Annotated in this window: 44 protein-coding genes (1 of these 44 running past the window's edge); 18 read left to right on the top strand and 26 right to left on the bottom strand. The window is 34.9% G+C overall.

Annotated features, from left to right (window positions below):
* The first annotated feature begins 1,094 nt into the window (after positions 1 to 1,094).
* Together ABEG63_RS13395 and ABEG63_RS13400 are read left to right on the top strand one after the other, a co-directional pair.
* Positions 1,095 to 4,208 (top strand): SusC/RagA family TonB-linked outer membrane protein, encoded by a 3,114-nt coding sequence (locus ABEG63_RS13395; RefSeq protein WP_346585455.1) that lies wholly within the window; start codon positions 1,095 to 1,097, stop codon positions 4,206 to 4,208.
* A gap of 10 nt (positions 4,209 to 4,218) precedes the next feature.
* A complete protein-coding gene (locus ABEG63_RS13400; protein WP_346585457.1) occupies positions 4,219 to 5,865 on the top strand; it encodes a RagB/SusD family nutrient uptake outer membrane protein in 1,647 nt (548 codons plus the stop codon).
* 201 nt (positions 5,866 to 6,066) lie between these two features.
* Here ABEG63_RS13400 and ABEG63_RS13405 read toward each other — a convergent pair whose 3' ends face one another.
* Positions 6,067 to 6,720, bottom strand: coding sequence for a CoA transferase subunit B (locus ABEG63_RS13405; protein ID WP_346585459.1), 654 nt, complete (start codon positions 6,718 to 6,720; stop codon positions 6,067 to 6,069).
* Positions 6,721 to 6,842: 122 nt separating this feature from the next.
* On the opposite strand from ABEG63_RS13405, the gene ABEG63_RS13410 reads away from it, so the two are divergent.
* A complete protein-coding gene (locus tag ABEG63_RS13410) occupies positions 6,843 to 8,645 on the top strand; it encodes an ABC transporter ATP-binding protein (RefSeq protein WP_346585461.1) in 1,803 nt (600 codons plus the stop codon).
* A gap of 145 nt (positions 8,646 to 8,790) precedes the next feature.
* Here ABEG63_RS13410 and ABEG63_RS13415 read toward each other — a convergent pair whose 3' ends face one another.
* Positions 8,791 to 9,492, bottom strand: a complete 702-nt coding sequence (locus ABEG63_RS13415; RefSeq protein ID WP_267406056.1) for a CoA transferase subunit A — start codon at positions 9,490 to 9,492, stop codon at positions 8,791 to 8,793.
* 176 nt (positions 9,493 to 9,668) lie between these two features.
* On the opposite strand from ABEG63_RS13415, the gene ABEG63_RS13420 reads away from it, so the two are divergent.
* A complete protein-coding gene (locus tag ABEG63_RS13420; RefSeq protein ID WP_346585463.1) occupies positions 9,669 to 10,160 on the top strand; it encodes a DoxX family protein in 492 nt (163 codons plus the stop codon).
* Between the two features lie 202 nt (positions 10,161 to 10,362).
* Entirely contained in the window at positions 10,363 to 10,740 is a 378-nt protein-coding gene (locus ABEG63_RS13425; protein WP_267406054.1) for a hypothetical protein, read from the top strand.
* 244 nt (positions 10,741 to 10,984) lie between these two features.
* Here ABEG63_RS13425 and ABEG63_RS13430 read toward each other — a convergent pair whose 3' ends face one another.
* Complete coding sequence (locus tag ABEG63_RS13430; RefSeq protein WP_346585464.1) at positions 10,985 to 13,726, bottom strand: fibronectin type III domain-containing protein; 2,742 nt, start codon at positions 13,724 to 13,726, stop codon at positions 10,985 to 10,987.
* A 286-nt stretch (positions 13,727 to 14,012) separates the two neighbouring features.
* On the opposite strand from ABEG63_RS13430, the gene rplS reads away from it, so the two are divergent.
* The gene (rplS, locus tag ABEG63_RS13435) at positions 14,013 to 14,369 is read left to right on the top strand and encodes a 50S ribosomal protein L19 (protein ID WP_034709455.1); all 357 of its coding nucleotides are present in this window, start codon (positions 14,013 to 14,015) and stop codon (positions 14,367 to 14,369) included.
* A gap of 347 nt (positions 14,370 to 14,716) precedes the next feature.
* On the opposite strand, the gene ABEG63_RS13440 is transcribed toward rplS, so the two are convergent.
* The 4 genes from ABEG63_RS13440 to rpsA all read right to left on the bottom strand — a co-directional run bounded on the left by ABEG63_RS13440 (position 14,717) and on the right by rpsA (position 20,300).
* Positions 14,717 to 15,712 (bottom strand): alpha/beta hydrolase, encoded by a 996-nt coding sequence (locus ABEG63_RS13440; protein ID WP_346585466.1) that lies wholly within the window; start codon positions 15,710 to 15,712, stop codon positions 14,717 to 14,719.
* Between the two features lie 73 nt (positions 15,713 to 15,785).
* The gene (locus ABEG63_RS13445; RefSeq protein ID WP_267406149.1) at positions 15,786 to 16,763 is read right to left on the bottom strand and encodes a DMT family transporter; all 978 of its coding nucleotides are present in this window, start codon (positions 16,761 to 16,763) and stop codon (positions 15,786 to 15,788) included.
* Positions 16,764 to 16,889: 126 nt separating this feature from the next.
* Positions 16,890 to 18,344 (bottom strand): T9SS type A sorting domain-containing protein, encoded by a 1,455-nt coding sequence (locus ABEG63_RS13450; protein WP_346585467.1) that lies wholly within the window; start codon positions 18,342 to 18,344, stop codon positions 16,890 to 16,892.
* Between the two features lie 159 nt (positions 18,345 to 18,503).
* Positions 18,504 to 20,300, bottom strand: coding sequence for a 30S ribosomal protein S1 (gene rpsA, locus ABEG63_RS13455; RefSeq protein ID WP_267406039.1), 1,797 nt, complete (start codon positions 20,298 to 20,300; stop codon positions 18,504 to 18,506).
* Between the two features lie 590 nt (positions 20,301 to 20,890).
* On the opposite strand from rpsA, the gene ABEG63_RS13460 reads away from it, so the two are divergent.
* Positions 20,891 to 22,198, top strand: coding sequence for a DEAD/DEAH box helicase (locus tag ABEG63_RS13460; RefSeq protein WP_346585469.1), 1,308 nt, complete (start codon positions 20,891 to 20,893; stop codon positions 22,196 to 22,198).
* A 69-nt stretch (positions 22,199 to 22,267) separates the two neighbouring features.
* Here the strand turns inward: ABEG63_RS13460 and ABEG63_RS13465 are convergent, their stop codons facing one another.
* Positions 22,268 to 23,161 (bottom strand): SMP-30/gluconolactonase/LRE family protein, encoded by an 894-nt coding sequence (locus tag ABEG63_RS13465; protein WP_346585471.1) that lies wholly within the window; start codon positions 23,159 to 23,161, stop codon positions 22,268 to 22,270.
* Positions 23,162 to 23,427: 266 nt separating this feature from the next.
* Between ABEG63_RS13465 and ccoG the strand changes: the two genes are divergently transcribed.
* Entirely contained in the window at positions 23,428 to 24,870 is a 1,443-nt protein-coding gene (gene ccoG / locus ABEG63_RS13470) for a cytochrome c oxidase accessory protein CcoG (RefSeq protein ID WP_346585473.1), read from the top strand.
* A gap of 114 nt (positions 24,871 to 24,984) precedes the next feature.
* Here ccoG and ABEG63_RS13475 read toward each other — a convergent pair whose 3' ends face one another.
* Both ABEG63_RS13475 and ABEG63_RS13480 read right to left on the bottom strand, forming a co-directional pair.
* On the bottom strand, positions 24,985 to 25,887 hold the full coding sequence (locus ABEG63_RS13475) for a helix-turn-helix transcriptional regulator (RefSeq protein WP_346585475.1): 903 nt from the start codon (positions 25,885 to 25,887) through the stop codon (positions 24,985 to 24,987).
* Between the two features lie 122 nt (positions 25,888 to 26,009).
* Complete coding sequence (locus ABEG63_RS13480; RefSeq protein ID WP_312398217.1) at positions 26,010 to 26,600, bottom strand: DUF6624 domain-containing protein; 591 nt, start codon at positions 26,598 to 26,600, stop codon at positions 26,010 to 26,012.
* A gap of 441 nt (positions 26,601 to 27,041) precedes the next feature.
* On the opposite strand from ABEG63_RS13480, the gene ABEG63_RS13485 reads away from it, so the two are divergent.
* Positions 27,042 to 27,386 carry a MerR family transcriptional regulator gene (locus ABEG63_RS13485; protein WP_267406030.1) on the top strand — a complete coding sequence of 115 codons (345 nt, stop codon included), beginning with the start codon at positions 27,042 to 27,044 and terminating at the stop codon, positions 27,384 to 27,386.
* A gap of 176 nt (positions 27,387 to 27,562) precedes the next feature.
* The gene (locus tag ABEG63_RS13490; RefSeq protein ID WP_346585477.1) at positions 27,563 to 28,867 is read left to right on the top strand and encodes a helix-hairpin-helix domain-containing protein; all 1,305 of its coding nucleotides are present in this window, start codon (positions 27,563 to 27,565) and stop codon (positions 28,865 to 28,867) included.
* 70 nt (positions 28,868 to 28,937) lie between these two features.
* On the opposite strand, the gene rluF is transcribed toward ABEG63_RS13490, so the two are convergent.
* From rluF to ABEG63_RS13520, 6 genes are all read right to left on the bottom strand, one after another.
* Entirely contained in the window at positions 28,938 to 29,660 is a 723-nt protein-coding gene (rluF, locus tag ABEG63_RS13495) for a 23S rRNA pseudouridine(2604) synthase RluF (protein WP_346585479.1), read from the bottom strand.
* Positions 29,660 to 30,235: a hypothetical protein gene (locus ABEG63_RS13500; RefSeq protein ID WP_346585481.1), complete on the bottom strand. Its 576-nt coding sequence runs from the start codon at positions 30,233 to 30,235 to the stop codon at positions 29,660 to 29,662. Before ABEG63_RS13500 ends, rluF begins: the two co-directional genes overlap by 1 nt.
* Entirely contained in the window at positions 30,232 to 30,933 is a 702-nt protein-coding gene (gene truB, locus ABEG63_RS13505) for a tRNA pseudouridine(55) synthase TruB (protein WP_346585483.1), read from the bottom strand. The genes ABEG63_RS13500 and truB overlap by 4 nt, the downstream gene beginning before the upstream one ends.
* A 48-nt stretch (positions 30,934 to 30,981) precedes the next feature.
* A complete protein-coding gene (locus tag ABEG63_RS13510) occupies positions 30,982 to 31,800 on the bottom strand; it encodes an undecaprenyl-diphosphate phosphatase (protein ID WP_346585485.1) in 819 nt (272 codons plus the stop codon).
* Positions 31,801 to 31,895: 95 nt separating this feature from the next.
* A complete protein-coding gene (locus tag ABEG63_RS13515) occupies positions 31,896 to 32,195 on the bottom strand; it encodes a DUF3098 domain-containing protein (protein WP_346585487.1) in 300 nt (99 codons plus the stop codon).
* Positions 32,196 to 32,199: 4 nt separating this feature from the next.
* On the bottom strand, positions 32,200 to 33,099 hold the full coding sequence (locus ABEG63_RS13520) for a permease-like cell division protein FtsX (RefSeq protein WP_267406016.1): 900 nt from the start codon (positions 33,097 to 33,099) through the stop codon (positions 32,200 to 32,202).
* A gap of 92 nt (positions 33,100 to 33,191) precedes the next feature.
* Here ABEG63_RS13520 and rsmA point away from each other — a divergent pair, with 92 nt between their 5' ends.
* A complete protein-coding gene (gene rsmA / locus ABEG63_RS13525) occupies positions 33,192 to 33,962 on the top strand; it encodes a 16S rRNA (adenine(1518)-N(6)/adenine(1519)-N(6))-dimethyltransferase RsmA (protein ID WP_267406014.1) in 771 nt (256 codons plus the stop codon).
* A 112-nt stretch (positions 33,963 to 34,074) separates the two neighbouring features.
* Here rsmA and ABEG63_RS13530 read toward each other — a convergent pair whose 3' ends face one another.
* The 8 genes from ABEG63_RS13530 to ABEG63_RS13565 form a co-directional block, all read right to left on the bottom strand.
* On the bottom strand, positions 34,075 to 36,453 hold the full coding sequence (locus ABEG63_RS13530; RefSeq protein WP_346585490.1) for a choice-of-anchor L domain-containing protein: 2,379 nt from the start codon (positions 36,451 to 36,453) through the stop codon (positions 34,075 to 34,077).
* A gap of 136 nt (positions 36,454 to 36,589) precedes the next feature.
* Complete coding sequence (locus ABEG63_RS13535) at positions 36,590 to 40,198, bottom strand: choice-of-anchor L domain-containing protein (RefSeq protein WP_346585492.1); 3,609 nt, start codon at positions 40,196 to 40,198, stop codon at positions 36,590 to 36,592.
* Between the two features lie 172 nt (positions 40,199 to 40,370).
* Positions 40,371 to 42,629 (bottom strand): choice-of-anchor L domain-containing protein, encoded by a 2,259-nt coding sequence (locus tag ABEG63_RS13540; protein WP_346585494.1) that lies wholly within the window; start codon positions 42,627 to 42,629, stop codon positions 40,371 to 40,373.
* A 305-nt stretch (positions 42,630 to 42,934) separates the two neighbouring features.
* Entirely contained in the window at positions 42,935 to 43,465 is a 531-nt protein-coding gene (locus ABEG63_RS13545) for a DUF1003 domain-containing protein (protein ID WP_267406006.1), read from the bottom strand.
* A 12-nt stretch (positions 43,466 to 43,477) separates the two neighbouring features.
* On the bottom strand, positions 43,478 to 44,245 hold the full coding sequence (locus tag ABEG63_RS13550) for a TIGR02757 family protein (RefSeq protein WP_346585562.1): 768 nt from the start codon (positions 44,243 to 44,245) through the stop codon (positions 43,478 to 43,480).
* Positions 44,246 to 44,254: 9 nt separating this feature from the next.
* A complete protein-coding gene (locus tag ABEG63_RS13555) occupies positions 44,255 to 45,169 on the bottom strand; it encodes a ribonuclease Z (RefSeq protein WP_267406004.1) in 915 nt (304 codons plus the stop codon).
* Between the two features lie 277 nt (positions 45,170 to 45,446).
* Positions 45,447 to 46,028, bottom strand: a complete 582-nt coding sequence (gene rdgB, locus ABEG63_RS13560) for an RdgB/HAM1 family non-canonical purine NTP pyrophosphatase (protein ID WP_346585564.1) — start codon at positions 46,026 to 46,028, stop codon at positions 45,447 to 45,449.
* A gap of 122 nt (positions 46,029 to 46,150) precedes the next feature.
* Positions 46,151 to 46,981 (bottom strand): type II CAAX endopeptidase family protein, encoded by an 831-nt coding sequence (locus ABEG63_RS13565; protein ID WP_346585499.1) that lies wholly within the window; start codon positions 46,979 to 46,981, stop codon positions 46,151 to 46,153.
* 112 nt (positions 46,982 to 47,093) lie between these two features.
* Between ABEG63_RS13565 and ABEG63_RS13570 the strand changes: the two genes are divergently transcribed.
* From ABEG63_RS13570 to ABEG63_RS13595, 6 genes are all read left to right on the top strand, one after another.
* Entirely contained in the window at positions 47,094 to 47,522 is a 429-nt protein-coding gene (locus ABEG63_RS13570; RefSeq protein ID WP_346585501.1) for a hypothetical protein, read from the top strand.
* 4 nt (positions 47,523 to 47,526) lie between these two features.
* Positions 47,527 to 47,781 carry a hypothetical protein gene (locus ABEG63_RS13575; protein WP_346585503.1) on the top strand — a complete coding sequence of 85 codons (255 nt, stop codon included), beginning with the start codon at positions 47,527 to 47,529 and terminating at the stop codon, positions 47,779 to 47,781.
* 3 nt (positions 47,782 to 47,784) lie between these two features.
* Positions 47,785 to 48,525: a hypothetical protein gene (locus ABEG63_RS13580; RefSeq protein WP_346585505.1), complete on the top strand. Its 741-nt coding sequence runs from the start codon at positions 47,785 to 47,787 to the stop codon at positions 48,523 to 48,525.
* Between the two features lie 384 nt (positions 48,526 to 48,909).
* Entirely contained in the window at positions 48,910 to 50,097 is a 1,188-nt protein-coding gene (locus tag ABEG63_RS13585; RefSeq protein ID WP_346585507.1) for an MFS transporter, read from the top strand.
* 355 nt (positions 50,098 to 50,452) lie between these two features.
* Positions 50,453 to 52,048 carry a peptide chain release factor 3 gene (locus tag ABEG63_RS13590; protein ID WP_346585509.1) on the top strand — a complete coding sequence of 532 codons (1,596 nt, stop codon included), beginning with the start codon at positions 50,453 to 50,455 and terminating at the stop codon, positions 52,046 to 52,048.
* 177 nt (positions 52,049 to 52,225) lie between these two features.
* Positions 52,226 to 53,044, top strand: a complete 819-nt coding sequence (locus tag ABEG63_RS13595; protein ID WP_346585510.1) for a methyltransferase domain-containing protein — start codon at positions 52,226 to 52,228, stop codon at positions 53,042 to 53,044.
* A 142-nt stretch (positions 53,045 to 53,186) separates the two neighbouring features.
* Here the strand turns inward: ABEG63_RS13595 and ABEG63_RS13600 are convergent, their stop codons facing one another.
* Positions 53,187 to 55,424 (bottom strand): reprolysin-like metallopeptidase, encoded by a 2,238-nt coding sequence (locus tag ABEG63_RS13600; protein WP_346585512.1) that lies wholly within the window; start codon positions 55,422 to 55,424, stop codon positions 53,187 to 53,189.
* 364 nt (positions 55,425 to 55,788) lie between these two features.
* Here ABEG63_RS13600 and ABEG63_RS13605 point away from each other — a divergent pair, with 364 nt between their 5' ends.
* Positions 55,789 to 56,745 carry a DUF4349 domain-containing protein gene (locus ABEG63_RS13605; protein WP_346585513.1) on the top strand — a complete coding sequence of 319 codons (957 nt, stop codon included), beginning with the start codon at positions 55,789 to 55,791 and terminating at the stop codon, positions 56,743 to 56,745.
* Between the two features lie 264 nt (positions 56,746 to 57,009).
* Here ABEG63_RS13605 and ABEG63_RS13610 read toward each other — a convergent pair whose 3' ends face one another.
* On the bottom strand, positions 57,010 to 57,671 hold the 3' portion of the coding sequence (locus ABEG63_RS13610; protein WP_267405991.1) for an acyl-CoA dehydrogenase. Its footprint extends 478 nt past the window's final position; the window shows 662 of its 1,140 coding nt (coding positions 479-1,140); the start codon falls outside the window, past its right edge — the gene reads right to left on this strand; it ends in the stop codon at positions 57,010 to 57,012.

The raw sequence follows: 57,671 nt of genomic DNA on the forward strand, positions 1-57,671 counted from the left end.
CCCCCCCCCCCCCCCCCCCCCCCCCCCCCCCCCAAACCTAACTAAATGAGCTCAAACAAATGCTGCGATCGGGGCTAGAATGACGACATATCATTAAATAGAAAAGAAATTCACTCAAATTTTGTCACCTTTTAAGACTCAATCTCAAAACTTGGGGCGAAAGTAGATCAACTTTTTATTGTATTTTATAAGTAGATTGGCTTTGCCTCAATTATAAAATTGATTTAAGCTGAATCGGCGAAACTTCGTTTTGTGAAACTTAAAACAAATGGAAGTCAAAAAAACTTTGTGGACTTTGTTCAAAGTTTAAAGCTTTGAATTTTTATCATTAAGCGAGTTTAATATTGCTATCATTTGCTGAGTAGAACGCCATTGCGACCGAAATGTTTAAAACAAAATGCAAAACTTTAGGGATCGATAGCGTTAAAAAGAAAATAAAGAATTGTTTTAGCCTCGTTTTCTAATAGCTTAGATTCCTACCAAGTTGACAAACTTTAATAGATACAAGTTTTTTGCCTACTCTACAAGTTTTGTAACCGATGCTTTTTAAGGCAAGAAAATAACATAAATATTCAGACAATACTTTCAAAAAATAACAATCTATCTTACCATTTTGTAAGATGGATTTTTTGTTCTTGATAAATTAAATTTCATCTAAAATCAACAATTATATTTTACAATAAGTCGCACTTTTCTGTTGTGCATTTTTAACGAATTATTTTAATCGTTTAATCAACCGAAATGCAAATGTTTTTTTCACAAAAAGAAGAAAAAATTAATATTAATATCAATTTTAGGGAAATAACGGATGCTAAAAACGAACAAAATATGACAAAAATCATATTAAATCAACAAATCAAACAAAATTTAATCCACTGATTTTTAAAAACTTAATCGCTAAAATTAACATTACGTTAAAAAAAATGAAAATTTTATTAAAAAAAGTTTAATATAGAAAACTAAAAAAATATTAATCGAAATGCGCAATCGATTACATTTAAATTTTAATTAATTTTTTCAACAAATTTGATGAGAAGTAGCTAATCTCAGAGTTCTTGTTGGGAAGTAAAAATTTAACTCAAAAAATTAAAACTATGTCATGTGAAAAAATAGCAGAATCCGGTTTTAGGATTCGTCAAAAGCTTGCTGTTTTATTTCTGTTTTCCTCTGGAGTGGTTTTTGCGCAGCAGGGTAAAGAGGTGAGCGGAAAGATAACCAACGACAAACAGGCTCCTCTTTCTAATGTAACGGTAAAGGAAGAAGGTACAGAAAATACCGTTACGACCGATGCTGAAGGAAAATTTATCATTACATTATTAAAAGATCAGTCTTCACTTTCTGTTGAAAATGAAGGTTTTCAGTCGCAGATCATCGCTGTGGACAACCGTTCTTTTATCGCCATTCCGCTAAAGGAAGAAAGAACAAAAACCATTGAACAGGTGGTATTGGTAGGTTACGGAAGTGTGAAAAAGTCGGATCTTACAGGTTCTGTGAATACACTAAGTTCAGACAAAATTGTAGAAAGAAATACAACAAGTCCGCTTGAAGCGATACAGGGAAGTATGCCCGGAGTTCAGATTACGTCTAATTCAGGACGAGTGGGTGACGGTTTTAAAATGACCATCCGTGGAAATAATTCACTGATTTCATCTGGAAATCCTTTATACGTTGTAGATGGTGTTCCTACGGATAATATTGACTTTCTGAATCCTCAGGATATTGCCAGAATGGATGTTTTGAAAGATGCCTCTTCAGCAGCAATCTACGGTTCCAGAGGAGCAAGTGGTGTGGTTTTGGTAACAACTAAAAATGGGGCAACCGCAAAAGGAGGAATCAATGTCTCATTGGAAACTTCTTATGGTGTACGAACTGCAGCCCGCTTGCCTAAAATGATGAGCGGCGCAGAATGGTGGAATTTCCATCAGGCAGCTTACCTTAGTGCAACTCCGAATACCCAGACACCGGCACAGTTGGCAACTTTAGCAGGAAATCAGAGTCCGCTTTTGGTACAAAGAGCCAATAACGGATATAATTTCGACTGGTACGATGCCGTTTTGCAACCCGGAACTATGCAAAATCATTATGTAAATATTTCCGGAAGATCTGATGGGGGATTGGGATATAATATGTCCTTCGGAGTTCAGGGAAACGAAGGTTTGATTGCCAATGATTCTAATGATAAGTATACTTTCAAGCTCGGAATCAATCATAAAATAAATTCCAAATTTTCTACGGGAGCCAATATTACCGTAGCAAGAACGATTACAGAATACGGAAGTGATACGGCGATGCGTTCTGCATTCAGCTTCAGTCCGTTGTTATCTCCTTATGCAATCGATTCCAATGGCAATGATATTGACGGACAATTATTTTTACTACCCGGCAAACTGACGTATCCTAACGGCGCCTGGGCAATTAATAAAACAAGTACGATCAATCCATTATTAGAAATTGCCAATTCGAGACAAACCGAAAGAACCTGGCAGACATTAGGAAATATATTTTTCCAGTATCAACCAATGAAGTGGTTATCATTTAAAACCACTTTTGCTGCAGGATTTTCAACTTCAAGTTTAGGAATATCGAATACGGCAGATACCAATATCGGGATTGCTCTTAATAAACAAAACTCCGCTTCTTTAAGCAAAACTGAAAACTTTAATTATACCTGGGATAATCAAATCGATTTAAAACATACGTTCAGCGATGTACATGATGTAAGTTTATTATTGCTTCAGAGTACGTATTCTAATGAAGATCAGTCCTCTTACGGATATTCACACGGACAGTCTTTTAATTCAGAATATTATAACTTAGGATTTGGGCTACCAAGCAGTTTTCAGCTGCAATCGCCGCCTTATATGAAAAGGACTTTGAACTCTTTTGCTGCAAGGTTAAACTACGGATACAAAGACAAATATCTATTAACAGCTTCCACAAGATGGGACGGATCTTCGGTATTGTCTGAAGGGAATAAATGGACTGCCTTCCCTTCTCTTGCCTTAGGATGGAAAGTTAATAAAGAATCTTTTCTTGAAAATGTAAAAGCGATCTCAGACTTAAAACTAAGGGCAAGTATCGGTTACACAGGAAATGATAATGTAGCACCATATCAATCATTAGCGTTATTAGACCAGCAGACGTTTTATGCTAATGGATCTACTTTGGTTCCGGGATTACAGTCTTCTGTTTTTGCGAATCCTTTACTTACTTGGGAAAAAACACGTGAACTTAACTTCGGATTGGATTTTGGTTTTCTTCGAAACAGAATTACGGGTACCGTGGATGTTTACGACCGTCTCTCTGAAAATCTAATCTATAAACAACAGTTACCTGCCGAAATGGGGGTAAAATATACGTATGCCAATGTAGGATCGGTAAGTAATAAAGGGGTTGAAGTACTTTTAACTACAAAAAATATAAAAAGTAAACTCATCAATTGGGAAACCACTTTTACCTTCACCAAAAACATCAATAAGCTTGAATCGATCTACAATCAGGATCAGGTGAGCGATCGAGGGAATAATCTTATTTTAGGTTCCAGTTTAAATCCGAATTTCAATTATGTGTACGACGGCGTTTGGCAGGAAAGTGAAGCCGCACAGGCAGCAGCTTACGGAATGGCTCCCGGACAGGCAAGACCTAAAGATATCAACGGCGACGGAAAATTTGATGCCAACGACAGAACAACCATCGGAAGCTCAGTTCCAAAATGGCAGGGAAGTTTTTATTCAAGATTTACGATAGGAAAATTTGACTTTAATTTTTCAATTATTACCAGCCAAGGGCAAACAGTTTTAAGCACTTTCCACCAAAATTTTGCTGATGTTTCAGACCGCGGACGCCAAAAAATGGCAATGGATTATTTTGTACCGACCAACAGTGCCGGACTTGCTTCTAATGCCAATAATACCAACCCAAGACCAGGACCTGTAGCCACTGGAGCAGGTGCATTTTGGTCAACAGGATTTGGCTATTACCGAGAAGTTTCTTTTACGAAAATTAAAAACATCTCATTGGGATATACTTTTGATTCCGACTTCCTGAAAAAAGTAAAAATGAGCAGCTTAAGAGTTTACGTCAATGTTCTTGATCCTTTTGTATTCACCAATTTCGATGGATACGATCCGGAATGGGCAGCTGCTAATATGGGAGTCAACAGACCGGCTGCCATTACTACACAATTGGGATTAAGCGCTAAATTTTAATTAAAAGATCATGAAAAATATAATATTTACACTTGTACTGGCTACAGCGATTTTCAACTCGTGCAGCGATTTTATAGAAGAAGAAAGTTTATCAAACGTACCCGCTGATGAAGCTTATAAAACAGCTACTGGCTTTCAGCTGCTTGTGAATACGAATTATGCATGGCTAAAAGGCATTTATGGAGGCGATCCGTGGCTTTTTGTTGCAGGAACCGATATGTATGCCGAAGGAAGAACGCCTGAGCCGGCTGGTCTCAGCCAATACACGCAGCTAATTCCTGCCTCGGAAGGAGTTGACCAATTATATATGGCTTGTTATCAGTTGATTCAGTCGGTTAATAAAACGGTATATTATTCCTCGATAACTGAGCAGACTTCCAGTGTTCCCACTTTAGTGGCAGAAGCAAGATTTTTGAGAGCTCAGGCTTATTTTCTATTGGTGCAGACCTATGGCGGAGTTCCTATTGTTGAGGAAAATTTTACGCTTCCCACTTTACAATTCAACAGAAATTCTGCAGAAGAAGTTTATACATATATCATTAAAGAATTAGAGGCATCACTTGCTGCTGTTGGAACTACGGCTTATGCTACCAGCGGTAAAGTAAACAAGAAAGCGGTAAATGATCTTTTGGCTAAAGTATATTTAACGCGAGGATATGAAAGCTTTGGAGCAAGTACAGATTTTGCCACCGCGGCGACGTATGCAGACGCTGCCATTGCCGGACAAGGCCTGACAGTAGAACCTTCTAAACTATTTTATCCAGGAAATGAATTGAATGCAGAAACCATTTTCTCGGTGCAATATGACTTTAATTCTACCTCAACCTCTCCGACTACGCTGGGAAATAAGCAGTTTTACTATTTCAGCTCGTATTTGGGAGGTGCAGAAACCAATGGAAGCGCGCCTTTGAGAAGCTACAATCTTTGCCCGACAGCCTATGCTCTCAACTTATTCAAGCAAGGCGATCTAAGATGGGAAGCCACTTTTATGGATGTTGTCTATGAAAAATATTACGACTATTTCAGAGTTGCTGATAAATCGGATCTGAAAATTAAGCATTTTTATGAGCCGATGTGGTACACCGCAGCCGATAAAACGGCATGGATGACGGCGAACGCATCAAAATTAGCCACAGGATTTCTTTATCACGATAAAGGAACTTATGATGCAGCCTATACGTTAGTTAAAAACTTAGATTATCAGACAATTCCGGTGAAGAAATTTGATGATCCGGCAACCACTACGCCAGCCAGCACAGGCGCGGTAAGCACAAGAGACATCATCATTTCCAGATTGGCAGATACCTATCTTATTGCTGCCGAAGCCTATTTAAAATCAGGAAACTCGGCGACAGGACTGGCAAGATTAAATGTGGTAAGAGCACGAGCAGGTGTGGCAGCGGCAACAGCAGCAGAATTCAATATCAATTATATTCTGGATGAGCGAGGCAGAGAAATGTTGGGAGAATACAACCGTTGGTTTGACTTAAAGCGTACCGGAACTTTGGTTTCAAGAGCCGTTCAGTATAATTATAAGATTACCAGCGCTTCTAATTTTAATGGAAATAATGGCGTTCAGAAAATTTTAAGACCGATTCCTCAAACGGTTTTAGATTTAAATCAAAATAAAGATTTTCCACAAAATCCTGCGTATTAAAACAGGAATAATATGACAAAAAAATCCGTCTCGCAAATGTGGAGACGGATTTTTTTATGAATTAAAGGCAAAAGTAAAAGGTAAAAAGAGCCAGGTTGATGAAGTGATTATCCTTTTAACAAAATAGTAAACAAGAACTATTTATATTAAAGTCATCAATTTAAACTTCCAGCTTCAAGCCTCCTTCTTCTAACCTAGTATTTAAAACTGCATTTCAGGAATTTCACCTTCAATGATCAGATCTGCTTCTGTAGATTGAATAATATGCTCAACAGAAACTCCCGGTGCTCTTTCAACAAGCTTAAATCCTGCAGGCGTGACATCTAAAACGGCTAATTCTGTCACTACTCTTTTCACACAATTCACACCCGTTAAAGGCAACGTACATTTTTTAAGAATTTTGCTTTCTCCCGCTTTGTTCACGTGCATCATCGCTACAATAATATTTTCCGCAGAAGCCACCAAATCCATTGCACCGCCCATTCCTTTTACCATTTTACCCGGAATTTTCCAGTTGGCAATATCTCCGTTTTCTGAAACTTCCATCGCTCCAAGTATTGTTAAATCTACTTTTTGAGCTCTGATCATCCCAAAACTGAAGGCAGAATCGAAGAATGAACCTCCGTTCAAGATCGTGATCGTTTGTTTTCCAGCATTGATGATGTCTGCATCTTCTTCTCCTTCGAAAGGAAAAGGTCCCATTCCCAACACTCCGTTTTCACTCTGAAATTCTACAGAAAGATTGTCCGGAACGTAGTTGGCCACCAATGTAGGGATCCCGATTCCTAAATTTACATAATACCCGTCTTTTACTTCTCTGGAAATTCTTTGTGCAATTTGTTCTTTAGTTAACATAGCTTTATCTTATCCCGCCAAATTAGCCATTTTTTCAGAATTACAAAAAAAATTCTTTTCTTATCCTATGATAAATTTCCCTTTTCAAATTGTTGTAAATTTGTGGACTTTTAATTTTAGCAATGAAAATTTTATTAAATTATTTAAAACCATATAAATGGCTGATATTAGCTTCCCTTTTATTAGCCTCAGTCAATCAGGTATTTTCACTGTTTGCGCCTGCCATTACGGGAAATATATTAGACAAACTGGTTACCCATCCTAATTTTTTTGATAAAGAAAAAACGCTTCCGAGAAATATGACTGAATATCTGAACGGAACCGATCTTTATCACGGAGTATTCTATTTTTTAGGATTATTGATCGGAACGGCGATGATAAGCCGAATTGCAAAAGCCTTTCAGGATTATGTAGTGAATGTGATCATCCAGAAATTTGGGGCAAAGATTTTTACGGATGGTTTAAAACATTCTATGAGACTGCCTTTTCAGGAATTTGAAGACCAGAGAAGCGGTGAAACACTTTCCATTTTAACAAAAGTTCGTGAAGATTCGGTGAAGTTTATCAATAATTTCATCAATGTATTTTTCGGAATTTTGGTAAGTATAATTTTCGTTTCGGTATACGCCATCCGTTTGCACTGGACGATCATGCCGGTGTATGTGGTCGGGATTATCTTTATTGCAGTTGTGACCAATTTATTAAGCAAAAGAATCAAAAATATTCAGAAAAGTATTGTTACTGAAACAACAAACTTAGCCGGAAGCACCACCGAAAGTCTTAGAAATATTGAAATTGTAAAGAGTTTAGGACTGACCAATCAGGAAGTTGAACGTTTGAATAACAATACGTATAAAATTTTAAATTTAGAATTAAGAAAAGTAAAAAGCATCCGTTCTTTAAGCTTTGTTCAGGGAACTTTGGTTAATTTTTTACAGCAAACGATTACCTTCACTTTATTATTGTTGATCTTTAAAAACATTGTAACGCCGGGACAATATTTATCTTTGATGTTCTACGGATTCTTCATCTTCGGACCGATGCAGGAAATTGGAAATATCATTATTTCTTACCGTGAAGCTCAGGCTTCGTTGAATAATTTCGATCGCGTGATGAAAAAAGAAGTAGAACCTAAACCTTTAACTCCCAAGAAAATCGGTGCTATTGAAGATCTGAAATTCCAAAGTGTTTCTTTTCAGCATCAAAGCGCTCATTATAAAGCCATCAATTCGATTTCATTTGATGTGAAAAATGGAGAAACCATTGCTTTTGTCGGTCCCAGTGGATCAGGAAAAAGTACTTTAGTGAAATTGCTTGTGGGTTTGTACAGACCTCAGGATGGAGCTATTCTTTATAATAATATTGATGGAAAGGAATTTGATTTTGATGAATTAAGAAATCAAATCGGATTTGTAACCCAAGATACTCAGCTTTTTGCAGGAACCATCAGAGAAAACCTTTTATTTGTCAATCCATCGGCAACCGAGGAAGATTTGCAGTTAGCCTTAAAAAAATCAAGCTGTACGGCACTTTTAGAACGCGCTGAAAACGGAATTGAAACCGTAATCGGAGAAGGTGGATTAAAATTGAGCGGTGGTGAAAAACAAAGAATTGCCATTGCCAGAGCTTTATTAAGAAAACCGCATTTATTGATCTTTGATGAAGCAACATCCGCTTTGGACAGTATTACCGAGGAAGAAATTACCATGACTATCAAGGAAGTTTCTAAAGAAAAAGAACAGATAACCGTTCTTATTGCGCACAGATTAAGTACTATTATGCATGCGGACAGAATCTATGTTTTGGAACGTGGGCAAATTGTGGAAACGGGATCACATCTCCAGTTAATTGAAGAAAAAGGTTTATATTACGCCATGTGGAGACAGCAAATTGGAGAAAGAAAAATTGCTGAAACGCTGATTTAAAAGGATGGAAGTTAGGTGATGGAAGCTGGAGGTTTACCTGATTGAAAACAGAGATTCCTTCTTCGTCGGAATGACAACTTTGAAAATAAATAAATTACCCCGAAAATTGATTTCGGGGTATTATTTTTTAGAGCTGATGAAAAAATTAATCTTTTTTTCTAACCGTTCTCTGCTCAATTCTTTTTTCAAATTTCTCTCCTTGGAAAATTCTTTGGATCATGATTCCCGGAATGTGAATTTGGTTAGGATCCAATTCTCCTGGTTCTACCAATTCTTCAACTTCCGCTACGGTAATTTTCCCTGCTCCAGCCATCGGATGATTGAAATTTCTCGCCGAACCTTTGAAGATTAGGTTTCCGGCATGATCGCCCTTCCAAGCTTTTACGATTGCATAATCTGCTTCGTAAGCGTGCTCTAAAATATGAGGTTTTCCTTTAAAATCTTTTACTTCTTTCCCTTCTGCTATTTCAGTTCCGAAACCTGCCGGCGTATAAAAAGCAGGAATTCCCGCCTGTGCAGCTCTGCATTTTTCTGCCAAAGTTCCCTGTGGAGTCAGCTCAACTTCCAATTCTCCCGAAAGCATCTGTCTTTCAAACTCAGCATTTTCTCCCACATAAGAAGAAATCATCTTCTTGATCTGTCTTTTGTGAAGCAATAATCCCAACCCGAAATCATCTACCCCTGCATTGTTTGAAATACACGTAAGATCTTTCACATCGCTCTCTACCAAAGCATTGATTGAATTTTCAGGAATACCGCAAAGTCCAAACCCGCCCAACATCAACGTCATTCCATCCTGAATTCCTTCGATGGCTTCCTTTGCATTTTTTACTCTTTTATCTATCATGAAATATTAGATTTTCTGTTGGCTTAAATTTAATAATTTTTCTCAAATATCCTATGTTCCGCATTTTTTTGATGATGATATGATAACTTTTTATACATTTGATAATTATAAATACTGTCAAATCTTTTACTCAAAAGTATTTGATTTAAAATTTAACCTCACAAATTATTACACAAATGAAACAGGAAAATTTAAACAAAGCAGGAGATGTTTTTTATGTACTTTGCAGAATGAGCATTGGTTTATTCTTCTTCATTACAGGTTTCAACAAACTTTTTCATCCCGTTTTTCAAGGGTATATGCTGAAAACAATGGAAGGTCTTGGTTTTTCAAATCCACAGTTTACGGCACATTTTGTAGCAACTAATGAAATGGTTTGGGGATTATTTTTATTGATTGGGCTTTTCACAAGGATAAGTTCTTTTGCATTAATTGTTATCATGTTGGTCGCTTTGATTTCAAAAGATATCCATTCTATTCCGACAGAATTGGTTCCCATTGATCCTAAAATAGAGAACATTCCTATTGACAATTTTACATGGCTTACGTATTTCTTCTTTTTACCTCAGGTATTATTTATAATGCTGTTGGGAATGTTTTCATTATATGGATATAAGATCTTTGGAATTGATAGGTTTTTAAACAAGAAAAGGAATATTTACAGATAAAGTAATCGGGGGAAAATTAAAAATTTTCTCCCGATTTTATTTTAACAATCATCTTTTTGATTGGATTCTCATCCAATCCTGATTTAAATCGTCCCTTCGGGACTCTTTCTTTCTATATATTTTAAATTAGTGTAAATATATTTCGTTGTCATGGTCTGATTTTGGTTTAATTATAATCAACATCACAAAAAATATTAAAATTATGGAAACGAAAGACATTTCAAGAATTGCTTTAGGTACCTTTTTAATTACGGCAGGAATCGGTCATTTAACATTCGCAAGAAAAGAATTTCAGGCTCAGGTTCCAGAGTGGGTTCCTCTGAAAAAAGACGATACCGTTGTTTATTCCGGATTTGCTGAGATTGCATTGGGAGCAGCAGTAATTCTTACTCCTGAAAAATATAGAAAAACAATGGGACAAGTGGTTGCCGGATTTTTTGCTGCCGTTCTCCCCGGAAATATTGCTCAATATAAAAACAGAAGAGATTCTTTTGGACTGAATACTGATAACGCAAGATTTGCAAGACTTTTTATGCAGGCTCCTTTAATGGCATGGGCAATAAAATCGACTGATGAATAACTTTTTTGATTATAATTAAAAATTAAGTTTTGGCTAAAGCCTTATGAATTTAGGAAATAAAGAAACGGGCTAAAGCCCGTTTCTATTGATCCTTTCAACTATTTTTTGAAAATATTTATTGAGGATTTATTTATGATTCAACCTTTTTAAATCAATTTAATCTTTATTGATAATTCATAATTGGATTAGCATCCAATCCTGATGTAAATCGTCCCTTCGGGACTCTTCCTTTAATCTTTATATTTTACTGAATAATCAATTTCAACGTAAATAATTTTCTTGAATGAACTTTCACAAAATACACCCCTTTCGGAAGGTTTTCATTTACTAAAGAAAATCGTTGATTCTGTACATTTTCAGACTTATATAAAAGATCTCCGTTGGCAGAAAGTAATTCTATCTTTTCAATTGGATAATCACTTTTTATAAATGTTGGCTGTCCCGGTTTTGTTGGATTCGGATATAAAACAACTGCTTTTTCATTATGATTTTTTGTTTCATCAGTTCCTAAAGTTGCTCCCTGTACCTGAAACTGAACTCGGTTTGAAACCTCAGTATAAGAATCATTGGTAAACATCACCATATAATAATTTCCGGGAGTTGTAGGCAATGCAGCACCATTGATATTTTTCGTTCCCTGAGCAATTCCGTCAAAATAAGTATAAGACACAAAATTATCATCCGGCGTTTGAATATTTTGAGGGTAAATTCCCAACCAATCTTTGATAATTCCCGGAGAATCCGTCCAAGAAGCGGTAATATTTTCACCTAATGTATAAACCGGTTTGTTCGTCCAAAGTTCCGTAACAATGTCTCCAACTTTAAAGAAAACCTTCTCTCCTACTGTCGTGTAGCCATCTTCAAGAAAATACTGAGCATAATAATACCCTTTCGGAAGTCCTGTAAAATTCAATGTTCCTGAAGCTGTTGTTACATAACTCCACTTTATAGAAGGCGTTGGCCCTGGAACTTGTCCCATTTTGTAAATTCCGATCCAGTCTTTCGTTAAATTTGGTCCGTTATTGAAATTTACAACAACTGTTCCACCAACAGGATATGTGTCTGCGGAGGTATTTAAAACTACTTTTGGTCCTACATAAAAGTTCTTTCTGGCTGTAATTTCTGTGTATCCGTTGTTCGCAAAAAACCCTGCGAAATACTGACCTTTAGCTGAAATTCCATTGGGGAAAGTTGTCGTTCCGGCAGTTTGCCCGTTGGTATAAAGATAAGTTTGTGACGTTACCGAAGCTGGATTCTGATCTTTTTTATAAATTCCGATCCAATCCTGCTGATTTCCGGGACCGTCTGTAAACGTTGTAACAATTGGCTCATTTTGAGTATATTCTGTTTTGCTTAAATTGAAGGTAGGATTGGAAACCACACTTCCCGTTACTTCAAATTGTTTTGCATCACTCCAATCGCTCCATTCTAAATTTCTGTCTCTGTAACGAACTTTCACATAATAAATTCCGTTTGTAATTGAATTTGAAGCAATTGTAGCTTTGGTAATATCAACTCCGGCATTTAGATTTTTAGTAATATCGGGCGTTCCGTTACCATCTTTTCCGAACCAGTTTTCGTAATCTCTGTAAAATTCTTTTTCAACAACAGAAAAATCAGCAGCTTTACTGATTAAAAACTGTGTGGTATTTAATAATTCTGAATTTGTTGTGGTAAAAGTGCTTCCATTTAGTGTTAAAGGTAACGTAATCGGAGCTGAAAAAGTGTTTGTAATGGAAGGTTTTGTTGGTTTTGGCTGATTTTTATATCGGTGAAAAGTATCAACCAATTCATTATATTTTTTATGATAAACTCCCCCAATTGAATAACTTTCAATATCAACTTTTCCTGTATTTACATCTACTTCAACGATTTGATAGGTCCAATCCGTCAATGTTTTCTGAACATCGTCAAAATCCTGTTCATTCGACATTCCCCAATATTGATCCCACGCTACTCCACCGGAAATAATCTGATAATTCGGAGATTCTTTTAACTGACCTCTGTGATATAAATGGTGATGCGCCCCAACGTGCATTAAATATTTATTAGAAGTCGTTAACAGAGGAACCGCCGTATTTCTCACCCAAGTCGAAATATCTCCCACATATTGTTCCGCCTGATAAGGTCTGTGGCTTAAAGAAATAATCCAGTCTACCGTAGGATCGTTGTTTGCTTCATTTAAAATTTGCTGAAGCCAAGTTTGCTGAGCCGAACCTGTATGTTCTGAACTTAAGCTTACAAATAAAACATTTCCAGCTTGTTGAGCATAATAATTCTCATTTCCTGAAGAAATATTTTTGTATTTAATTTCATCAATATAAAAATGAGCATAATAAGAGTTCATCCCTAAACTACCATACGTTTCATGATTTCCCACTGTGGTCTGGATCGGAAGATAAGGCGAAAGCTTAATATTCTTTTTAAAGTGAACATTTTCATAATGATCTAATGTTCCCACATCTACCTGATCTCCAACCATAAACGTTAGTGCGATATTATCAGAAGGATCAGAATCTATCCCGAATTTTTCCTTTAATTTTTTATAAGCATTTAAAGTTAAACTATCATATCTCGGTTCAGCTTTAATCTGATTGTCACCCATGATCAGGAAACGTATTTTTCCATCAGCTGTTATAGGTTGTCCCGGCAAAGGAAGCGTTCTGAAATTATAAACTGCAGACTCGCTGGTTCCTGTTTTAATTTTATAATAATACTTTGTGTTTGGCTGTAAATTGGCAATTTTTGCTGTGTGATAATAATAGTTGTTATTGTATCCTGTATCCGAAAAAATATTAGTCGTTCCGGTGAAAGTTACATTTAAGTTAGTAGGTGTTGCGCCATACATAACTGTTGTTTCGTTATTCGATGATGTTTTCCAATTCACGATCATCGAATTTGGCGTTGGATTTTGTAAATAAGGAACTAAAGTCTGCCCAAATGCCATCTGGACGGCGAAACAAAAAAAGAATAAGTAATACTTCATTGTAGTTCAGTTTTTAAGTAGTGTGATATTTATTGTTTATAATAAAAAGTATTGATTAACTGATTTTTATCATTGCGCAAAAGTAAAAATCACATATAAACTTTATCTGATGGGAACTTAAAGGAAGTGTTAAGTTTTAAACGAAAAAAGAGATTAAAAATTTATCATATTTAATATATAATTTGTTTGGAAAATTTGAAAACTATTTTATATATTTGCAACCTGTTATTCAACCTCTGACGAAGTCCGTGTAAGTTGCTTAGCCTTAACATTTTATTTATTAATAATGGATTTATTAAAGTACGTACAAGACAAGTACATTACAAAAAAAGAATTCCCTGAATTCAAAGCTGGTGATACAATCACTGTGTATTACGAGATTAAAGAAGGTCAAAAAACAAGAACTCAGTTCTTCAAAGGTACTGTTATCCAATTGAGAGGTACTGGATCTACAAAAACTTTTACCATCAGAAAAATGTCTGGTGATGTAGGTGTAGAAAGAGTATTCCCAATCAACATGCCAGCTCTTCAGAAAATTGAAGTTGACAGAAGAGGTAGAGTTAGAAGATCTAGAATTTACTACTTCAGAGACCTTAGAGGTAAAAAAGCGAGAATTAAAGACGCTGCTTACAAGAAGAAATAATTCAGACAACAATACATACAAAAAGAGACTGCTAATTTTTAGTGGTCTCTTTTTATTTTTGGAGTATTTTTTAGGAGCTATTTCCCGCTTTCCGCTATATCTTTTGTTTCGCTTTGCTCACAAAAGGATGTCGCTGCAATCGGGGCTAGGAAATTTCGAATATAATTGACTATTTATTCATAAGGTGAAAGTCATGACTTTCTTTTGAAACCACCCCGACAAAAATTTCTTTGAAATTTTCGCCACCCCTCCAAAGGAGGGGAATTTTAAACGTAATATATTTTTCTTATTTCTTTGTAAAAATATTCTCAATCATTTAAACTTCCATCATCCAGCTTCCGGCCTCCCTACTTTATAAATTCATACAACGCATTCCAAAATTTATCATAGACTTCAATGTGAGGAAGATGTCCCACATTTTCGATTTCAACTAGTTTTGATCCGGCGATTTGTTGTTGGGTTTTCTTTCCTAATTCCTGGTACTGCCCCATTTTCGGCTGCAGTTCTTTTGGCGCTCTATCTTTTCCAATTGCCGTTCTGTCTCTTGTTCCAATAATTAATAATGTTGGAACTTTGATATTTTTAAATTCATAACAAACGGGTTGATTATAAATCATATCAGAGGTCAAAGCTGCATCCCAAGCAACTTTTGGGTAATCTGGGTGTAAAGTCCAGCCTGCAATTAAATCCAACCAAGGTTGATATTCTGCTTTCCATCTATTATCGTAATAGAACTTTAATTGATAATTTTTATAGGTTTCTGCCGTATTTTTAAGCTCAGATTTATAGGCTTGATCTATGGTTTGATATGAGGCAAAAGTTTTGTAATCTTCTAAACCAATCGGATTTTCCAAAATTAATTTTTCAACCATATTCGGATAAAGCAAAGTAAATCTTGTGGCAACCATTCCTCCCATTGAATGTCCTAAAACTATTAATTTATCAATTTTAAGTTCATCCAAAATCGCTTTTGTATTATCCGCCAATTGTGAAAATGAAAACTGATAATTCTGAGGTTTTGAAGATTTTCCAAACCCGATCTGATCCGGAATAATCACTCGAAAACCTTTATCTGAAAGATCTTTAGCCGTTCTTTCCCAATAGGCTCCATTGAAATTCTTCCCATGAAGAAGCATGATTGTTTTCCCGTTGGATGTTTTGGGTTTTACATCCATATAAGCCATTTTCAAATCATTATTTTGAGATTTCAGATTCAAAAAATGGACTTCATAAGGATATTTATAATTAGATAATTCAGCATCTAAAGGTTTTACCTGAGAAAATATAAAGCTTGATGAAATCGATAGCATTATAATTACAGCAGCATTTTTAAAATTTTTCATAAAAATTTAATTTATATAAAAATAAAAAAACCGCTTCAAAAGAAACGGTTCGTATGTGTTAATTATCATTTATTTAAGAAAATTCAACTACCTTTTCTTCTTTTTTTGGAAGATTCATTAAAACAATGGCGAAAAGAATCAAAGCAATTCCCAACCATTGAATCATGATTACTTTTTCACCTAATAAAACAAAAGCCATCGTCACAGAAACCGGAAGTTCTAATGAAGAAACGATACTTCCTAATCCTAAACCTGCATTTGGAAAACCGACATTAAATAAAATCGGCGGAATAATAGTTCCGAAAAGCGATAAAATCAAACCATATTTCCAAAGAATCGAATAATTGAAACTGTGAATATGTTCTGTGTTTTCGGTGAAATTTAAGTAAAATGATCTTAATCCATCAAAATGTAAAGGTCCGATTTGTGCGAAAAATAAGAAGGCAAAAATAATAATTGAACCTCCACAAAGCATAATAAAACTTTTTCGGAAAACGGGTAAATGCGTTGCTAATGTATTAGATGTAAACATCGTTAAGGTATAAGAAGCAGCCGCCATTAATCCCCAGAAAACCCCTTTGAAGTCGAGTTCTATTTCTGTATTGATAAGGTTTGTAGCCAAAATAGTTCCGGCTAGAACAATGATAACAGAAACAACTTTTCTTGCGTTGGGCAATTTTTTAGTTAAGAAACTTTCAACCACCACACTAAACCAAACGGACTGCATCAACAAAACAATCGCAATTGAAACATTGATATATTGAACGGCAATATAATAAAATAAACTTGTACATCCCAAAGACGTTCCCGCCAATAGCAATGTTCTTACTTCTTTGGATGTTGGAGATGATAATTTTTGTTTTGAGGTAATGGTCTGGATAATATTCAGAATTAAAAGTCCGACCAATCCTAAAATAAATTGTGATGTGGTAACCTCCGATGTTGTGTAACCATCTTCATAAGCCAATTTTACGAAAGTCGCCAACATACCATATATACTGGCTCCAATTCCTACAAATAAAACTCCTTTTAATATATTCTTCTTCATAATTTTTTTGAACAGCCTGCAAAGGTACAACTTAAAATTCAAAAGAGTGATGAAGATTAATATGATAGATAAACGAAATCGGCGCAAGCTTCGCTTGCGCCGATTCTAAACAATATATTTTAAGAGTGATTATTTTTTGATCAATTTCTCAGTATACACTTCATTTTTATCAGAAACCACTTTCACAATATAAACTCCCTGATTTTGAGAATGAATATCGATTTCAACTTCTTTTTCGCCGCGGAAAGCTTTGTTATAAACCACATTTCCACTTACATTCATTACCCTTAATGTTCCGGAAATAATATTTTTATCTAAAACTACTTTAAATAAACCGTCAGTAGGATTTGGGGTTAATTTAAATAATGATTTAGGTTCTGTTTTTGGCGCCGATCTTAAAACACAATCTAAATCAAAATCATAATCAAAATACGGATAGTTGTTATAATTACTAACCATAAAATTACTTCCGTTAAATGTATAGAACATATTCAGTCTAAATCTGTATTGCCCGGTTGCTCCTGCAGCTGAGGAAGCTCCAAAATCCGCTGGATACATATAATTATAATATAGCCCTGTAGTTCCCCATTGTGAAATATTGCTCAAATCCACCGGATAAACATCTCCTGTAGCATTATTAATCATTTCAAGCTTAAAGGCATCAAGCGTAGCACCCGGAGGCAGAGAATATGTCCAATTAATAGCCTGCATTCCGTTCAATGCACATCCGTTAGGTTCATAATACATCGATGTGATTTGTCCCCAATTTGTCGAATTACAAATATTATTTGCCGCTTCTATCCAAAGTGTACTTTCAGTTTGATACAAACTGAATCCGTTTGTTCTGTTGTAATACATTCTTGGTAAAGATCCTCCATCGAAATCACCAGGAAAATTCTCAAGAGCTCCCATATAAGTACCTCCCGGACTTGAAATTACAGCCGCTGCATTTTGAGCTGTAGGATTTGGAGTCGGAGTATAATGGAACATTACAAATCTCGCATTTCTTCCCGCTTTAAATTCGGTAACATTTTCAAAAGCACCATCATTATTGAAGTTTGTATTAAATTCATTTACCAAATACGACCTGTTGATTGGAGCAGTTCCTGTATTTCTGCTCGCATCTGTAAAAGTTATAATATGTAAAGGCTGATGATGATCTAAATTTAAAGTCTTTTGTGGACTTATAATATTTAAATTAGGATTATTATCTATTGCATTTCCGATTAACCCTAATGCTTCATGAAACTGATCTCCAAAGTATAATCTTCTTTGAAAATTTGTTGCCACTATGTGATCATTAGTAAAATCAGATTCAATATAAATCCTTGGCATAAAGCCTGTGTTAGGAGCACCGTACAAACCAGCGCCATAATGTACTACCGCTACTCTATTTTTAGGATTGCAAGACAATAAAGACTCGATAAATTTGCTGGCAGCCAGCTTCATTTCAGTGAAAGTCTGAACATTGATGGAAAAGCCATTGTCTAATAAGATAATGTAATCGCTGCCCGGAGCCTGTGCCGAAAGTTTTCCGAAAGACATACTTAATGCCAACAGAAACAAAAGAAATGTTTTTTTCATGGATTAAAAATTTTGTTAATTAAGTTATGTTAAAAATAATATATTTTTCTTTATATCGTGAAATAATTTGAAATATTTTTAATTAATCAAAATCTAAACTTTCAAGCATAAAAAAAGCCACTCAAACGAGTGGCTCATATTTTAAAATGAAATTAAGGATTATTTACCTTCTTCCATTTTTCTTTTCAATTCTGCTAATGCATCGATATCTCCTAAAGTAGATCTCTCTTCGTTTGAAGAAGAAGATACGTTGTTAGATCTGTTGTTAGAAGCTTCTCTTACGTTTTTCTTCTCTTCGTCTCTGAAGATACCTGTGTGAGAAACAACTACTCTCTTGAATTCTTTGTTGAATTCAATTACTTTGAACTCAGCAGTTTCACCTTTCTTGATTTTAGATCCATCTTCTTTCTCTAATAATCTAGAAGGGCAGAAAGCTTCAACTTCAGCATCTTCGAATTGTACAGAAGCTCCTTTATCGTGAACTTCTACAGCAGTTCCTGTGTGTACAGTTCCTTCAGCATATTTAGTTTCGAATGCATCCCATGGGTTGTCAGTCAATTGTTTGTGACCTAGAGATAATCTTCTAGCTTGGATGTCTAGTTCAAGAACTACAACATCTAATTTATCACCAACTGCACAGAACTCAGATGGGTGCTTGATTTTCTTAGTCCAAGAAAGATCAGAGATGTAGATTAATCCGTCGATACCTTCTTCTAACTCTACGAATACACCAAAGTTAGTGAAGTTTCTTACAGTACCTACATGCTTAGATCCTACAGGATACTTAGCTTCGATGTTTTCCCATGGATCTTTGCTTAATTGCTTGATACCAAGAGAGATTTTTCTTTCTTCTCTGTCTAAAGTAAGTACTTCAGCTTCAACTTCATCACCTACTTTTACAAAGTCACCTGCAGATCTCAAGTGAGTAGACCAAGACATTTCAGAAACGTGGATTAATCCTTCAACACCTGGAGCGATTTCTACGAATGCACCATAGTCAGCAAGAACTACTACTTTTCCTTTTACTTTGTCACCTACTTTCAAGTCAGCAGAAAGAGCATCCCAAGGGTGAGCTTCTAATTGCTTCATACCCAATTGGATTCTTGTTTTCTCATCATCAAAGTCAAGGATAACAACTTTTACAGTCTGTCCGTCCTCAAGGATTTCAGATGGGTGGTTCACTCTAGACCAAGAAAGGTCTGTAATGTGGATCAATCCATCAACACCTCCAAGGTCGATGAATACACCGTAAGAAGTAATATTCTTAACAGTACCTTCAAGAACTTGTCCTTTTTCTAACTGAGCGATGATCTCTTTTTTCTGACCTTCGATATCTGCTTCGATCAATGCTTTGTGAGATACAACTACGTTTTTGAACTCAGGGTTGATTTTCACAACTTTGAACTCCATAGTTTTACCTACGAACTGATCGTAATCTTTAATTGGCTTAACGTCAATTTGAGAACCTGGTAAGAATGCTTCGATTCCGTGTACGTCAACGATCATACCACCTTTAGTTCTAGACTTCACAAAACCGTTAACGATTTCTCCAGTTTCGTGTAGTTCATTTACTTTATCCCAAGCTTTAAGCGTTCTAGCTTTTCTGTGAGATAATTGTAACTGACCTGTTTTGTCTTCTCTTCTGTCTACCATTACTTCAACCTCGTCACCTACACTAAGGCCTTGGTTGTAACGGAATTCGTTAAGAGAAATAACACCTTCAGATTTGAAGTTGATGTCTACGATCGCTTCTTTATCAGTTAATCTTACAACTTTACCAACTAAAACGTCGTTATCGCTTAGGTTGTTCAAAGATCCGTTGTAGATTTCTTCTAAATCGCTTTTTTCTTTTCTCGCATCTGCATCAAGACCAGATTCGAAAGAATCCCAATCAAATTGTTCTGGTGCTACGTTTTGGTTTAATAAAACCTCTGCTGAATTTGTCTCTTTTGACATTTTCTAATAAAATTTGTATTCCTTCTTTTTCAACGGTCTGAATAAATGTGAATTGAAAAATACGGAAGTTATTAATTATAAGTAATTTACTCATCAAACCTTTTCGCCACAAAAGTGGGTGCAAAGATATGAATTTTATTTGAGATAAACAATTATTATCATCATGCTCAAAATAAGCACAACTTACTGAAAATCAAACATTAATTAAACTACATTGGTATTAGCGTTGTCATGCCGAACCTGTCGAAGCATCATTATTTGCAGAGAGGAAGGGATTTTAACCTTCGATAAATATAAATGATGCGCAGACCATTTATAATTACATACTTCATCCCTAGCCCGGATTGCAACGGCATCCTTTTGGGTTGCGGCCGGAGCGAAGCGGAGGCCGTAACCCAAAAGATATAGTGAAAAGCCGGAAATAGCTCCTAAAATCGTTGATGGTTGATGGTTTTTAGTTGATAGAGATTGGATACTTCATGATCGTGAATAATAAATACATTAAACTTTAAACTTAGAATTTTGAACATTAAATTCCAAACCATCAACAAGCAACGATCAACCATCAACTAAATCCTTATCTTTGCACCATGGAACTACAATCAATCTATCAAAAACTGCAGATTCAGGAGATGAATCAGATGCAGAAATCGACCTTCAAAGCAACAGAAAATCAGCAGGACGTTGTACTGCTTTCTCCCACTGGTTCTGGGAAAACGCTGGCTTTTTTATTTCCGGTTCTTAGAAATCTTAAGAAAAATGCTTCAGGAATTCAGACGTTAATTTTGGTTCCTGCAAGAGAATTGGCATTGCAGATTGAGCAGGTTTTCAAATCGATGGGAACAGATTTTAAGGTTTCAGTTTGTTATGGAGGTCACGATAAAAAGATTGAGGTTAATAATTTAATTGAAGCTCCGGCTGTTTTAATCGGAACTCCTGGAAGAGTGGTTTATCATTTAAGAAATAATAATTTTGATCCGAAAACCATTCAGACTTTGGTTTTGGATGAATTTGACAAGGCTTTAGAACTTGGTTTTCAAGATGATATGGAATTTATTTCTAATTCATTAAAAGGACTCTCACAGAGAATTTTAACATCTGCAACCGCAATGGATGAAATTCCGGCTTTTACAGGCTTGAAAAATGAAAAATTGGTTGATTTCCTGAAATTAGGCGAAGCGATACCGGATATTCAGTTGAGAAAAGTAATGACAATTTCTGAGGAAAAACTGGATACTTTGTTCAATTTAATTTGCAAGATCGGGAATAAAAGAACCTTAATTTTCTGTAATCACAGAGAAGCCGTTGATCGTATTTCTGAGCTATTGCGCGAAAAAGGAATCGACAGAGAAACCTTCCACGGCGGAATGGAACAGGACGAAAGAGAACGTGCTTTATTGAAATTCAGAAACGATTCTGCAAGAATTTTAATCACTACAGATTTAGCTTCAAGAGGTTTGGATGTTCCGGAAGTTGAGTCGATTGTACATTATCAACTTCCTCCAAAAGAAGATGCTTTCATCCACAGAAACGGACGTACCGCGAGAATGAATGCGAAGGGTTTTGCGTACCTAATTATGAAAGAAGAAGACAATTTCCCTTTTATTAAAAACGATGTTCCTGAAGAAAGTGTGGTAGGATTTACCAAAGTTCCTGAAAAAACACCTTTCCAGACGATCTACATCAGCGCCGGAAAAAAAGATAAAGTGAATAAAGTTGATATCGTTGGATATTTGCTGAAAAAAGGAGATCTTCAAAAAGAAGAACTTGGATTAATCGAAGTAAAAGATAACACTTCTTATGTTGCCGTTGCAAGAAATCGTGTGAACGATGTGCTGAAAAGACTCGCTCATGAAAAGCTGAAAGGCAAGAAAGTGAAAATGGAGGTTGCTTATTAAGGTTAAGGTTGAGATTAAGGTTTAAAGTTAACGTTGTGTTTTAACCTCAGCCTTAATCTCAACCTCAAATTATTTCACCCCTTTTACTTTTGTTGGTAAAGTATACACCGACTTTGAAGCAGTAATAAATAAAGTTTCATTATTTTTTCCTCCGAATGTTACGTTGGATGTCCATTCTTCTTCAATCGGGATGTGATAGATTTTCTTACCGTCGCGGTTGAAAACATGAACGCCTTTTCCGGTTAAATATAAATTTCCGTGCTTATCGAGCGTCATTCCGTCGGAGCCCATTTCACAGAAAAGTTTTTTTTCAGATAATTTGCCTTCGCCAAGAATCTCATATACGTAAGTTTTTCCCGCATCAATATCAGAAACGTATAATTTTTTAAACTTCTCACTACCTACAATTCCGTTGGGTTGTGTAAAGGTTTCCAATTTTGAAATTTGCCCTTCTTTATTTCTGTAATACAAACTCTTATTAGGGATTTCCTGCTTAAAATTCACCCAATAATCTCTTTCATATAAAGGATCTGTGAAGTACATTCCGCCGAATTCGTCATTCCAGACATCGTTGGGGCCATTCAGCCTTTTACCTTCAAAATCTTTAAATAAAACCTGAACTTCTTTGTCCTTAGATATTTTCCACATTTCCCCATTATCATCTGAACAGGTAATTAAATTATCATCTTTATCGAAATGCGTTCCGTTGGCACGGCCTGTTTTATCCAGAAACTGAATAATTTTATTCGTTTTCCAGTCCCAATAATAAATTTTATCATTCGGCTGATCGGTAAAATAAACATTTCCTTCTTTATCCGAAGACGGCCCTTCCGTAAAACTAAATTGATCCGAAATTTTTTCCGGTTTTACATCTTCATAAAACATAGTACTACTATTTACTGATTTACAGTTGAGTAATACTAAAACCAAACCAATATAGCCTGTTTTCAAGATATTTTTCATTACGTACAATTTTAAGGAGCACAATTTACGATATGTAACAACAGATTCAAAGATTATTTTCTCATTTTGAAACATTGAATAATATTTATGAAATGTCCGAATAATCCCATTTTAGAAGTAGATAATATTAGTAATAAAATGATTTAATTAAGAGCTTTGCATAAGAAGAAAACTCAACAATTTTCTTCGCTGCAATTTTTAAAATGAGTATTTGTTTCTATGTGAAAAATACTCATATCTCAATTTTATTATAAAATTTTAAGACGATGAGTGTACCATCCGACAATTTTTCTGCCGCTGAGATAGATTATGATGATTTCAGAAATTCGGTAGGAACAATGGATCAAACCGGAAAAAGAAAATGGGTTTTTCCACGAAAGCCTAAAGGAAAATATACCAATTACAGAGATTACACAAGTTATTTTTTATTGTTTTTATTTTTCGGATTGCCTTTTCTGAAAATCAATCATAATCCTGCTTTTTTGTTTAATGTAATTGACAGACGATTTTTCATTTTCGGACAGCCGTTCTATCTTCAGGATTTTTTCATATTAGCCTTGGGAGCCGTAACATCGGTTATTTTCGTCATGCTTTTCACGGTGGTTTTCGGAAGAATTTTCTGCGGTTGGCTTTGTCCGCAAACCATTTTCATGGAAAATGTTTTCAGAAAAATTGAATATTGGATTGAAGGCGACCGAAACAAACAGATGAAGCTGGAGAGACAGGAATGGAATTCAGAAAAGATCAGAAAAAGAGTGACAAAATGGTCGGTTTTTATCCTGATTTCGGTAATCATTACCAACTTCATGTTCATGTATATTGTAGGTTATGAAGAAGTTTTTAAAATTATTACAGAAGGACCTTTAGACCATTCATTAAAATTCCTTGGAATGGTAGGATTTGCCGCTACTTTTTATTTTGTATTCTCATGGCTTCGCGAGCAGGTTTGCACGTTGATCTGCCCTTACGGAAGACTTCAGGGTGTTTTAATTGATAAGCAGACCATTAATGTGTATTACGATTTTAAAAGAGGCGAAAACCGTTCAAAATGGAGAAATAATGAAGACCGAAAAGCGGCAGAAAAAGGTGATTGTATTGACTGCCATCAATGTGTAGTGGTTTGTCCAACAGGAATCGACATCAGAAACGGTCAGCAGCTGGAATGTGTAAACTGTACCGCTTGTATCGATGCCTGCGACGAAGTGATGGAAAAAGTAGGTCTTCCGAAAGGTTTAATTCGATATGCTACGGAGGCGGAAATTGAAAATCAGGAGAAATTTAAATTTACTTCAAGAATGAAAGTAACTGCTGTTTTTCTTGCTTTATTGATAGGATTTTTAGGATTTCTGATGTACGATCGAGGTTCTATGGAAGCGAAATTCATTAAACCTGCCGGATCAACATTTTTTGTAAAGGAAGGCAAAATAACGAATACTTTTATCTACACTTTCCTGAATAAAACAAATGAAAAGAAAGTTTTAACGATAAAAATTTTAAGTCCGAAAAACGGAGAAATTGAATTCTTCGGTTCCAGTACAATTGTTTTAAAAGGCGATCAGATTCTGAAAGGTAACATCAATATTACTTTTCCTGAAGAAGAAATAAAACTTTCTAAACAAAATCTTACCATTGGGGTTTTTGATGAAAAAGGAGAAATGGTAACCTCTTTTGAAACGACTTTTGAAGGACCTTTTAAATTGTTGCTGTGATGTTTTAGGATGAGAGGGTTTTAGGGTTAGAGAGTCAGAGTGTTTGAGTATTTACGGATATGCTATCAACTAAAAACCATCAACCAAAAACTATAAACTATAAACTATAAACCATTAAGCCTTGTATTTTTTAATAAATTGCGTGGGAGTCATTCCGGAAGTTTTTCGGAATACTCTCACAAAATAAGAATATTCTTCATACCCCAATCGAAAAGCAATTTCTACAAGACTTTCATCAAGATACATCAACATTCTTTTGGCTTCCAGCACTACTCTTTCCGTAATCACATCGGTTGCGGTTTTCTGAACAACCGTTTGCATAATTCGATTTAAATGTTTGGATGAAATATTCATTAATGACGCATAGAAAGTGATGCTTTTTTCTTTTGTAAAATATAGTTCAACCAACGTTTCGAACTCCTGATAATGCTTAAAATAAGAAAGACTTGCCGATGAAGCCAAGTGGTCAAAATCTCTGGAAAACTGCCTTGTAGATTTAATGAAAATATTAGACATCAACGAAAGCATCAGTCCGTTTTTCATGATATCTTGGGCATGATATTCCTTTTCCAACTCTTGAAATAAGGTTAAATTTTCATTTAATTCCAATTCATTTAACTGAAGTTTTCGGGGAAAATTAACTGATCCGAAGAAAGGAAAATTGCGAAGTTTTTGGTTCACATAATGAAGTTCGTAAAAATCCTGAAGACAAAAGAAAAGATAACCTTCAATATCATTAGAAAGTTCCCAACTGTGAATCTGCCCCGGCGACATAAAAAATAAACTTCCGGCTTCTACCGTATATTTTTGAAAATCAATCTCATGAACTCCACTTCCTTTCGTAAATAAAATCGTAGCGTAAAAGTCGTGTCGATGCGCTTTTTCGAGATGCCGATGGCCTACAATCAAGTGATTCTGCACTGTACTAAAATAGAAATCAGAAGTATTCTTTCCCTTCTGAAACAAGTCTATATTAAGTACCGAAATAGAATCCAATGCAGTTATTATTTTAATCAAATGTAGGTATAAAAATAAGGATTAACAATCGTTGCCGTCTATATTTTACATTAAAATTAGGTTACCTGATAATTAACTTTAAAAGTACCCGTTATGCATTATGAATACAAAGAAATAAGTTGTTAATTCGGATTGAACTGGATATTGAAATTCTTTAAATAATCCTCTATTGGCTCCATTCCTATTTCTTTTCTTCTTTCGTTCACCGTTTCAGGATTTTCTAATTTATACAATTTACCATTTTCTATTTGTGAACCATATATTTGAGGTTTCCCTTCGTCCATTAACATCCTATCTTTCATCAATGCGTATTGTGATTTAGATAAGTCTCCGTTTTCAACTGCTTTCTCTATTTGCGGAAAATACTTTTTTCTGATTTCTTTAGTACTATGTTGCAGCCCCAACCAGATTGCATCCATTTGTCTTTGATCTACCTCCTTTAGTGTTGGCATACCACACTTTTCAATAATACTAATCACCAATTCTTGATTCCTATGGTCTTCTTTAGCGTATTTGATGAGTTCATTTGATTTTCTAATCCTTTGGTCACTTTCTAAAACTTCGCTCAAGATTTGACGTTTTTTGCTACAATCTACTTCAATAATATCTACTGAACCTACATAAACAAATTTATCCTTATTCATATAAAGGAATATTGATATCATTAAAACAAGAGCGGCTAATATGCTAAATACTATTTTTTTTATTTTCATGTCTATTTTGGGGTCATATTCTAAAATAGATTGACCATTTTTGGTTAAAAGTTAATTGTAAAAATAGGAATTATTTTTAAGTGTCGGAATAAAATATGTTAAAGATGAACAGTATTATCCAAACAGAGGTTTTTGCGCACCACCGCTTATGCAAAAATATTTAATGATTCAAAACAAGAGTTTTAGCAAAGATTACAACTCTTACAATTGTTCAATTTATTAATAATAACTATTTAAACAAAAAATCAACAATCTAAAATCAAGCATATTTTAAAATGCACAATGTGTTTTAAATGTATTTTTCTTTATCAGACTATGGAATGAAACAGATTCAAATTAATGGTAAACCAAGATGATCAGGCAATAAATCATGATAATCAAATGCATATATTTTCCTCAAAACTTAAAAAAGTTTTATCTTTGAACTTTAGGATTTTAAAAATGAAGATAAATTTACCTGATAAATTATATTATTCTATAGGAGAAGTTGCCAAAGCATTCGATGTAAACACTTCATTAATAAGATATTGGGAACAAGAATTCCCTATTATCAAGCCTAAAAAAAACAAAAAAGGGAACCGATATTTCACGCCCGAAGATATTAAAAACCTACAAATCATCTATCATTTGGTGAAAGAGAAAGGCTACACCTTAGACGGCGCCCGTATTGCTCTTACGACCAACAGCAAAATATCTGAAACGATAACACTTATTGACCGATTAGAATTTGTAAAAGCAGAACTTTTAAAGCTTAAAGATTCTTTATCAGAACCCGACTCTGAGTAAATTGAATACAAAATATACAAAAAGGCATCTTTTTAAGGTGCCTTTTTTTAATTTATTCTAGAAAACATACATTTTAACGTAATTTTAAAATTAATTTTACAAAATTCACTTATCAAAATAAACTAATCATTATCAACCTATTGCATTCGATAATCTTTTATATTTAATTTAACTGAATGAAAAAAAACTATTACCAGAAAATGGCATTCATGGGGATGTTACTCCTTATCTTTTTTGTCTTTCAAAAATTTACAAGCAAAGGCAGAGAAGACTTTTCTGATATTAAATTTATTACGAAAAGTGCTTCACATATTGCCTTATCAGAATTTAATCCGAATGATTTAGATCAAAAACAATGGGAAAATCTAGGATTTTCTGATAAGCAAATTGCAACCATTTTAAATTATAAGAAAGTGGTTGGCGGACAGTTTATTTCCAAAGAACAATTCAAAAAATGTTTTGCCGTTTCCGCAGAGAAATTTTCCGAATTGGAATCTTATATTATTTTACCCGAAACCAATAAAGAAGCAAAATCGGATCATTTTAAAAATTTTGAAAGGAAGACGATCAATATTTCTGCAAAATTTAACCCAGACCACTATTCTGTAAATGATTGGATAAAATTAGGTTTCAGCGAAAAACAGTCGGAAGCTATTTTAAAGTATAAAAACTATTTGGGTGGAAGTTTTGTAAGTAAAGAAAAATTTAAAGAATGTTTTATTATTAATGATGAAAATTACAGCAAATTAGCACCTTATCTTATTCTTCCGGAGAAAACACCTGAAAATTTCAGAGGTTTTGCTAAAAATTTCAATTCAGAAAAAAGTAAAATCAATTACAGCAATTTTGACCCTAATATTTTAGATATTCAAGGTTGGAAAAAACTGGGTTTTTCAGAAGGTCAGGCTAAAGTGATTGTAAATTACAGAGATCGAAATTTGAAAGGAAGCTTTAAAAATGTAGAAGATATCCAGAAGTGTTTTGTGATTTCGGAAGAAAAATTTAATGAATTAAAATCTTATATAAAGCTTAATTCAGCTACAATTGCTAAGAATACAGAATCAGCTCCGAAAGCAGAAATTAAACAGGAAAAAACAGACTTTTCTAAAATCGATTTAAACAAAATTACGTTCAAGCAACTTTTAGAATTTGGCTTAGATGAAAAAGCCGCTGGTTCCATGCTTGGTTTCAGAAAAAAACTCGGCGGATTTGCCACAAAAGAACAAATTTTGACAACTTATAATATTGATAAAGAATTGGTTCAGAAATTAATTTCAATTTGTCAATTAAACACTTCTGAAGTCGAAAAATACACGTTGGTTGATGCTCCTGAAGAATGGCTGAAAAATCATCCGTATTTTAAATATTCTGCCGATAAAATCATTTTCTATCGCACCAGTTATCCCGATGATAAGAAAATTTGGAAGTTTTTGAAACTCAAGCCTGAATACGAAACGAGAATGCGACTTTATGTTAAATAATATATTGGTAAAAGTTTCGGCTCCGCAAAGCGGAGCCGAAACTTTTTTATTTCAAAAATGAAGACAATCATTATTCAAATGTTTTGCTAGAACTTTCCAAGCTTTTATTTAAAACTGAAAATTCATCTTCTGTAAGATCTCTCCATTTTCCAATTGGAAGATCTAATTTTATGTTCATAATACGAACTCTCTTTAATTTTTTCACGTCATAGCCAAGATGTTCGCACATTCTGCGGATTTGTCGGTTCAGTCCTTGGGTAAGAACAATTCTGAAATTCATTTCATCAATTTTTTCTACCTCACATTTTCTTGTAACCGTATCCAAAATGGGAACTCCATTTCTCATCTTGTCAAGAAATTTTGGTGTAATGGGCTTATCCACTCGTACCAAATATTCTTTTTCGTGGTTATTCTTTGCTCTTAGAATTTTATTAACGATATCTCCATCGCTGGTTAAAAGAATTAAACCTTCACTAGGCTTATCCAGTCTTCCGATCGGGAAAATTCTTTTTGGATGATTGATGTAATCGACAATATTATTTTTTTCACGTTTAGAATCTGTGGTACAAACAATTCCAACAGGTTTATTGAACGCAATATAAACATGCTTTTCCTGAGGTTCACGGATGGGTTTTCCGTCAACTTCTACCACATCTTCATCAGAAACTTTTGTTCCCAACTCAGGAATTTGTCCATTGATTTTTATCCTTCCTTCTTCCAAAAGTTTATCTGCGGCTCTTCGTGAGCAGTATCCAACTTCTGATAAATATTTATTAATACGTGTTTTTTCCATTAATCTTCTCCGTAACCTGTATAATTTTTATTGCTGAAAATTGTAATTCCGTAGCTTAAACCAACATATTTAGCGTTAGAACTTCCCAATTTATGTCCTTCAAAAAAGATTCCTCCTTCCTGGCTCAATCTTTTAGAATAAGAAACCTGTATTCCCAATCTACCGCCCCAAAATTCTGAATTATTAACTACCGCATTATTCAATTGTTTTCCATAATTCAAATCAATATAAAACGGGCGGTCTCCCGGTTCAAAGACAATTTTAGGCTGAATAACCCAATAAATTAAATGGAAATTATCCTGCATAAAACTATATCGAAAACCAGTTCCAATTGCAAAGTTAGGAAGAAAATTGTAACCACCAATTGCAGTAATTCCATACGTTAATTTACGCGGAATTTCCTGTTGAACATATTGAGAATTATAATCTGTATTTCTTTCTTTTTTCAAATTGAGACCAACATTCACCGAAGGATTAAAATAAAACCCCATCGATTGCTTTTTAGTCTCTGTATTTTGTGAAAAAACCAGCATTGAGCTGGATAAAGTAAGTAATAAAAATAGATTTTTTATCATATCGTATTTTCAAATCTGAACTCGTTTTCTAAAAAATCAGATGTTGCATCTTCAATTTTATAATCACCAATTTTTGTTCTCCTCAATTGAGTAAGATAAGCTCCAACACCTAATTCGTGCCCGATATCATGAGCTAAACTACGGATATAAGTACCTTTAGAGCATCCCACCGTAAAACTTACCAACGGAAAATTAATTTCGACATCTTTAATATAAAGAATAGTTGTTTTTCTGGATTTCATTTCAACCTCTTCACCAGCTCTTGCCAGATTATAAGCTCTTTGTCCATCAATTTTAATCGCTGAAAATACAGGTGGCTTCTGATCGATTTCACCAATGAATTTTTCTAAAGCAGTATTTACCGCTTCTTCGGTGATATGAGCAATATCCTGATGAAGAATTTCAGGTTTTTCGGTGTCGTAAGATTCTGTCTGAACTCCAATTTTTATTTCGGTCCAGTATTCTTTTGGAGCATCCTGTATTTCTGGGATTTTCTTGGTAAATTTTCCGCAGCAAACAATAAGAAGCCCGGTTGCACGTGGATCTAACGTTCCCGCATGACCAATTTTGAATTTTTTAGGTAAATTAAACTCTCTTTTGAGTTTGTATTTCATTTTATTGACTGCCTGAAATGAAGTCCAATCCAAAGGTTTGTCTAATAAAAAAATGTGTCCTGATTGTAAATCTTCAGCTGTCATTAATTATAAGGAAAAATTGTTGTTAGTTGATGGTTTTTAGTTATTAGTTTATTTAAAGAAATAAAAATAAATCAACAAAGCTAATCCAACGAAAATACGATACCAACCCCAAGGTTTGAAACCATATTTATTCAATACACCGATGAAAGCTTTAATGGCAATTAAAGCAACTATAAACGCCACCACATTTCCTACAATAAAAATCATAATGTGATCTTGTGAAGCCAAAATCATTTCATATCCTTTTTGCGGATTCGGAGTTTCTTTCCCCCAAGTTTTCACAAAAACTGAATAGACAGTAACCGCCAACATCGTAGGAACTGCCAAAAAGAAAGAGAATTCAGCGGCAGCTTTTCTTGTTAATCCCTGAGCCATACCACCGATGATAGAAGCCGCACTTCTACTCGTTCCCGGCATCATCGCAAGACATTGCCAAAAACCAATGGTTACGGCATTTTTTATTGTAATTCCTTTTTCGTCGTCGATTTTTGGATTTCTAAACCATTTATCAGCAAACAAAAGAACGACTCCACCCAATACCAAAACGGATGAAATAGCAATTTGATTTCCTAAAACAGCTTCAATCTTATCATCAAATAAATAGCCCAAAACCAATGCAGGAACTACCGCAAAAGCCAGCTTAAAATAAAACTGTAAATTATTCAGATCGAAGAATTTTTTCCAATAAGCCACAACAACTGATAAAATAGCTCCAAATTGAATGGAAACCTGAAACATTTTTAAAAATTCGGTTTCTTCAAGCCCCATTAGATTGGCTGTGAAACCCATGTGTGCAGTGGAAGAAATAGGAAGATACTCTGTAAGACCTTCTATAATGGCAATGATGATTGCATTGATTAAATCCATAATTTATCTAAAATTAAAAGATTAAGAAATTGAGAAATTTAGAACACCCTGCCCAAATCTCTGAATTTCTTAATCTTTAAATAAAAATTTATTTTCTATTTTCTTTTTAAAATCGCGTATACTTCGATGGCAAAACCGATGACCACAAATAGCGGTGCAATTCTGATTCTGCGAATGGAAAAAATATCTTCATTCCACGAATGTGGATCAAATTTTCCGTCTATCGTATTGGCATCAGCACCCATCATCAGAAGAAAACCGACAACGATAAATGCTAAACCAATCAGCATCCATTTGAAGTTTTGCTGTCCGAAATAAAAAGTGTTTTCCTGTGGCGTTTCAGCAGTTTCTTTACCGAAGCTTTCTGCGGAAAATTTATTTGTTTTTTTGCTCATTTTATTAAGAGTAATATAAATCGTCTACACTTGATCTTAAGAATCTCCAAGTTGCAATAACTGTACTTAAAACCGTAATAAAAATACCCACACCAAGGACTAAAATTACCAACCAGAAGTATTGATTAGTATCCTGAACGAAGGCAGAACCAATCTGGCTTGTGAAATAATACCAAACCCCGAACAATGCCAAAAGCCCGATTACAGAACCGATAGCTCCTAAAACAATAGCTTCGATTATGAATGGTTTTAAGATAAATCTTCTCTTCGCACCTACCAACTGCATGGTTTTAATGATAAATCTTTTGGAGAATATTTTCAGACGGATAGAATTGTTAATCAACACAACCGCCAAGATCAAGAACAAGATAGAGAAGCCTAAGATCCATTTTAAAATTCTGCTTAAGTTATTGTAAACGTCTACCATTAAAGTACTGTCGTTCTTCACTTCCAGAATTCCCGGAACGGCTTTGATCACTTTAATCGCACCGTCAATTTTTGCAGGATCTACATATTCCGGCTTTAAAGCAACTTCTATAGATGATGGGAAAATGTTTTCTTCGAAAAGTGCATCGGTATCAATTCCCATACTTTTTTTAGCTTCCTTAGATGCCACTTCTCTGGAAATATAAGTCGCTTTTTTTACGGGAGCCAACGTCTGTACTTCTTTCAGAACTTCAGCTTCCATTTTTGCAATTTTTACAGAATCTTTAGCATCATAATTTTCATCAAAATAAGCATTTACTACAAGCTGTTCTTTGATATAGTCGGAATATTTCTGAGCATTAATTAAAATAAGCCCCATTAATCCTAACAAAAATAACACTAAGGCAATACTTATTACCACTGTAATATTGCTGGAACGAAGCCTTTTCTTATTAAATTCATCTACAGATTTAGCCATTAATATTAAAATTTTTGGCTAAAATAGAAAAAATCTTCCGAAATTTGGGAACGAAAAAGAGAAAATCACTGTTAATAAAATCATAAAAAACATTGAGTGTAAAAGCAAAAAAGCATCTTGGTCAACACTTTTTGACGGATGAAAACATCGCAAGAAAAATCGTAGAAGGTCTTAGTTTTGAAGGCTATAATAACGTTATGGAAGTAGGCCCCGGAATGGGAGTTCTTACCAAATATTTACTGGAAAAAGATCAAACGACTTACCTTGCAGAGATTGATACGGAATCTATCGAATACCTGAAAAACAACTATCCTAAAATTACAGAAAATACTTTTGTAGGAGATTTTCTGAAACAGGATTTTGCATTTATAGGAGACGAACAAATTGCCATCATAGGGAACTTTCCTTATAATATTTCTTCGCAAATTTTATTTCAGATCATCGATCATTATGAATTGATTCCTGAAATGGTAGGAATGTTTCAAAAGGAAGTTGCAGAAAGAACAGCCGCGGTTCCGAGAACAAAGGATTATGGAATTTTGTCTGTTTTAATTCAGGCTTATTACGATACTTCTTATATGTTTACAGTGCATGAAAACGTGTTTAATCCGCCACCGAAAGTAAAATCTGGAGTTATCCGATTAACAAGAAATCCAAAAGAAGGTTTAGCCGGAAACGAAATATTATTTAAGCAAATTGTAAAAACGGGATTCAATCAAAGAAGAAAAAAACTGTCGAATGCTTTAAAACCATTAAATATTCCTGAAGCTTTAAAAACTCATGAATTTATGGATAAAAGAGCAGAAGAATTGAGCGTTGCAGATTTCATCGCCTTTACTCAACTTTGGAAAGAAAATCAATAATTTCTTTTGATGTAAAGATTGAATTGATGTAGGAATTCAAAAATTTCATCAAATAAAAAAAGCCTTTCAAAATAAATCTGAAAGGCTTTTTTGTTGCATTATCTGTTACAAATTATTCTCTGTTTTTCAGCAAGATCCATCCTGCTCTTTCCATTTTCGCTTTTGATTTATCATAGTCGAAATTGAATTTGTACCAGTATGTACCTGTCGGCAATCTCTTACCGCCTACTGTTCCGTTCCAGATTGGGGTTTCTTTAGAGAATTTAAACATCTCAACACCATATCTGTCATAAATAGAACCTACAAAGTTTTTGTATTTCGTAAGCGTTGTAAGGTCTAACACATCATTTACACCATCTTCGTTCGGAGTAATAATATTGTTGATCTTTAATGTAAAGAAATCAATCGTTCCCATACAAGAAGTTCCTTTTACTCTTACAAAAATTGTATAGTTTGTATTATCTAAAAGGCCTGAGAATACGTTAGATTCCTGCCAAGTAATTCCGTTATCAACTGAATATTCCAACACACCCGTAATATTATTAATCGGTGGATTTTCAGCTGTTAAAGTTAAATTATGATCGTTGTCATAGCTTATATAAGTAAAGTACGGAATTGGTGCTGCCATTACTTTAGCTTCAAAGATTTTCTTACAGAAACCATTATCGATTTCTACCGTGTACACTCCCCATTGATTTACCTCAATTGTTGGTGTAGTTGCACCTGTACTCCATAGATATTTATATTTAGGATTCGCTCCGGCATCTAATGTTACTCTGTCACCTAAACATACTTGCACATCTCTTAAAGGACTTGTAAGCTCATCGGTAACTTCTACTGTAATAATTGCAGGATTTAAAGATCTACATCCTTTTGGCCCTATCGCATATACTTTGAATGTTGTTGTTTGATTTAAAGTTACCGTTTGAGTATCACCTGTACCCGGGAAGTTTTCCCATAGATAAGTTGCACCTCCTGTTGCTTTTAGATTTACAGATTCTCCCGGACAAACTTTAACTCTGTTTGAACTTACCTGAGCTGTTGGCGCGGGCTCTTTTGCTAGGGTTAATTCGATCAGCTTACTACAGAAAAGTCCGTTTGAAACTACGGTATATAAAATCTGACCGTCAGTTCCATTATAATTTAAAATATTGGTAATGTAATTTCCATTTTGCGCCAAAGCATCTGCTTGATTTTCATAGAAAAAGAAAACAGCACCCGGCGTTGGACTTATTAAAGGAATTGCCTGTGTTAAATCATAAGTCGTAATATCAGGCGTTGTACAAAGCAGTAACGTTGCATCTTGTGCCAATGGAGTAAACCCTCCGATTACCTTAATAGATGCTTTACCCGGACAAGGGTTTCCAGGAACTGAAACTTCGATTTCGTAATCTCCCGGTGTAACTACCGTAATTGAGTTAGAAGTTGCTCCAGGCAATGCTACACCGTCTCTATACCACTGATATAATAAATTAGGATCACTTACAGAAGCCGTAATCACCTGTGGAATATTATCACAAACATTTACCGAAGGAGGTAACGTAGCACCACTTGGGTCTAATAATTCAACACCAATGTTGAAAGATCCTCCTTCAAGGAAAACAGCTGAATCATAACTTCTATCCGTAGCATCTGCAATTACCATTTTAAAATGATAAGACTGCCCCGGTACTACTGTTGCAGTAGCAGTAAGAGGTATTGTACGACCGCTGAAGTTGGTTTCTATATTTGCGTTATTATATCCTGCGAAAAAAGTTGGATTCACAGCACCGCAATACAGGTTACTTCCGTTATATTGAGTATCAGGTCTGATGTTTGTTACACTCACAGGTCCCGCTCCACTAGGAAGAACCGCCATATTAATATAAGGACCGCCCGAAGAAGGTCTTAGCAATAAAGCAAATGCATCAGAAAAACTACAAGGGAAAGTACCCGTATATTCTTCAGAGGCAAAAAGATAATTAAATTTAACCTGAGAAGAGGTCGGTATAAAATCGAACTCTAAGATTGCCGCATCCTGCAAAGAAACTGAAGGATTGGTAGCAGCCACCAAATCAGGATCACTTGGAGTTCCTAAATTGAATCCCAAAGTACTGATAGGCGTATCATAATCTATATAAGAGTTTCCTGCTTCACTCGCCTTCCCCGTCATTAGAATAATTCCATCTTTAAACGGAAAAGCCGTTGTCGCTCTGTTAAAATATCCCCAAGCTCTGTTAGGATTACTCGCCGCCAATCCAGGGTTAACCACCACATTCGACACACTTGGAGTCACACAAGAGTTGGTACCCGAAGATATCAATACGTCTTTTACCAATTGAGTAATGGTATAAGCCGATTCTGCGTAACTCGGTGCATTTACATCTATAAAAGCGCCTGCTTTTTTATCTAGATTTCTGGGTTTAGTGTTAACTTTTCTGGGGGGAGCATTTTGTGAAAAAAGGAAATTTGATGAAACTAAAAATAATAAAAACGGTAGATATCTTCTCATAATACTTTTGTTTCAACAAATTTAATTTTTTTTTAAATATACCACATAGATATTTAACTTTTTTTATCATAAAAAACAAAAGTCTCTCAATTATGAAAGACTTTTAGATTATATGATTTTTATTATTAAATTTTCTTTAATTTCTATTTTTCAGCAATATCCAGCCGGAACGCTGATCTAATTTTTTACTCGCAGGATTCTCCCATTGCACTCTGTACCAATACGTAGCAGTTGGCAACACAAGACCTTTCACGGTACCTCTCCAAACGGTATTTCCTTTCGAAGCTTTGAATATTTCAGCACCATATCTATCGAAAATAGATGCAGAGAAATTATTGTACTTGCTGATTCCTGTAAAATCTACCTCATCATTTACCCCATCGTAGTTTGGCGTGATCGCATTTGCAACCACAAATGTGAAATACTGCAATGTTGTACTACATTTCGCACCAACTACTCTTACCATGAAATTATAATTTGCATTATCCAACACATTATAGAATACATTTGAATTTTGCCAAGTTACTCCTCCATCAATAGAAAATTCTAAAGGCCCTCCCGTTGGGTTTGTTGTTGTAAGAGTAAGAACATGGTTTTCATATCCTACATTGGTAAACTGTGGTAAATCTGGATTTAATAACTGAGCTGAGAATGTTTTGGAACAAACCCCATTGCTGATTGTCACAGAATAAGGGCCAACAACATTTGTAGAAATAGTTTGCGTAGTTGCACCATTACTCCAAAGGTAAGTATAATTCGGGCCTGCTCCAGCATCTAAAATTCCTGTATCTCCAACACATACGTACACATCTTCTAATGTTGAAACAATCGCAGGTACTACTTCAATTTTAATCGTTGTAGGATTAGCCACTTTACAACCGTTTCCACCTAATGCAAATACTTCATATGTTGTTGTCGTTAATGGTGTCACCGTCTGAGTTGGTCCATTTCCTGGTAAACCTATCCATTCATATGTAACACCTCCGGAAGCTGTTAATGTAATTGTTTCTCCGGCACAAATTTTACTTTTTGAAGCTGCTAAAATTGCCACTGGGGGGCCAACAATTACTGTCACTGTGGCAGGCGTTGCAGATACACATCCATTAGCTCCGATCGCAGTTACGGTATAAACTGTTGTTGAAGTTGGTGATACAGTTTGAGTACTTCCCGTTCCCGTAAGACCATTCCCCCAAGTATAAGTGGAACCACCAGAAGCCGTTAAGGTAACAGATTCTCCTGCACAAATTTGTGGAAGTGATGAAACTACCGTTGTTACAGGAGGCGTTGTATCTTTAATTACATTTACACTGATGGTAAATGTACATGTTAAATTTTGTGGCAAAGTAACATTGGTTACCGTTAAAGTATAAGTTCCGCCCTGATTAACAATCGGGGTTAATGTATTTGCTCCTGAAACGATATTTCCTGTCCCAGATGTCGTCCATTGAATTGTAGACCCTGCCGGAATTACAGATGCCGAAGCATTCAATGTAACTTGCGTCGTCGTACATGTAATGGTTTGAGGAGTTGCTACTGACAGATTGGTGGTTGCAGTTCTTATCAATTGTAATGTAACCACATAGTGACAACCTCCGTTTTTCACCAAAACATAAATTGTTTGATTTCCTGCACTCTGATAAGCAGTTGGAGTTGCAATAGTATTCGCATTTCCTGCATTAGCATCAGCCTGAAGCAAATAATAATCAAAAGTAACCCCTGGCGCCGTTGTCATCTGTGGCTGAGCCGAAGTTAAATCATAAGTAATATTTCCCGGTTCATAACATTTAATTAAAGAAGCATTATTCACCGTAATCGGCTGTGAAACATCAATGGTAATGGTTGCAGAAGTTGAAGAAACACAGCCATTTGCCCCCACAGCTGTCACTGTATAAGTAGTTGTTGCTGTTGGTGTCACGGTTTGTGTATTTCCTGTTCCTGTAAGACCGCCTCCCCAATTATAAGTTGCTCCTCCGGAAGCCGTTAAAGTAACAGATTCTCCGGCGCAGATTTGAATTTTAGAAGCTGTAAGCCCCGTCGTAGGCGGTGCGCTGTCTCCTGTTACGGTAATTGATCCAGAAGTAGAGCAAACCGTATTTCCCGGTTGATAGGTATTTGAAATCGTTAAAGTATATGTTCCCGCAGCGTTTATCACGGGGTTCAAAGTGTTTCCACCTGAAACAATATTTCCGCCTGTCGTCGTCCAGTTAAATGTAGAACCTGTAGGATAAGTTGATGCCGAAGCATTTAATGTTATTTGAGAATTCGTACACGTTAAAACGGTTGGCGGCGCGATAGAAACTGTAGATTGTGGCGCTTTAATTAATTGTAACTCTGCAATTTTAGAACAGAAACCATTTTTAACCAAAACATAAATAGTCTGACCTCCCGCACTTCCGAAAGCCGTAGGAACTGCAATATTACTTGCGTTTCCAGCCACAGCATCTGCCTGATTTACATAATACGTAAAAGTAGCCCCCGGCGTCGTACTTATAGATGACTGAGCCGATGTTAAATTAAAGGATGCGTTACCCGGCACATAGCAGGCGGTTAATGTAGAATTTTGTACCGTGGGCGAAGTTCCTCCCACAACTGTTACACTAGCCGTTCCCGGACATGAATTTCCCGGTAAAAAAACCTGAACGGTATATGTTCCCGGCGCTGTTGCCGTATAACTTGGTCCTGTTTGCCCCGTAATCGGAACGTTATTCAACAACCACTGAAAAGTAGCACCAGAACCTTGAACAGAAGCTGTAAAAGTTTGAGGTGTATTATCACAAACATTAATAGATTGAGGCAATTGAACCCCTGCCGGATCTAACAATTTAACTCCGATATTGAATGAACCCGCTTCCAAAAACACCCCAGAATCATAATTTGAATCCTGATAATCTGCCAAAACCATTTTAAAATGATACGTAACCCCAGGAGTTACTGTTGCTCTGGCTGTTAATGGAATTGTACGTCCGCTGAAATTGGTTTGAATATTTGTTGTATTGTATCCTCCGAAATAAGAAGCATTGGCAGCAGCACAAGCCAACGGAGCACCATTAAACTGAGTATTTGGGTGAATATTGGTTACACTCACAGGCCCTGCCCCACCCGGTAACACTGCAAGATTGGTATAAGCACCTCCTGAAGCAGGTCTCAGCAATAAAGCAAAACCGTCTCCAATCGTACAAGGATAATTACTTTCATATTCTTCAGAAGCAAAAATATATCTGAACGTAACTTCCGTAGAAGTCGGTACAAAATCGAATTCGATATAAGTAGCATCGTGAAGGTCTGAATTACTTACATTTAAAGCAGTCGCTAAATCTGTATCGCCATTAGTTGGCAAACCGTCATTCAGCTGACCAGATTGAAATACATTTCCGGCTTTTCTGGCGTGCCCTGTAGTAAGAATAATCCCTCTATCAAAAGGAAACGCTGTAGTTCCTTTATTAAAAAAGCCCCAGCTTCTACCTTGGTCGCTAACGGATAAATTAGGAGAAACAACAACGTTAGTTACATTTGCCGTGGCACATGTAGAACCTCCGGAAATCAAAACATCTTTTACCAACTGAGTAATACTGTAACTGGATTCTGGATAGTTTGTGGTATTAACGTCTATAAAAGATCCTGCCTTCATTGTAGATGACGTAGCTTTATGAGTACTTCCCGTTTTTCTGTTTTGGGAGAAAGTAAAAGTACTTACAAAGGCCATCAACAAAGTCAAAAATAAACTTCTTGTCCTCCTATTTAACATTTTATATTATTTTAAACAAAAATACTATTTTTTTTAATTAAAATTTAATTCAAAGCAAATTGTATTATTACTAATATATTTTTATTTATTACTGAATATTAATTTTACTTTTACCATAGAAACAAAAAAAGACTAACAATATTGCTAGTCTTTTTAAAATTTTATTTAAAGCTTATTCTATATTTTTCAATAAAATCCAGCCTGTTTTTACTGTCAACAACTTACTTGCAGGATCCTGGAATGTTACCTGATACCAATAAGTAGCTGTAGGAAGGCGTTTCCCTTGGAAGTATCCGTCCCAGTAAGGGGTCATTTTGCTCGCCGTGAAAACTGTTTTTCCGTAACGATCGAAAACAAATCCTTTGAAATCTTTATACTCACTAACTCCTCGGAAATCAATCATATCATTTAAATTATCTCCGTTTGGCGTAATCACATTCTGCATTACAAAGGTGAAATATTCTAAGAATCCTACACAACTTGTGCTCTTCACTCTTACTCGGATAGCAATCACCGTATTTCTTGGAACTCCTGAAAATACATTAGAATTTTGCCAAGTCACTCCGTTATCAACAGAATACTCCAACGGTCCGTTACTTGGATTACTAGCTGTAATCGTCATTACACCATTTTCTTTGTAATCAACCTTAATTATTTCAGGAATAATCGCACGAATTACCTGTGTTGTAAATGTTTTTGAACAAACTCCATTGGTAATTGTCACGCTATAAGTACCCGGAGTACTCACTGTGATGGTTTTAGAAGTATCTCCTGTACTCCAGATATAACTGTAATTAGGGCCTGCACCTGCGTCTAATGTAATTTGATCGCCTTGGCAGATCATTCCGCCTTTTAAATCAGAAACAATAGCAGGAACCACATCAATTGTTAAAGTTGCCGGCGTTGGAGATTTACATCCCTGAGCTCCGATAGCGTATACTGTATAGGTAGTTGTCTGTGTTGGGCTTAATGTTCTCACAGCTCCTGTGTTAGAAGTATCTCCCCATTGGTAAGTTACCCCTCCAGAAGCTGTTAACGTTACAGATTCTCCCACGCAAAGCCTTAATCTATCTGCGTTAAGCTGCGCAATTGGCAAATCTTCTTTATTTAAAGTTAAAGTCACCACTTTGCTACAGAAAGCACCGTTGGAAACCAGAACGTATAAAATTTGTCCGTCTGTACCGTTATAAGCTGCAAGGTTAGCATCTGGGATAAATGTATTATCCTGCGCTGTTGCTCCACCTTGTGTTGTATAAAAACGGAACACTGCTCCGGTAGTAGTACTGATTAAAGGTTTAGCATCATTTAAATTAAATGTACTATTGGTAGGTGTAGAGCACAATTTTAAGTTGGCATTCTGAGCTGTTGGCGTAGTTCCACCTAAAATGGTAATGATAGCAGATGCCGGACAGTTGTTCCCCGGAACCATTACCGACACCTCATAATCACCTGGTGATGTAGCCACATAGGTAGCGCCAGTTGCTCCATTGATTGCAGTTCCTCCCTTAAACCACTGGAAAGTCATTCCCGGCTGGGGAGATACTTGAGCTATTAAAGTTTGTGGTGTATTGTCACACATTTTCAACTCGTTAGGCAAGACAACACCGTTGCCATCAACGATTTTAATTCCGATATCAAAAGAACCCCCTTCGATAAATACAGCAGAATCAAAACTCCAGTCTCTATAGTCGGACAATACCATTTTAAAATGATAAGCTACACCAGGTGTTACATCTCCAACCGCAGTTAAAGGAACTGTTCTTCCATTATAATTTGTCACAATATTAGCCGAATTATATCCATCAAAGTATTGCTCATTCACCGCAGCACAACCTCCAGACCCCGTAATAGCAGGACGGATATTTGTCATTGCAACAGGTCCTGCATTATTTGGCAACACCGCTAAATTTACATAAGGACCTCCAGAAACAGGTCTGATTAACAAAGCAAATGCATCTGAATATTGACAAGGATAATTACTTGTATATTCTTCAGAAGCAAATAGATAATTAAATTTAACCTGATTAGAGTTGGGTACAAAATCAAATTCCAACATTACATTATCATTATAATGATCTGTAGGGCTGTTATTAGGCACTGCTACCAATAAATCGGGATCATCTGTACCTGCTCCAGGGATGGTATAACTGGCACTAGCAGCTACATTTCCGGCTTGTGCTGCTTGCCCTGTTGTTAAAACAATACCGTCTGTAAAAGGAAAGTTTGTAGTTCCTTTATGAAAATATCCCCAAAAACGATTGGCTTCTGAAGCCGCCTGGTTGGGCGTTACAGTTACATTACTTACATCCGGTACAGAACAGGTAGATCCTCCGTTGATCAAGATGTCTTTTACCAATTGTGCCGGCGTATAATTAGAAGGTGCATAACCGGCAGCATTTACATCAATAAAAGCCCCCGCTTTGCTGTTCATGGAATTAACAATGTTTTTTGGTGGCTTTCTCTGAGCAGATAAAGAAGTTGAAACAAACAATAATACTAAGAGAAAAAGGTAGTTTTTTAGTCTATATTTTAACATTTTGTTGTTGTTTGTTCAAAAATACTAATTCTTTTTGATTAAAAACCCATGCTAACCTGTATAATTATCAACGATAACTCAATTTATTTAAATTCTAATCTGATTCTAATTTAGTTCTAATTTTAAAACAAAAAAGACTAATCTACAATTAGCCTTTTTCATAAATATATTATTTACTGTTCTTATAAATTAGTATAAAATTAATCTTTTTTCAGTTCATCAATCATATTCTGAAGCTCCTGAATTTTATCTTTTAAAGATTTAATTTCATTTTTATTAGAATTCACATTACTCTTCAACATTACGGCTTTTGCCCTTTCACTGTGATCTTCATCATCTTCATCTTCGTTAATTTCTTCAATATCCTCCTGAATATCTTCAATATCTTCATTGATCTCTTCAATATCTTCGCTGATTTCCTCAATATCTTCACTGATCTCTTCGATATCTTCCTGAATATCTTCAATATCTTCCTGGATATCTTCTATTTTTTCATGACTTTTATTCACCGACATCTGAATGAAAATCGCCAGATAAATGGCTTCAAGAGAAACCACCGTAGTAAGAATCAACAACATCTTATCAAATTCTACCAAATGAAGCAGTGGCAAAAGAAATGAAACGATAAAAAATAAGGTATGCGCAATTAATGAAGGTATAGAACCAATCCACCAGGTAATTCCGTTGGCAATTTTTTCTAAAATCTCAGTTTTTTCAGTGTCGTTTTTCATTGTGTTTTTATTTTAAAGTAATTCTTTAGTTACGCCTAATCCAAACAATGCAAAATCATATTTTGCAGGATCTTTTTCATCAAATTGTCTAATCACAAGATCCAATTCCTCTACCGTTTTCCAATCGTTCTGTGTTCTTGTAATTAATCCCAGTTTTCTGGAAATATTTCCCGTATGCACATCCAAAGGTATGGATAAATTTTTCTGATCGATACTTTCCCAAATACCAAAATCTACGCCACGTTTGTCTTTACGCACCATCCACCTCAGAAACATGATAATTCTTTTTGTAGATGAATTTTTATAGGGCGAACTTACGTGTTTGTACGTTCTGTGCTTTTCAATTCCAAGAAAATTGGCTCTGAATCGTTCAATAGCATGAGAAAAATTAATTTCCGAATCATTTACTTTAAATAAACTTTCCAGACTTTCATTTTCAGTATAAATTCTATTGAATTGCTTGATAAAATAGGTAAAATCTTCCCCATTAAAAGTTCTGTGAATACTTTTACCCTGAATTTCTGTTAAATCTTTTTCAGAATAATTCATCACAAAATCATAAGGCGAATTTCCCATAATGTCCAGCATTTTTTCAGCCGAATTAATAATTGATTTTCGGTTTCCCCAAGAAATGGTTGCCGCTAAAAAACCTGCAATTTCAATATCCTGCTTCAAAGTAAAACGATGAGGAATCTGTATAGGATCATTTTCTATAAACTCAGGATGATTGTATTGATCTGCCTTTTCATCTAAGAAGATTTTTAATTCTTCAAACTTCAACATAAATTTTTAAATTTTCACAGGCTCCAGCGCCTTCGGTAAAAAAGTATTCGGGAAAATCTGTCTCGCTTCATCGGTAAACACCGTAAGATCACCATAACGGTTTGAGAAATGTCCTAAAATCAATTTCCCAACTTGTGCTTTCTGAGCGATTGTTGCCGCTTCCAATGCCGTCGTATGCCCCGTATAGTCTGCCATTTCCTTTAAGTCATGTAAAAAAGTAGACTCGTGATATAAAACCGTTACATTTTTAATAATCGGAATTACGCTTTCCAAATATCTTGTATCACTGCAAAATGCATAAGAAACCGGCGGCGCAGGATCGATGGTAAGAACTTCGTTTTTCAGTACATAACCATCGCTCAATACAAAATCTTTTCCGGCCTTTATATTATGGTAATCGCAAGATTCTATTTCGCTGTATTTGGCAATTTCCTTCATATTCAGATGTCTGTCTTTCGGTTTTTCTTTAAATAAATAACCATTACAGTAAATCCTGTGATCCAAAGGAATTGTATACACTTCTACTCTATTGTCTTCGTAAATTTTCTCGGAATAATCTTTATCCAATTCATGATAAACAACTTCAAAACCACGATGCGTTTCCGTAATCGTAAAAATGGTTTCCAGCATTTTTTTTATTCCTTTTGGCCCATAAACATGCAGCGGAGTTTCCCTTCCCAATAATCGGAAAGACGCAATAAGCCCCGGCAAACCGAAACAATGATCGCCATGAAGATGTGAAATAAAAATATGATTGATCTTCGAAAATTTTGCCTTTGCTTTTCTCAACTGCACCTGAGTTCCTTCGCCACAGTCTATCAGAAAAGACCTTTCTTCCATTTCCAAAAACTGCGCAGTGGGAGAAGAATTGATCGTAGGAATCGCTGAGTTAAAGCCTAATATCGTTAAATAAGTACTCAAATTAATTGTTTATTATTAAGACAAATGTACGACAGAAAATCTACATTTTCTTTTGTCTTGAAACAAAAGAAACAAAAATTCAAGACTTAGGAAGCTCCGACTAGAAATTTAAATTGAATCCTAAAATCCCCAAAACTCGCACGAATTCATAATTTGTTCTTCGGTTCATCATTTACCTCGTGCTCAAACAGTGGGAATTTTTTAACGGATTAAATCTAAATTTTCTTAACGCCTCCACTTCCTAGGTCGACATTGAGTGTAATCTCAATCTAAAAAATTATTCTGTCACTTTCAGGAAATCCAAAAATAGATCCAAAGCCTTTTTTCTGTGGCTTATTTTATTTTTATCTTCCGGTTCCATTTGTGCAAAAGTCATTTCATAACCTTCTGGAACAAAAATAGGATCATAACCAAATCCTTTAAACCCTTTATTCTCAGTTAATAAATTTCCGTGAGCTCTGCCATCAAAATATTTAGCCCCGTTTTCGTCGTAATAACATAAAACTGTGATGAAATAGGCTTTTCTGTTTTCAACACCTTCCATTTCGCTTAATACCTTTTCGATATTTTTAGCAAAATCGTGATCGCCAGCATAACGGGCAGAAAAAATTCCGGGTCTTCCGTCTAAAGATTCAATTACCAAACCGCTGTCGTCGCCCAAACTTGGAATTCCTGTTTTCTCAAAGCAATATTTAGCTTTAATTAGAGCATTTGCATTAAAAGAATCGCCATCTTCTACAATTTCCTCATGAATATCATAATCTGTAAGGCTTTTTACGACAAATTCATTTCCTAAAATCTGCTGAATCTCTTCTTTTTTATGTTCGTTGTGTGTGGCAACTAATAATTCCATATCCAATTTCATTTATTTAAATTCTATTTTTTTGTTTTAAACACTAAAAGCACAAATAATTTTCACGAATAACACCAACATTATTTGTGAAACTAGTGCTTAAAAATTTGTGTAATTTGTGTTTAAAATTAAATCTCAGTATAATGCACTTTATTTTTTCTCGTAAAAAGATAAAAAAACAAGGCAAAAAGTACAATTCCAATGGCTAAAATCATCCATTCAGGAACTTTAAAAGCATCAGCAAAACTTTCGGTTTTCGTATACGTAATTAATAATGTGGAGCATAAATTATTGAACCCATGCAGCAACATCGGAAGCAGTAAAGATTTCGTTTTATAATAAACCAATCCCAAAACGCAACCTAATAAAACCGCACCTACCAATTGCCATGGATTGGCGTGTACCACTCCGAAAATTAATGAAGCGTACAAAATGGCTTTCCATGGTTCAACACCTTTATTAATTAATCCTTTCTGAATAATTCCTCTGAAAATAATCTCTTCAAAAATGGGAGCACAAATCACGGCCGTAATAATCATTACTATAGGATCATCTGTCAACTGATCCATCAATTGAGTGAAAAAATCGTAATATTTTCCGAAAAACGGACCTGTTGTAGGAATTTGTGAAGTAATAAATTCTGCAATAAACATCATCCCGATCATCATCGGAAAAATCAATAAATAGGTATAAAAATTGGTAGGCGAAAAATTGAAATTAAGCTTTTTTCCCGTCGTTCTTCGCACAATAAAAAAATCAAAAAAAGCTATTGCAGAAAGAAATCCGGTCGCGTTAGACAGCATAAAAAACCAGTCTTTATACTGAAGATTTTCTTTCATTACAAACATCCAGAATACATTAAAAAAAGAAATCACCATTGTTCCCGCGAACAAGCCTACTAACAAAGTAAGGCCGCCGAGCCATGTAAATGTAAACTTAGGATATTTGCTGTTTTCCATGTTTTTTGATCGATTTTTATTAAAACAAAGATAATTTTTTTGATTGCCTTTAGCAACTAAAAAAAGAAATACTTATTTTCGCCAATTCACCATCTTTTCATCATAAAATAATATGGTAGCACCATTTCCAAGTATAAAATCCGAAACAAGTCCTTTTTTGACATTCCTCTTAAAAGCTACTTTTTTTATTCTTCTATTTTTCGCTTTTGCTTTATTTTTTATTCTTCCGATTTACGGTATTTACAAAAGAGGATTTGACGTTATGCTTTGGCCTTCTGTCATTTCTTTTAGCATTTCTTTTTTAATTTTAATTCCTGCGTTTCATTATTATTTCATTAAAAGAAAAAAACTGGCGAAAGAAATTATCATCAATAAAGACGGAATTTTCCATTACAATTCAGATCAAAGGATTACCGAAAAAATTTTGTATTCAGACCTTTGTTCTTCTGATGAATTATTTGATGTAAAATCTGTGACCACGCGATCATCCGGCATGTACCCTCTTCTTGAAATTTACGTTACATCTGAAAAAAGGAGGTAAGCAAATGAAGCGTTTAGATATGAATTTAACTTTACTGGCAGTAAACAATAAACTTTCTTTATACGCATATTTTTTACAGGGTATTCATACTTTTCGTCCTGATCTCAAGATAAGTCCGACTGTTTTTTCTGATTATTATATTGAAAAAGAAACGTGGACAGTCAATAAAAAAGTGAAGAATAAATCCCTTTTTATCATATTTTCATTGGCGATCATCATTTGTGCAATTATCTTTTGGTTTGTATTTTCATTCACTTAAATTATGACAGATATCAAAGAAAAATTTCCGGCAATGGAATCCCAAATCAGTTACTCGGCTAGGATTTTTGGAGCAATATTAATCTGGTTCATTATTGTAGTATTCTCCGGACTTTCAATTTTCACGTTTTATGAATTATTTCGTCACGATTTGATAGATAATTTGATGAAAGATACCTCAACTTTATTACTATTATTCTTACTGGCGATTGTTTGTGGGCTTGGGAGTTTTGTCATTGCTATCCATTTTATCCGAAACAGAAAACGAAATAAATACAGTGTATTGGTGAATGACCAAGGCGCTTTTATCTTTTCGCCGGATGGTAAAATTTCAGAAGAGTTTTTATATTCAGACTTGTGCGCTGCAAAGGAAAATTATAAATCTGATATAAGCGTTCTGCTCAACTTTAAGCGTGTAAGCACAAAATTAATTGTCTATAAAAAAGATAAATCTAACAGAGCTCACGAACGTATTCTGAGCTTTCAGTGGGAATATCATCCTTTAAAAAACAAATTCCAGCTTTACAGGCATTTTCTAAAAGGAGTACAGATTTTCCGTCCGGATATAAAAATTCAACCTAATACTTTGGTCTATTTTAAACTGATGCCTCCGCCTGAATTAACGGAATCTCAAAAGAAATATGATAAAATATTCAATATTGTCTTTTATATCTTTGGGATTGCTATCCTGATATTCATTATTTATGTTATATGGATGTTCATCAAGATCTTTTTTTACAAGTAAAACCATTCTCTTATTTTTTTAATTCCATGAAAACTCATTGATTTAATTATTTTTAATTTATAATTAATCCCAATCAGGATTTAATTAAAACCAATCCATTTGTAATAAAACCGCTTTAGGATTTGTTATAAATGAACTCATTTTAATTAAATCCTTATTAGATCTCATTTCAAATAGATCTAATGATAATAAATCCTGACAAGGTTTTAATATAAAGTACATCTCCTGTAAATAATCCTTATATTATTTTAACTAAAATAAGAACAGGTATACCCTTTCATCATTATCTTTAAGAAAACAGATGAAAATTTCATATTATTTTAAGGTAAATTTCTCTTCTAAGCTATTTTTATGGAGTAACTTTGCACTTTAATTTTTTTCACAATGGATAGTTTAGTAAATCGGTCAGAGAATGTTAACTTATCCTTGATTACTTATGTATGTTTTACGTTTGTAGGTTACTTTATCATAGGATTATCTCTGTCTGTTCTTCCGATTTTTATTAATAAAAGTTTAGGATTTAGTTTAGTAGTTGCCGGATTGGTGATCAGTCTTCAATATGTTTCCACGTTTTTTCTGAGGGCATATTCGGGTAAGATTATTGATGGAAAAGGTCCGAAACCTGCTGTCTTATTTAGTATGGTCAGTTTTTCACTGACAGGAATATTTTTAATCATTGCTTATTATTTTAAATTCTCCCCTTTCATCAGTCTTTCGTTTTTAGTGGTTACACGTTTACTCACAGGTTGTGCGGAGGGAATGATTGGCGCGAGCCCGATCAACTGGGCGATTATGGCAGTTGGAGAAAAGCATACCGCAAAAATCATTTCTTACAATGGTGTTGCCTGTTACGGAGCTTTAGCGATTGGTGCTTCTTTGGGCGTTACGATTGAACATGAATTCAGTTTATATGGAATCGGGATTCTTTCCATTATTCTGGGTATTTTAGGATTTCTTTTTGCCAAAACAAAAGAAAATAAAACCAATACCAATCCTCAGGAAGCACAGTCTTTCTGGAAAGTTTTGGGTAAAGTTGCCCCTTTCGGCGTTTGTCTGGCTTTAGGTGGGATTGGTTTTGCAAGCATTTCCACTTTTATCACCTTATATTACAACTATTTCCACTGGAATAACGGTGCTTTGTGTTTAAGTATTTTTGGAGGATTGTTTGTTGCCGGAAGATTGGTTTTCAGTAATGTCATCAATAATTATGGTGGAATTAAAGTTGCCATCGCTTGTCTTATTGTAGAAACTATCGGACTTTTAATTATCGCCTTCGCAACCAATTCTCAAATGGCATTGTTAGGAGCCGGAGTTACCGGTTTAGGATTTTCATTAATATTTCCAGCATTGGGAGTTGTTGCGATTAAAAGTGTTTCGCCATCAAGTCAGGGTTCTGCATTGGCAGGTTACGGACTTTTTATTGATCTCTCATTAGGTGTTGCCGGACCACTAATTGGTGGTGTGGCAGATATATACGGGATGAGTTATATTTTCCCTTTCAGTGCAGGAATGGTTTTCGTGGGATTGGGATTAGCTTATCTTCTTAAAGTAAAATCAAGTTTAAAACATTAATTGCACGAATTTTATTTAGAAATTTAAATATTTTTCTAAATCAATTGTAATTATTAGTGTAAAAATCAATAATATGAATTTTCAGGTTGGTTTTTCACAAAGGCGCAAAGTTTTTTTATTTAAATATAATGTTTTAAGGCACGAGGATTTTATCTGCGATAAAATTAATTATTAACATTATAAAAGAAAATCTTCGATTTTCTCCTTGTATCTTAAAAACAGAATACTTCTACTAAACCTTACGCCTTTGTGTTTTTCCAACAAATTCAAACTCATCATAGTCTTTAATCAAAAATAAAAATCAAATTTTCAGGATTCGACAAAATTCACGATTTTTGCAACTTCAAAATACGATATGTCAGACTTAATCAAAGAAATAGAAAAAAGAAAAACCTTCGGGATTATCTCTCACCCCGATGCCGGAAAAACCACTCTTACAGAGAAGTTACTACTTTTCGGGGGTGCAATTCAGGAAGCGGGTGCGGTGAAATCCAACAAAATAAAGAAAGGAGCTACCTCCGATTTCATGGAAATTGAAAGACAGAGAGGGATCTCCGTTGCAACTTCCGTGTTGGCTTTTGAATACAGAGATCACAAAATCAACATTTTGGATACTCCAGGTCACAAAGATTTCGCCGAAGATACCTACAGAACTTTAACGGCTGTGGATTCAGTTATCGTTGTGATTGACGTTGCAAAAGGGGTTGAGGAACAGACAGAAAAGTTGGTTCAGGTTTGTAGAATGAGAAATATCCCAATGTTGGTTTTCATTAATAAACTTGACCGTGAAGGTAAAGATGCTTTCGATTTATTGGATGAAGTTGAACAGAAATTAGGATTAACGGTTTGTCCGCTTTCTTTGCCAATTGGTATGGGTAGTGATTTCCAAGGAATTTATAATATCTGGGAAAACAACATTCAATTATTCTTAGAAGAGAAAAAACAGAAGGTTGGAGATTCTATTAAGTTTGATGATATTAATGATACTTCGATCGATGATGTAATCGGTGAAAAAGCTGCGACTACTTTAAGAGAAGAGCTTGATTTAGTTCAGTCTGTTTATCCTGAATTTAATCGTGAAGATTATATGAAAGGTGATTTACAGCCTGTTTTCTTTGGTTCTGCCTTGAATAATTTTGGAGTTCGTGAATTATTGGATGCTTTCATCGACATCGCTCCAATGCCACAGCCAAAAGAAAGTGACACCCGTTTGGTAAAGCCTGAAGAAAGCACTTTTACAGGATTTGTCTTCAAAATCCACGCAAATATGGATCCGAAACACAGAGACCGTTTGGCTTTCGTGAAAATTGTTTCAGGAACGTTTAAAAGAAATGAAAATTACTTATTGGTAAGAGAAGGCAAAAAAATGAAATTCTCTTCACCGAATGCATTCTTTGCCGATAAAAAAGAAGTGGTAGACGAAAGTTTCCCTGGAGATATCGTAGGTCTACACGATACAGGAAGTTTTAGAATTGGCGATACGTTGACAGGTGGTGAAAAATTGAGCTTTAAAGGAATTCCGAGCTTCTCTCCGGAACATTTCAGATATATTAATAACAACGATCCGTTGAAGGCAAAACAACTGGCAAAAGGTATTGATCAGCTTATGGATGAAGGTGTTGCACAGTTGTTTACGCTTGAAATGAATGGCAGAAAAATCATTGGAACCGTAGGGGCGCTTCAGTATGAGGTAATCCAATACCGTCTGGAGCATGAATACGGTGCAAAATGTACCTATGAGCCACTTTCTATGCATAAAGCATGTTGGGTTGAAGCCGATGAAAAATCTGATGAATTCAAAGAATTTGCAAGATTGAAGCAGAGATTCTTAGCAAGAGACAAATACAACCAATTGGTTTTCTTGGCAGATTCTTCATTCACGATTCACATGACGCAGGAGAAATTCCCGAATGTGAAACTGCATTTTATTAGTGAATTTAGAAATGCTTAAATCAACAAAACATTTTAATAATATAAATCCGTGGAAATATTTCTACGGATTTTTTTGTTAAATTCATTATTAATAAATTTTAATCATAATAAATCAATATTATTTGAAATACTATATGCTCCTTATAAAAAGTTTGATGTAAATTTAAAAAAGTAAAGCATAAAAAACATCATATCCATGGAACAACAAAGTATTATCGCTGGTTTTCAGCAAGTCGATCATTCTCAGCATCAATTTTTAATGAAATTTTTAGAAGATGTAGCAGATCAATCCGTAGTAAAAGAATCTTTAGAATTACAGATAAAATTGCTTGATGCAAAACCGGGCGACCACCTACTCGATGTGGGTTGCGGAATTGGAATTCAGGCAAAAAGAATTGCGGAAGAAGTTGCTCCAACAGGAAAATTCGTGGGAACAGATATGAGCAATGTTATGATTGAATTGGCTAAAGAAAGAACTGCTGACCTAAATTTACCCATAGAATTTTATGTGGCAGAAGCTGACTCACAACCTTTTCCCGATGAATCTTTTGACGGAATTCGAACTGAACGCGTTTTAATGTACATCAGCAATACTCAAAAAGTATTTCAGGAATTTATGCGACTTCTAAAACCAGGTGGTCGACTTGTCGTTTTTGATTTTCATTGGGATGGATCTCTGATTTCACATAAAGATAAGGTCTTAACGCGAAAAATAATTCAATATACTACAGACAGTTTTCCTAATGGTTATTTAGGAACAGATTTGCATAGGCAATTACGAAATGTTGGATTTCAAAATATAAATATCCAGCCCTATAACTATTCCGGAACCAACGAAATATTATTTGAGCTTATAAAAAGAGCTTATGGAGGAATTTTGCAGTCTGGAGTTGAAAACGGAACATTTACACAACATGAAATTGACAACTGGTGGCAAGCTCTTGAAGATGATGCTGAAACCGGAAACTTTTTTGTTTCTTTAGCAGGGATTATTGCGTATGGAACTAAGGGCTAAAAAATACAAACCCTCAACTATTTACTTAACAAAATTCAAAAATAAAGTGGTAAAATAAAAAGACTTATTATCTTTTCATTTTACCACTATTTTAGTAAGATATATAGAAATTTTTTCTTCCTGTTATTCCATAAATAGACTATTATTCTTTAATCCATTTAATGGTTTTTTCAAAATCTTTCGTTTTAATTTTCAATAAATAATCACCTTTAGTTAAATGCGTAAGATCAAAAGTTCCTAAGTTATCTTTGCTCAATTTGTTGTTTAATGAATTAAATACCAATCTTCCGCTTGTATCATAAACAGTAACATCAAAATTATCTTTTTGATTGCTAAATTTAATATTTAAAAGTCCTTTACTTGGATTAGGATATACCGCAAAAGCATCTTTATTTGCAGCCGTTTCACTCACAGCCAAAACCTGCTGAGTAATAGTAAAGTTAACAGGATTGATATTGTAGAAAACATTTCCTACAGATGCCACCATAATTCTTGCCTGTGTAGTACCAACATTCGGAATTGTGATCGTCTCTGAACCATCATTTGGCGTAGAAGCCACAATTGTAGTTGGATACGTAAGTCCGCCGTCTGTAGACAATAAGATAGCTACATTAGCACAATTTACAGGAGCTGCGGTTGTATTAGCCACATTCCATGTTATTGTTTGCGTAGAATTACCTGCCCAGTTTACTGCAGTACCAGGTGCTGTTACTATAAAAGGTCCTGAAGCACCATCTACTGTAACGGCAGCATCATCATTCGCTACCCCTGCACATCCTGCATTATTATCTCTTACCGTTAACCTAAACTGCATTGTTCTTGCATACGATGGTAAAACCTCTCCTATTGTTACTGTATTATTAATAACGTCTGTAAGTTTAGGAAAATATCTATATGGAACCGTTACTGGCAAAAAAGATCTGAATATAGCTGCATTTCCTGATGGAGTATTCCAGTTACCAGCAGGGCCGATATCATTTTGCTCCCATGAATAGGTCAACGCATTATTCTCTGCGTCTGTTGCAGAACCTGTTAATTTAAAAGGAGTACTTTTAGGAATTGTATAATCATTACCTGCATTTACAACAGGTGCCGTATTGGAAACCGGAGTTGTTACCTGGCATGTTTTAGATAAAACTGTTTGTGTGATCGATTGGAATGAATCAGTATGAAAAGTTGCAATACTGTTAGCTGCCAAATTATTAGCGCTACCGCAAATACCAGCGTATGCCATAATTGTTATTCCGCTTCCCGGTTCTACAGCATGGGCAGCGCTTCGGTTACCACCTCCACAATTCACTGTAGTTGAATTGAAGGTATGTGGCCCTCCAAACTGATGTCCCACTTCATGCGCAACATAATCAATATCATAAGGATCTCCCACAGGATTTGGCGATCCGGTAATTCCTCTTGCTTTATTTGAATCACTACAAATAACTCCTAAACCGGCTAATCCGCCACCGCCCGTACTGAAAGTATGTCCAATATCATAATTTGTTGCTCCAATGATAGAATTAATGTTATTCTGACTTTCAGTAATTAATACATTAGCATTATTATTCCCATTGAATGGATCCGTATCTGGATCTACAAACACCACAGAAGCCTCATTATCTATAAGAACCAATCTTACAGCTAATTCCTGCTCGTATACTCCGTTTACTCTATTTACCGTTGTTACTATTGCAGAAAGAGCCTGTGCAACGGTAGGAGAAGCCAGCCCTGTAGCAGCCTTTGCATATTCGCCCGTACATGCCACCACAAATCTGAAAATTCTGATCTGGCTACCTACGCTTGGCGTTACGCTTTTTTGTAGATTTTTTTTTTCTATACCCAGCTCCTCATCTTGTGCATCACAAATTCTTGGTGTTTTATTAATCAAATCGCTTTTACGGTAAATAATGTAATTATTCACATCACTTTTCATATAAGGATCAATATATAGATCGCCTGTAATCAAAGATTTTATCTGAGCGTGAAATCCAAGCTCTGTAATATCCATCTTTAGAGTTGCATATTTATCATCAACACCTTGCCCCGTAAGCGTTACTAATTGAGGAAACTGTTGAGCTAATTTTGATCCCATCACAGAAGACTTCCAGATTCTGAATTTAGCTTTTGTACCATCAGGCATTGGAAGAAGAATAATCGGAGCCTGATCTTTAGATTCATTATCTCTTAGTTCCGGAACAGAATTTAGATACCCTTTAATAGCCGTAACATCTAGTTTATAGGTAAGGTATTTTTCGGGTTCAACTGTTCTTTTTGCAGGATCTGCTTTAATAGATCTTTCGTCGATTTTAGAAAAATAATCCTGGGCTTTTGCTAAGGGAAAGGATAAAATACATATCCCCAAATAGAGTAATTTTTTAATTTTCATATTTCATTTATTTAAAGTTTTTGAGAAGTAAATATATTTTTCATATTATTTTAATCATTCAACAATTTCATTATTTATTATCCTATTTAAACAAATATATTGAAAAAAGAAATACAAATTACTGAAATTAAGACAACTGAATAATAATTCAACAAATAATGAATTTTAAAAACTGAATATAATATTTTTAAATTAATTAAAAGAAAATTCCATAAAAGTGATTGTATAAATTGTAAAACTCTTGTAAAACACATACAAAATATTGATTTTTAATTAAATAAAACTTTACGACAGAAATACATTCCTTTTACAATCTTTACAAAAGCTTCACTCCTAATTTTACTTCATCAAAAAAATTAATCTTATGAAAAAGTTCATATTAATGGTTGCCGCATCAAGCATCTTTATCATGTGTAAAAAAGGAGAAGCAACAAATTCTAGTGTTGAAAATGCTATGAGTTCAGCAGATAGTGCAATATCGGTTGCTTCAGATAAAATAAACGAAGCGAGCGATCAGGCAAGCGCTGCGTTAGATTCTGCAAATGTAAAGATCAAAGATTTTGAACATGCTAAACATGATGTTCAGGAAAAAATAGAAAGTACAGCTAAAATTGTAGATTCACTTTCAAACAAAATCTCGTCTGTAAAATTAGAAACAGAAAAGAAAGATTCAATTCAGAAAAAAGATGATAAAATTGTGGTGAATGTTCCGGCTCCAAAAGTCATCAAGGAAACAAAAGTTATTTATAAAGACAAACCAAAGAACGAAAATTTTGAACTAAATCTTCCTAAAAACAAAATGGTAAAATCTGGTTTTATCTCCATTAATGTAGATAATGCCGAAACGATGAAAGAAATTGTACGTGAAGAAGTAAAAAAGAACAAAGGTTTTATCGCCAGTGAAGAAATGTCTTATGTAGAATCTAGTTCGGTAAATAATTCATATAATTCTGATGATGAAAGAAAATCTTACCTTTTAAAAGTAAAAATTCCGATTCAGAATTTTGACGATCTGATGAGCGAGCTTAATTATAATCTCGGCGATGTCGAAAGCAAAAACGTAGAAGTTTTGGGCGATAAATACGTCGAAAATGCGATTTGCAGTATCTCAATTTCTTTAACCGATAAATCTGAAGTTACAAAAGAACCGAAAACCTTTGGTGAAAAATCTTTTGCCGCGATAGAATCTGGTTGGGATGTGATTACCTCTATATTTCTATTTATTCTTCCGTTGTGGCCTTTACTTTTGGCTGGCGGAATCGGATATTATTTCTATAAAAAGAAAACTAAACCCAACTCTGAAAATAATTTAAATGAATAAAAAACCCTTGTTTTACAGGAAAAAATTATTTTAATATTTTTTTAATTAATTTTTCATTAATATAAAATTTCTTCTTTTTAAATTTATGATATAATAAAACAAACGGAAATTTGTTTTAGATTTAATAAAGAAATAATTTTTCTATTATATTTTATATTAAAGTTATGATTTGGTGTAAAAATAAGGCCCTCGATTGAGAGCCTTATTTGTTTTTACTATTTCATGTGTTCTGCTTTATCTGAAATAAGTCAGTTTTTAAGCAATTTATTTTGAAATGCTTCTTGAAATCACAATTTTCTGGATTTCAGAAGTTCCTTCATAAATCTGAGTGATTTTTGCATCTCTCATTAATCTTTCAACGTGATATTCTTTTACATATCCGTATCCGCCGTGGATTTGAACTGCTTCAATCGTAGTATCCATCGCAACCTGAGAAGAATATAATTTAGCCATCGCTCCACTTTCAGAAATATCTTTTCCGGCATCTTTCTCACAAGCCGCCTTGAAACAAAGCATTCTTGCCGCCGTAATCTGAGTCGCCATATCTGCCAATTTGAAAGCAATCGCTTGGTGATTAATAATCTCAGTTTTGAAAGCTTTTCTTGTTTTAGCATATTTCAACGCCAATTCGTAAGCTCCGGAAGCAATACCTAAAGCCTGAGAAGCAATACCAATTCTACCACCGTTCAAAACAGCCATAGCAAAATTGAATCCGAAACCGTCTTCCCCGATTCTGTTTTCTTTTGGTACTTTTACGTTGTTGAAGATCAAAGAATGCGTATCACTTCCTCTGATTCCCAATTTGTCTTCTTTTGTTCCGATTTCGAAACCTTCCCAACCTCTTTCAACGATAAACGCATTGATTCCTTTATGTTTTTTCTCAGGGTCAGTTTGTGCAATTACGATATAATATGTAGCTGTTCCAC

Source organism: Chryseobacterium sp. C39-AII1, assembly GCF_039672645.1.
Lineage (GTDB): Bacteria > Bacteroidota > Bacteroidia > Flavobacteriales > Weeksellaceae > Chryseobacterium.

What these genes read in the sequence shown, in the direction of transcription:
- ABEG63_RS13395 (WP_346585455.1), top strand. Translation starts at nt 1,095, where the DNA reads ATGTCATGTGAAAAAATAGCAGAATCCGGTTTTAGGATTCGTCAAAAG.
- ABEG63_RS13400 (WP_346585457.1), top strand. Translation starts at nt 4,219, where the DNA reads ATGAAAAATATAATATTTACACTTGTACTGGCTACAGCGATTTTCAAC.
- ABEG63_RS13405 (WP_346585459.1), bottom strand. Translation starts at nt 6,720, where the DNA reads ATGTTAACTAAAGAACAAATTGCACAAAGAATTTCCAGAGAAGTAAAA.
- ABEG63_RS13410 (WP_346585461.1), top strand. Translation starts at nt 6,843, where the DNA reads ATGAAAATTTTATTAAATTATTTAAAACCATATAAATGGCTGATATTA.
- ABEG63_RS13415 (WP_267406056.1), bottom strand. Translation starts at nt 9,492, where the DNA reads ATGATAGATAAAAGAGTAAAAAATGCAAAGGAAGCCATCGAAGGAATT.
- ABEG63_RS13420 (WP_346585463.1), top strand. Translation starts at nt 9,669, where the DNA reads ATGAAACAGGAAAATTTAAACAAAGCAGGAGATGTTTTTTATGTACTT.
- ABEG63_RS13425 (WP_267406054.1), top strand. Translation starts at nt 10,363, where the DNA reads ATGGAAACGAAAGACATTTCAAGAATTGCTTTAGGTACCTTTTTAATT.
- ABEG63_RS13430 (WP_346585464.1), bottom strand. Translation starts at nt 13,726, where the DNA reads ATGAAGTATTACTTATTCTTTTTTTGTTTCGCCGTCCAGATGGCATTT.
- rplS (WP_034709455.1), top strand. Translation starts at nt 14,013, where the DNA reads ATGGATTTATTAAAGTACGTACAAGACAAGTACATTACAAAAAAAGAA.
- ABEG63_RS13440 (WP_346585466.1), bottom strand. Translation starts at nt 15,712, where the DNA reads ATGAAAAATTTTAAAAATGCTGCTGTAATTATAATGCTATCGATTTCA.
- ABEG63_RS13450 (WP_346585467.1), bottom strand. Translation starts at nt 18,344, where the DNA reads ATGAAAAAAACATTTCTTTTGTTTCTGTTGGCATTAAGTATGTCTTTC.
- rpsA (WP_267406039.1), bottom strand. Translation starts at nt 20,300, where the DNA reads ATGTCAAAAGAGACAAATTCAGCAGAGGTTTTATTAAACCAAAACGTA.
- ABEG63_RS13460 (WP_346585469.1), top strand. Translation starts at nt 20,891, where the DNA reads ATGGAACTACAATCAATCTATCAAAAACTGCAGATTCAGGAGATGAAT.
- ABEG63_RS13465 (WP_346585471.1), bottom strand. Translation starts at nt 23,161, where the DNA reads ATGAAAAATATCTTGAAAACAGGCTATATTGGTTTGGTTTTAGTATTA.
- ccoG (WP_346585473.1), top strand. Translation starts at nt 23,428, where the DNA reads ATGAGTGTACCATCCGACAATTTTTCTGCCGCTGAGATAGATTATGAT.
- ABEG63_RS13480 (WP_312398217.1), bottom strand. Translation starts at nt 26,600, where the DNA reads ATGAAAATAAAAAAAATAGTATTTAGCATATTAGCCGCTCTTGTTTTA.
- ABEG63_RS13485 (WP_267406030.1), top strand. Translation starts at nt 27,042, where the DNA reads ATGAAGATAAATTTACCTGATAAATTATATTATTCTATAGGAGAAGTT.
- ABEG63_RS13490 (WP_346585477.1), top strand. Translation starts at nt 27,563, where the DNA reads ATGAAAAAAAACTATTACCAGAAAATGGCATTCATGGGGATGTTACTC.
- rluF (WP_346585479.1), bottom strand. Translation starts at nt 29,660, where the DNA reads ATGGAAAAAACACGTATTAATAAATATTTATCAGAAGTTGGATACTGC.
- ABEG63_RS13500 (WP_346585481.1), bottom strand. Translation starts at nt 30,235, where the DNA reads ATGATAAAAAATCTATTTTTATTACTTACTTTATCCAGCTCAATGCTG.
- truB (WP_346585483.1), bottom strand. Translation starts at nt 30,933, where the DNA reads ATGACAGCTGAAGATTTACAATCAGGACACATTTTTTTATTAGACAAA.
- ABEG63_RS13510 (WP_346585485.1), bottom strand. Translation starts at nt 31,800, where the DNA reads ATGGATTTAATCAATGCAATCATCATTGCCATTATAGAAGGTCTTACA.
- ABEG63_RS13515 (WP_346585487.1), bottom strand. Translation starts at nt 32,195, where the DNA reads ATGAGCAAAAAAACAAATAAATTTTCCGCAGAAAGCTTCGGTAAAGAA.
- ABEG63_RS13520 (WP_267406016.1), bottom strand. Translation starts at nt 33,099, where the DNA reads ATGGCTAAATCTGTAGATGAATTTAATAAGAAAAGGCTTCGTTCCAGC.
- ABEG63_RS13530 (WP_346585490.1), bottom strand. Translation starts at nt 36,453, where the DNA reads ATGAGAAGATATCTACCGTTTTTATTATTTTTAGTTTCATCAAATTTC.
- ABEG63_RS13535 (WP_346585492.1), bottom strand. Translation starts at nt 40,198, where the DNA reads ATGTTAAATAGGAGGACAAGAAGTTTATTTTTGACTTTGTTGATGGCC.
- ABEG63_RS13540 (WP_346585494.1), bottom strand. Translation starts at nt 42,629, where the DNA reads ATGAACAGCAAAGCGGGGGCTTTTATTGATGTAAATGCTGCCGGTTAT.
- ABEG63_RS13545 (WP_267406006.1), bottom strand. Translation starts at nt 43,465, where the DNA reads ATGAAAAACGACACTGAAAAAACTGAGATTTTAGAAAAAATTGCCAAC.
- ABEG63_RS13565 (WP_346585499.1), bottom strand. Translation starts at nt 46,981, where the DNA reads ATGGAAAACAGCAAATATCCTAAGTTTACATTTACATGGCTCGGCGGC.
- ABEG63_RS13570 (WP_346585501.1), top strand. Translation starts at nt 47,094, where the DNA reads ATGGTAGCACCATTTCCAAGTATAAAATCCGAAACAAGTCCTTTTTTG.
- ABEG63_RS13575 (WP_346585503.1), top strand. Translation starts at nt 47,527, where the DNA reads ATGAAGCGTTTAGATATGAATTTAACTTTACTGGCAGTAAACAATAAA.
- ABEG63_RS13580 (WP_346585505.1), top strand. Translation starts at nt 47,785, where the DNA reads ATGACAGATATCAAAGAAAAATTTCCGGCAATGGAATCCCAAATCAGT.
- ABEG63_RS13585 (WP_346585507.1), top strand. Translation starts at nt 48,910, where the DNA reads ATGGATAGTTTAGTAAATCGGTCAGAGAATGTTAACTTATCCTTGATT.
- ABEG63_RS13590 (WP_346585509.1), top strand. Translation starts at nt 50,453, where the DNA reads ATGTCAGACTTAATCAAAGAAATAGAAAAAAGAAAAACCTTCGGGATT.
- ABEG63_RS13595 (WP_346585510.1), top strand. Translation starts at nt 52,226, where the DNA reads ATGGAACAACAAAGTATTATCGCTGGTTTTCAGCAAGTCGATCATTCT.
- ABEG63_RS13600 (WP_346585512.1), bottom strand. Translation starts at nt 55,424, where the DNA reads ATGAAAATTAAAAAATTACTCTATTTGGGGATATGTATTTTATCCTTT.
- ABEG63_RS13605 (WP_346585513.1), top strand. Translation starts at nt 55,789, where the DNA reads ATGAAAAAGTTCATATTAATGGTTGCCGCATCAAGCATCTTTATCATG.